The sequence below is a fragment of the Actinoplanes octamycinicus genome, from assembly GCF_014205225.1.
In the GTDB taxonomy this organism is placed as follows: domain Bacteria; phylum Actinomycetota; class Actinomycetes; order Mycobacteriales; family Micromonosporaceae; genus Actinoplanes; species Actinoplanes octamycinicus.
In genome coordinates, this window is record NZ_JACHNB010000001.1 from 9,324,620 (window position 1) to 9,380,332 (window position 55,713).

52 protein-coding genes and 1 riboswitch (1 of these 53 running past the window's edge) are annotated in these 55,713 nt (G+C 72.6%); of the genes, 18 read left to right on the plus strand and 34 right to left on the minus strand.

The annotated features are described in order from the left end of the window. From BJY16_RS42250 to BJY16_RS42285, 8 genes are all read right to left on the minus strand, one after another. Positions 1 to 162, minus strand: partial view of a metal ABC transporter permease gene (locus BJY16_RS42250; protein ID WP_203758814.1) — the beginning only. Its footprint begins 921 nt before the window's first position; 162 of the gene's 1,083 nt are visible here — the first part of the coding sequence; it begins with the start codon at positions 160 to 162; its stop codon lies off the left edge, out of view. Continuing rightward, positions 159 to 1,586: a metal ABC transporter permease gene (locus BJY16_RS42255; RefSeq protein ID WP_311775351.1), complete on the minus strand. Its 1,428-nt coding sequence runs from the start codon at positions 1,584 to 1,586 to the stop codon at positions 159 to 161. The genes BJY16_RS42250 and BJY16_RS42255 overlap by 4 nt, the downstream gene beginning before the upstream one ends. Before the next feature lie 2 nt (positions 1,587 to 1,588). Further along, entirely contained in the window at positions 1,589 to 2,491 is a 903-nt protein-coding gene (locus tag BJY16_RS42260; protein ID WP_239176672.1) for a metal ABC transporter ATP-binding protein, read from the minus strand. Between the two features lie 41 nt (positions 2,492 to 2,532). Then, positions 2,533 to 3,450, minus strand: coding sequence for a metal ABC transporter substrate-binding protein (locus BJY16_RS42265; protein ID WP_185045263.1), 918 nt, complete (start codon positions 3,448 to 3,450; stop codon positions 2,533 to 2,535). A gap of 57 nt (positions 3,451 to 3,507) precedes the next feature. After that, positions 3,508 to 4,251: a class I SAM-dependent methyltransferase gene (locus tag BJY16_RS42270; RefSeq protein ID WP_221502104.1), complete on the minus strand. Its 744-nt coding sequence runs from the start codon at positions 4,249 to 4,251 to the stop codon at positions 3,508 to 3,510. A gap of 61 nt (positions 4,252 to 4,312) precedes the next feature. Next, entirely contained in the window at positions 4,313 to 5,485 is a 1,173-nt protein-coding gene (locus BJY16_RS42275; RefSeq protein ID WP_185045265.1) for an aminotransferase class V-fold PLP-dependent enzyme, read from the minus strand. Further along, a complete protein-coding gene (locus BJY16_RS42280; protein WP_185045267.1) occupies positions 5,482 to 6,795 on the minus strand; it encodes a pyridoxal-phosphate dependent enzyme in 1,314 nt (437 codons plus the stop codon). The genes BJY16_RS42275 and BJY16_RS42280 overlap by 4 nt, the downstream gene beginning before the upstream one ends. Then, positions 6,792 to 8,237 carry an alanine racemase gene (locus tag BJY16_RS42285; RefSeq protein WP_185045269.1) on the minus strand — a complete coding sequence of 482 codons (1,446 nt, stop codon included), beginning with the start codon at positions 8,235 to 8,237 and terminating at the stop codon, positions 6,792 to 6,794. The genes BJY16_RS42280 and BJY16_RS42285 overlap by 4 nt, the downstream gene beginning before the upstream one ends. Positions 8,238 to 8,510: 273 nt before the next feature. Between BJY16_RS42285 and BJY16_RS42290 the strand changes: the two genes are divergently transcribed. Next, positions 8,511 to 9,713, plus strand: coding sequence for an MFS transporter (locus tag BJY16_RS42290; protein WP_185045271.1), 1,203 nt, complete (start codon positions 8,511 to 8,513; stop codon positions 9,711 to 9,713). Between the two features lie 723 nt (positions 9,714 to 10,436). On the opposite strand, the gene BJY16_RS42295 is transcribed toward BJY16_RS42290, so the two are convergent. From BJY16_RS42295 to BJY16_RS42315, 5 genes are all read right to left on the minus strand, one after another. Continuing rightward, complete coding sequence (locus tag BJY16_RS42295) at positions 10,437 to 11,531, minus strand: pectinesterase family protein (RefSeq protein WP_185045273.1); 1,095 nt, start codon at positions 11,529 to 11,531, stop codon at positions 10,437 to 10,439. A gap of 302 nt (positions 11,532 to 11,833) precedes the next feature. Further along, positions 11,834 to 12,145, minus strand: coding sequence for a FliH/SctL family protein (locus tag BJY16_RS42300; RefSeq protein WP_185045275.1), 312 nt, complete (start codon positions 12,143 to 12,145; stop codon positions 11,834 to 11,836). 271 nt (positions 12,146 to 12,416) lie between these two features. Beyond that, complete coding sequence (locus BJY16_RS42305) at positions 12,417 to 12,869, minus strand: DUF6114 domain-containing protein (RefSeq protein ID WP_203758816.1); 453 nt, start codon at positions 12,867 to 12,869, stop codon at positions 12,417 to 12,419. Between the two features lie 2 nt (positions 12,870 to 12,871). Further along, on the minus strand, positions 12,872 to 13,477 hold the full coding sequence (locus BJY16_RS42310) for a DUF6230 family protein (RefSeq protein ID WP_185045277.1): 606 nt from the start codon (positions 13,475 to 13,477) through the stop codon (positions 12,872 to 12,874). Between the two features lie 130 nt (positions 13,478 to 13,607). Further along, positions 13,608 to 14,339: a TetR/AcrR family transcriptional regulator gene (locus tag BJY16_RS42315; protein WP_185045279.1), complete on the minus strand. Its 732-nt coding sequence runs from the start codon at positions 14,337 to 14,339 to the stop codon at positions 13,608 to 13,610. Between the two features lie 175 nt (positions 14,340 to 14,514). Here BJY16_RS42315 and BJY16_RS42320 point away from each other — a divergent pair, with 175 nt between their 5' ends. Both BJY16_RS42320 and BJY16_RS42325 read left to right on the plus strand, forming a co-directional pair. Beyond that, the gene (locus BJY16_RS42320; RefSeq protein ID WP_185045281.1) at positions 14,515 to 15,402 is read left to right on the plus strand and encodes a hypothetical protein; all 888 of its coding nucleotides are present in this window, start codon (positions 14,515 to 14,517) and stop codon (positions 15,400 to 15,402) included. Positions 15,403 to 15,419: 17 nt separating this feature from the next. Further along, entirely contained in the window at positions 15,420 to 16,076 is a 657-nt protein-coding gene (locus BJY16_RS42325) for a Tat pathway signal sequence domain protein (protein WP_185045283.1), read from the plus strand. A 22-nt stretch (positions 16,077 to 16,098) separates the two neighbouring features. Here BJY16_RS42325 and BJY16_RS42330 read toward each other — a convergent pair whose 3' ends face one another. Next, positions 16,099 to 16,887, minus strand: coding sequence for an SAM-dependent methyltransferase (locus BJY16_RS42330; RefSeq protein ID WP_185045285.1), 789 nt, complete (start codon positions 16,885 to 16,887; stop codon positions 16,099 to 16,101). Positions 16,888 to 16,980: 93 nt separating this feature from the next. Here BJY16_RS42330 and BJY16_RS42335 point away from each other — a divergent pair, with 93 nt between their 5' ends. Beyond that, on the plus strand, positions 16,981 to 17,754 hold the full coding sequence (locus BJY16_RS42335) for an RNA ligase family protein (protein WP_203758817.1): 774 nt from the start codon (positions 16,981 to 16,983) through the stop codon (positions 17,752 to 17,754). A gap of 1 nt (position 17,755) precedes the next feature. On the opposite strand, the gene BJY16_RS42340 is transcribed toward BJY16_RS42335, so the two are convergent. Beyond that, positions 17,756 to 18,058 (minus strand): hypothetical protein, encoded by a 303-nt coding sequence (locus BJY16_RS42340; RefSeq protein ID WP_185045289.1) that lies wholly within the window; start codon positions 18,056 to 18,058, stop codon positions 17,756 to 17,758. 442 nt (positions 18,059 to 18,500) lie between these two features. On the opposite strand from BJY16_RS42340, the gene BJY16_RS42345 reads away from it, so the two are divergent. After that, complete coding sequence (locus tag BJY16_RS42345; RefSeq protein ID WP_185045291.1) at positions 18,501 to 19,172, plus strand: nucleotide sugar dehydrogenase; 672 nt, start codon at positions 18,501 to 18,503, stop codon at positions 19,170 to 19,172. Positions 19,173 to 20,635: 1,463 nt separating this feature from the next. Here the strand turns inward: BJY16_RS42345 and BJY16_RS42350 are convergent. The 6 genes from BJY16_RS42350 to BJY16_RS42375 all read right to left on the minus strand — a co-directional run bounded on the left by BJY16_RS42350 (position 20,636) and on the right by BJY16_RS42375 (position 28,074). Then, positions 20,636 to 21,997, minus strand: a complete 1,362-nt coding sequence (locus BJY16_RS42350) for a glycoside hydrolase family 43 protein (RefSeq protein ID WP_185045292.1) — start codon at positions 21,995 to 21,997, stop codon at positions 20,636 to 20,638. Continuing rightward, positions 21,994 to 22,854 (minus strand): family 43 glycosylhydrolase, encoded by an 861-nt coding sequence (locus tag BJY16_RS42355; RefSeq protein ID WP_185045294.1) that lies wholly within the window; start codon positions 22,852 to 22,854, stop codon positions 21,994 to 21,996. Before BJY16_RS42355 ends, BJY16_RS42350 begins: the two co-directional genes overlap by 4 nt. Before the next feature lie 164 nt (positions 22,855 to 23,018). Further along, complete coding sequence (locus BJY16_RS42360; protein ID WP_185045296.1) at positions 23,019 to 25,706, minus strand: helix-turn-helix transcriptional regulator; 2,688 nt, start codon at positions 25,704 to 25,706, stop codon at positions 23,019 to 23,021. Then, positions 25,703 to 26,155 carry a VOC family protein gene (locus tag BJY16_RS42365; RefSeq protein WP_185045298.1) on the minus strand — a complete coding sequence of 151 codons (453 nt, stop codon included), beginning with the start codon at positions 26,153 to 26,155 and terminating at the stop codon, positions 25,703 to 25,705. The genes BJY16_RS42360 and BJY16_RS42365 overlap by 4 nt, the downstream gene beginning before the upstream one ends. A 25-nt stretch (positions 26,156 to 26,180) precedes the next feature. Then, complete coding sequence (locus BJY16_RS42370; protein WP_185045300.1) at positions 26,181 to 27,536, minus strand: dihydrolipoyl dehydrogenase family protein; 1,356 nt, start codon at positions 27,534 to 27,536, stop codon at positions 26,181 to 26,183. Positions 27,537 to 27,612: 76 nt separating this feature from the next. Next, complete coding sequence (locus tag BJY16_RS42375; RefSeq protein WP_185045302.1) at positions 27,613 to 28,074, minus strand: DUF6174 domain-containing protein; 462 nt, start codon at positions 28,072 to 28,074, stop codon at positions 27,613 to 27,615. A gap of 227 nt (positions 28,075 to 28,301) precedes the next feature. Continuing rightward, positions 28,302 to 28,487: riboswitch (cyclic di-AMP (ydaO/yuaA leader) on the plus strand. Here BJY16_RS42375 and BJY16_RS48835 point away from each other — a divergent pair. After that, positions 28,486 to 29,052 carry a LysM peptidoglycan-binding domain-containing protein gene (locus tag BJY16_RS48835; protein WP_185045304.1) on the plus strand — a complete coding sequence of 189 codons (567 nt, stop codon included), beginning with the start codon at positions 28,486 to 28,488 and terminating at the stop codon, positions 29,050 to 29,052. Its footprint overlaps the riboswitch before it by 2 nt. A 202-nt stretch (positions 29,053 to 29,254) precedes the next feature. Continuing rightward, positions 29,255 to 30,535 carry a GDSL-type esterase/lipase family protein gene (locus BJY16_RS42385; protein ID WP_185045306.1) on the plus strand — a complete coding sequence of 427 codons (1,281 nt, stop codon included), beginning with the start codon at positions 29,255 to 29,257 and terminating at the stop codon, positions 30,533 to 30,535. Positions 30,536 to 30,616: 81 nt separating this feature from the next. On the opposite strand, the gene BJY16_RS42390 is transcribed toward BJY16_RS42385, so the two are convergent. Beyond that, positions 30,617 to 31,399, minus strand: a complete 783-nt coding sequence (locus BJY16_RS42390; protein ID WP_185045308.1) for a hypothetical protein — start codon at positions 31,397 to 31,399, stop codon at positions 30,617 to 30,619. 154 nt (positions 31,400 to 31,553) lie between these two features. Here BJY16_RS42390 and BJY16_RS42395 point away from each other — a divergent pair, with 154 nt between their 5' ends. Beyond that, a complete protein-coding gene (locus BJY16_RS42395) occupies positions 31,554 to 32,333 on the plus strand; it encodes a hypothetical protein (protein WP_185045310.1) in 780 nt (259 codons plus the stop codon). Positions 32,334 to 32,550: 217 nt separating this feature from the next. Here the strand turns inward: BJY16_RS42395 and BJY16_RS42400 are convergent, their stop codons facing one another. Together BJY16_RS42400 and BJY16_RS42405 are read right to left on the minus strand one after the other, a co-directional pair. After that, the gene (locus BJY16_RS42400; RefSeq protein WP_203758819.1) at positions 32,551 to 33,444 is read right to left on the minus strand and encodes a YwqG family protein; all 894 of its coding nucleotides are present in this window, start codon (positions 33,442 to 33,444) and stop codon (positions 32,551 to 32,553) included. A gap of 10 nt (positions 33,445 to 33,454) precedes the next feature. Continuing rightward, a complete protein-coding gene (locus tag BJY16_RS42405) occupies positions 33,455 to 34,435 on the minus strand; it encodes a TIGR03885 family FMN-dependent LLM class oxidoreductase (protein WP_185045312.1) in 981 nt (326 codons plus the stop codon). A gap of 122 nt (positions 34,436 to 34,557) precedes the next feature. Here BJY16_RS42405 and BJY16_RS42410 point away from each other — a divergent pair, with 122 nt between their 5' ends. Then, entirely contained in the window at positions 34,558 to 35,352 is a 795-nt protein-coding gene (locus BJY16_RS42410; RefSeq protein WP_185045313.1) for an NYN domain-containing protein, read from the plus strand. A 12-nt stretch (positions 35,353 to 35,364) separates the two neighbouring features. On the opposite strand, the gene BJY16_RS42415 is transcribed toward BJY16_RS42410, so the two are convergent. From BJY16_RS42415 to BJY16_RS42440, 6 genes are all read right to left on the minus strand, one after another. Next, positions 35,365 to 35,643 (minus strand): hypothetical protein, encoded by a 279-nt coding sequence (locus tag BJY16_RS42415; protein WP_185045315.1) that lies wholly within the window; start codon positions 35,641 to 35,643, stop codon positions 35,365 to 35,367. A 36-nt stretch (positions 35,644 to 35,679) separates the two neighbouring features. Further along, positions 35,680 to 36,273: a PilZ domain-containing protein gene (locus BJY16_RS42420; protein WP_185045317.1), complete on the minus strand. Its 594-nt coding sequence runs from the start codon at positions 36,271 to 36,273 to the stop codon at positions 35,680 to 35,682. Between the two features lie 92 nt (positions 36,274 to 36,365). Further along, the gene (locus tag BJY16_RS42425) at positions 36,366 to 37,148 is read right to left on the minus strand and encodes a polysaccharide lyase family 7 protein (protein ID WP_185045319.1); all 783 of its coding nucleotides are present in this window, start codon (positions 37,146 to 37,148) and stop codon (positions 36,366 to 36,368) included. A 266-nt stretch (positions 37,149 to 37,414) separates the two neighbouring features. Then, on the minus strand, positions 37,415 to 39,352 hold the full coding sequence (locus BJY16_RS42430; protein ID WP_185045321.1) for a hypothetical protein: 1,938 nt from the start codon (positions 39,350 to 39,352) through the stop codon (positions 37,415 to 37,417). After that, positions 39,340 to 39,675, minus strand: coding sequence for a PadR family transcriptional regulator (locus tag BJY16_RS42435; RefSeq protein WP_185045322.1), 336 nt, complete (start codon positions 39,673 to 39,675; stop codon positions 39,340 to 39,342). The genes BJY16_RS42430 and BJY16_RS42435 overlap by 13 nt, the downstream gene beginning before the upstream one ends. A gap of 49 nt (positions 39,676 to 39,724) precedes the next feature. Next, positions 39,725 to 40,288, minus strand: coding sequence for a TetR/AcrR family transcriptional regulator (locus BJY16_RS42440; RefSeq protein WP_185045325.1), 564 nt, complete (start codon positions 40,286 to 40,288; stop codon positions 39,725 to 39,727). 53 nt (positions 40,289 to 40,341) lie between these two features. On the opposite strand from BJY16_RS42440, the gene BJY16_RS42445 reads away from it, so the two are divergent. The 5 genes from BJY16_RS42445 (at position 40,342) to BJY16_RS42465 (ending at position 45,676) form a co-directional block, all read left to right on the plus strand. Next, positions 40,342 to 41,382 (plus strand): alpha/beta hydrolase, encoded by a 1,041-nt coding sequence (locus BJY16_RS42445; RefSeq protein ID WP_203758820.1) that lies wholly within the window; start codon positions 40,342 to 40,344, stop codon positions 41,380 to 41,382. A 67-nt stretch (positions 41,383 to 41,449) separates the two neighbouring features. Next, positions 41,450 to 42,814: a glucose-6-phosphate dehydrogenase gene (locus BJY16_RS42450; protein WP_185045327.1), complete on the plus strand. Its 1,365-nt coding sequence runs from the start codon at positions 41,450 to 41,452 to the stop codon at positions 42,812 to 42,814. Between the two features lie 179 nt (positions 42,815 to 42,993). Further along, positions 42,994 to 44,826, plus strand: coding sequence for a GGDEF domain-containing protein (locus BJY16_RS48840; RefSeq protein ID WP_185045329.1), 1,833 nt, complete (start codon positions 42,994 to 42,996; stop codon positions 44,824 to 44,826). A 173-nt stretch (positions 44,827 to 44,999) separates the two neighbouring features. Next, positions 45,000 to 45,455 (plus strand): DUF3052 domain-containing protein, encoded by a 456-nt coding sequence (locus tag BJY16_RS42460; RefSeq protein ID WP_239176674.1) that lies wholly within the window; start codon positions 45,000 to 45,002, stop codon positions 45,453 to 45,455. A gap of 71 nt (positions 45,456 to 45,526) precedes the next feature. Continuing rightward, positions 45,527 to 45,676, plus strand: a complete 150-nt coding sequence (locus BJY16_RS42465; protein ID WP_185045331.1) for an SHOCT domain-containing protein — start codon at positions 45,527 to 45,529, stop codon at positions 45,674 to 45,676. 25 nt (positions 45,677 to 45,701) lie between these two features. Here BJY16_RS42465 and BJY16_RS42470 read toward each other — a convergent pair whose 3' ends face one another. Then, positions 45,702 to 47,303, minus strand: a complete 1,602-nt coding sequence (locus BJY16_RS42470) for an AMP-binding protein (RefSeq protein ID WP_185045333.1) — start codon at positions 47,301 to 47,303, stop codon at positions 45,702 to 45,704. Continuing rightward, positions 47,290 to 50,076, minus strand: a complete 2,787-nt coding sequence (locus BJY16_RS42475; RefSeq protein WP_239176676.1) for a type II toxin-antitoxin system Rv0910 family toxin — start codon at positions 50,074 to 50,076, stop codon at positions 47,290 to 47,292. Before BJY16_RS42475 ends, BJY16_RS42470 begins: the two co-directional genes overlap by 14 nt. 115 nt (positions 50,077 to 50,191) lie before the next feature. On the opposite strand from BJY16_RS42475, the gene BJY16_RS42480 reads away from it, so the two are divergent. From BJY16_RS42480 to BJY16_RS42495, 4 genes are all read left to right on the plus strand, one after another. Continuing rightward, positions 50,192 to 50,812: a TetR/AcrR family transcriptional regulator gene (locus tag BJY16_RS42480; protein ID WP_185045335.1), complete on the plus strand. Its 621-nt coding sequence runs from the start codon at positions 50,192 to 50,194 to the stop codon at positions 50,810 to 50,812. 2 nt (positions 50,813 to 50,814) lie between these two features. Continuing rightward, positions 50,815 to 51,966, plus strand: a complete 1,152-nt coding sequence (locus tag BJY16_RS42485; protein WP_185045336.1) for an acyl-CoA dehydrogenase family protein — start codon at positions 50,815 to 50,817, stop codon at positions 51,964 to 51,966. A 514-nt stretch (positions 51,967 to 52,480) separates the two neighbouring features. Further along, positions 52,481 to 53,179: a Crp/Fnr family transcriptional regulator gene (locus tag BJY16_RS42490; protein ID WP_185045338.1), complete on the plus strand. Its 699-nt coding sequence runs from the start codon at positions 52,481 to 52,483 to the stop codon at positions 53,177 to 53,179. 203 nt (positions 53,180 to 53,382) lie between these two features. Beyond that, positions 53,383 to 54,396 carry a hypothetical protein gene (locus BJY16_RS42495; RefSeq protein WP_185045340.1) on the plus strand — a complete coding sequence of 338 codons (1,014 nt, stop codon included), beginning with the start codon at positions 53,383 to 53,385 and terminating at the stop codon, positions 54,394 to 54,396. Here the strand turns inward: BJY16_RS42495 and BJY16_RS42500 are convergent. Then, entirely contained in the window at positions 54,316 to 54,558 is a 243-nt protein-coding gene (locus BJY16_RS42500) for a hypothetical protein (RefSeq protein WP_185045341.1), read from the minus strand. The two genes, BJY16_RS42495 and BJY16_RS42500, sit on opposite strands and share 81 nt — an antisense overlap. An 86-nt stretch (positions 54,559 to 54,644) precedes the next feature. After that, entirely contained in the window at positions 54,645 to 55,616 is a 972-nt protein-coding gene (locus BJY16_RS42505; RefSeq protein WP_185045343.1) for a hypothetical protein, read from the minus strand. Between the last annotated feature and the right edge of the window lie 97 nt (positions 55,617 to 55,713).

Below are 55,713 nucleotides of genomic sequence, written 5' to 3' on the forward strand. Positions count from 1 at the left end.
CAGCGCGGCGGCGACCACCCCCGGGAAGGTCGCGTGGGTCAACGCCATCGTGAAGAACGACAACCGCCGCACCACCACCTGCACGCCGACGACCGCCCCCAGCGTCCCGGCCAGCACCGCCTCGACCACCGCCCGATGCACCGCGTCGTCCCACCAGCTCACGCCGTCCTCCCCGCACTCACACCCGCCCGCCCGCCCGAACCACCGGAGGCAGCCGTCCGCCCGCCGCCGAGAGATCCGTCCTGCCCCGCACAGCCGGCAGTCCCGTCCAGCCCCGCCACGCCCACCGGCCCGTCCGGCCCCGCGCCGCCCGCCGGTACAGGCGGTCGGCTGGCCCTCACGGGTGCCTCAGCCCCCGCGAGACACCCCTCAGCACCAGCCGAGACCCGGCAGCCAACAGCCGACCGCACGGAAACGCCTCCCGGTGCGGACGCCCGGCTGGGACTGACAGGTGCCTCCGGCCCTACGAGACACCCCTCAGCCCCAGCCGAGACCCGGCAGCCAACAGCCGACCGCACGGAAACGCCTCCCGGTGCGGACGCCCGGCTGGGACTGACAGGTGCCTCCGGCCCTACGAGACACCCCTCAGCACCAGCCGAAACCCGGCAGCCAACAGCCGACCGCACGGAAACGCCTCCCGGTGCGGACGCCCGGCTGGGACTGACAGGTCCCTCCGGCCCTACGAGACACCCCTCAGGACCAGCCGAGACCCGGCAGCCAACAGCCGACAGTGGGGTGGGACGGGTCTCGGCGGCGGCGGGGGCCCGGCGGAGGGCGGCGGTGGCGAGGGCGAGCAGGTAGGCGAGGACCAGGAGCAGGACGACCGTGGGGGCGGCGCCGAGTGGCACCCCGTGGTCGACCGACGCGGTCCAGCTCAGCCACAGGCCGAGTGGGCCGGCGAGCAGGATCAGGGCGGTGCTGAGCAGGACGATCGGGATCGGGCGGGTGGACACCAGGCGGGCGGCGGCGGGCGGGACCACCAGCAGGGCGACCACCAGGATGGTGCCGACCGCCTGGACGGTGGCTACCACGACGAGGGCGACCAGGACGTTGAGCCAGAGGTCGAGCCAGGACGCGCGGTATCCGGCGGCTGCGGCGCCGGCCGGGTCGAAGGCCCGGAAGAGGAGGGCGCGGGCGAGCATCGCGAGTCCGGCGAGGATCAGGGCGACCAGGACGGCGGTTGCGGCGACCTGGGCCGGTGACACGGTGAGCAGCCGGCCGAAGAGGAAGGCGGTCAGGTCCGCGGTGTAGGACGGCTTCCGGGACACCAGCGCCACGCCGATCGCGAACATCGAGGTGAGCAGGACCGCCGTGGCGGCGTCGTCGGTGACGCCGCCACGGCGGGTGATCAGGGTCAGCACCACGGCGGTGAGCAGCGCGGCGGTCAGCGCGCCGGCCAGCAGCCCGGAGGCGCCGCCGGCCAGGAAGCCGATCACCACCCCGGGGAAGACGGTGTGGGTGAGCGCGTCCGCGGTGAACGACAGCCGCCGGGCGAAGACGAAGAACCCGACCGGCCCGCACACCAGCCCGAGCAGCAGCAGTTCGGCGAGCGCCCGCCCCATGAACGGCACGGTGAAGGCGGTCACCGTCAGCACCCGCGCGCCGGACGCACGCCGGACGACCGTCCCGCTGCGGGCGCTACCGTCAACGCCCGGCCGACGGACGCGCCGGACGACTCTTCCGCTGCGCGCGCCACCGGCACCGTCCGGCCGACGGACGCGCCGGACGACTCTTCCGCTGCGCGCGCCACCGGCACCGTCCAGCTGACGGACGCGCCGGACGACCCTTCCGCTGCGCGCGCCAGCGGCACCGTCCGGCCGACGGACGCGCCGGACGACCCGCTGGCGGCGGGGGCCACGGTCAGCACGCGGTCGGCGAAGCGCTCCGCGAGGGGCTCGTCGTGGGTGCTCAGGACCAGCGCGGCGCCGGCTGTGGTGAGTTCGGCTAGGACGGTGAGGATGGCCTGCTGGCTCTCCGCGTCGACGCCATTGAACGGCTCGTCCAGCAGCAGCAGCGACGGTTCGGCGGCGATCGCCCGGGCCAGCAGGACGCGCTGCCGCTGGCCGCCGGAGAGCAGTCCGAACCGGACGCCGGCCCGGTCGGCCAGCCCGACCCGGTCCAGCGCGGCGCGGGCGGCCCGGCGGTCGGCCGGGCGGGTGGGCCGCCACCAGCCGGTCCGCCGGTAGCGGCCCATCAGCACCACGTGGCCGGCGGTGACCGGGAAGTCCGGGTCGAGGTCGGCGGCCTGCGGGACGTAGCCACACAGGCCGCCTGCCCGGCCGGGGGAGCGGCCGAACACCTCCACCGCGCCGCCGAGCACGGCGGCGAGCCCGAGGACACTCTTGATCAGAGTGGACTTGCCGGCGCCGTTCGGACCGACCAGGGCGAGCCGTTCGCCGGCCCGCAGGTCCAGGTCCAGTCCGGTGAGGACCGCGTTACCCGGGTACCCGATCGTTGCCCGGTTGAATCGCAGGACGGGGTCACCGGGCACGGCGGGCGGGCTCGGGGCGTACCGAAAAGGGGCCGCGACCATCAGCGGCCGGCCAGCGCCGCGGTGATCACCTGGGTGTTGTGGCGTTCGGCGCCGAGGTAGCTGCCCTCCGGGGTGCCGGGCGCGCCGAGGCTGTCGCCGAACAGCGCGTCCTCGCCGCCGATCACCCGGACGCCGGCCTGCTCGGCGATCGCCTCGGCGGTCTTCGGCGGCAGCGAGCTCTCGGTGAAGATGGCCTTGACGCCGGTCGCCTCGATCTTGGCGACCAGGTCGGTGAGCTGCTGGGCGGAGAGTTCCGCGGAGGTGTCCATGCTGGGGATCACCGAGCCGACGAACTGCAGCCGGTAACGGTCGACGTAGTAGCCGAAGGCGTCGTGGTCGGTGACCAGCTTGCGGTCCGCGGCGGGCAGCGCGTCGAAGGCGGCCTGGTTCTCCCGGTCCAGCTCGTCGATCTCGGCGGTGTAGGCCGCGCTGTTCTTCGCGTAGTCGGCGGCGTGCGCCGGATCGGCCGCGGCCAGGCCCTTCTCGATGTTGCCGACCATCAGCCTGGCGTTCTGCGGGTTGTGCCAGATGTGCGGGTCGTCCGGGCGCAGCGCGACGCCCCGGCTGGAGTCGACGACCGGGCCGCGGAATCCGGCCGAGGAGATCGTCGGGGCGAGCCACTCCTCCAGGCCGACGCCGTTCTCGACGACCAGTTCGGCGTCGCTGATCGCCTTGATGTCGGCCGGGGTGGGCTCGTACTCGTGCGGGTCGACGCCGACCTTGATGAGCTGGGTGAGCGTGATGTGGTCGCCGCCGACCGCGCGGGCGAAGTCGGCGACCTCGGGGGTGGTGGCCACGACGGTGAGCCCGGTGGTCCCGGCGGCGTCGGCCTTGGCGTCGGCTTCGCCGCAGGCGGCGAGGGGGATCAGGGCCGTCGCGGCGGCGGTGAGGGCGAGGATGCGGTACCGGTGACTCATGCCCGAAAAGCTAATGGGAACCATTTTCAATTGTCTAATGCGTACCCGTTCATCGATTCAGCGGCGGGCCGCCAGCGCCGCGTGGCGACCCTCCCGCCACAGCGCGCCGGCCTCGCGGAAGCCGGCCGCCCGGGCCACGGCCGCGTGCCAGCCCAGGTCCGCGGTGAAACCGGCGGGCGGGCGATCCCGGAAGAGGTCCGCGCGGGCGGCGAGCAGACCGACGATTTCCGGTACGGCGGTCAGCCCGCTCCACCACTGCGCCCACGCCAGCTCCGCGGCCGCCTCCCCCGGCCCGGGGTCGAGCACCCGCATCACCTCGGGCAGCCCGTCGTCGGGCATCAGGTCGGCGACCACCAGCAGGCCACCGGGCGCCAGCGCGTCCCGGGCCGCGGCGTACAGCGACCGGATCACCGCCGGCGTCAGGTAGTGCACCGTCATCACCACGGTGACCAGGTCGTATCCGCCTCCGGCAGCGGCCGGCCAGGCGGGTGAGGTCAGGTCGGCGCGGACCACCCCGATCTCCGGTGGCAGGCCGGCCCGGGCGACTTCGAGCAGTACCGGGTCGACGTCGAGCAGGGTGACCGCGGCGTCCGGCCAGCGCCCGGCCATCCGCTCGGCGAACACTCCGGGACCGCCGCCGAGGTCGAGCACCCGGGCCGGCGGGGCGCCGCGGACCGCCTCGACGGCGGTGGCGATGACCCGTTCCAGGGCGGGCAGGCCCGGGACGAAGCCGAGCATCATCGCGTCCCAGGCGGCCCGCCAGCCGGCGACACGGGCGGGGTCGAGGGCGATCGGCGTCATGACGGCTGCTTTCGTGACGGCACGGAAATGACAACCGTTTTTAACAGACCCCGGTTGCGCGTCAGCCGGAATTCAGGTCCGCGAGTCGCTCCAGCAGGCGGTCGATCTCCTGGACGGTGTTGTAGGCGTGCAGGCTCACCCGTACCGAAGAGGCTTTCTCGCCCTGATCGCCCTGGCAGTGACCGTCGGAGCGGACCAGCAGGCCGTCCGCGGCCAGGATGAAGCCGAGATCGGCGGAGCCGATCTCGCGGTGCCGGAAGGTGACGATGCCCTGCCGGCGCTGGACGTCGGAGGCGGCCGCGAGGCTGTGCTGACAGCCGAGGACCTGGTAGGCGCCGAGACCGGACAGGCCGTCGGTGAGCCGCGCGCCGAGCTCCCGGGTCCAGTCCGCGATCCGGTCCACGCCGGCCGCGTCCAGCCAGTCCAGGGCGGCGACCAGGCTGACGATCCCGCTGGTGTTCGGGGTGCCCGGCCAGCCGGCCGGGACGTACTCCGGGCCACGCTGGTTGCGGGCCCAGACCGCGCCGGTGCCGGGCAGGGCCATCGCCTTGTGCCCGGAGAAGACCAGGAAGTCGACGTCCAGGCCGGCGACCGAGATCGGCAGGTGGCCGACGCTCTGCGCGGCGTCCAGGCAGATCGGCACGTCCGGGCCGGCGGCGGCGCGCAGCCGGGACACGTGCATGTCGTTGCCGTAGACGTGGTGCACGTGGGTGGCCGCGATCAGCCTGGTCCGCGGGGTGACCAGGGCGGCGAGCCGGGCGGTGTCGTAGTCGTGGGCGGCGTCGTAGGGCATGGCACGCAGGGTGACCTGCACGCCACGGGCGCGGGCCAGGGCGGCGGCCTCGTGCCAGGGGACGATGTTGGCGTTGTGGTCGGCGTACGGCACCACGATCTCGTCGCCGTCGCGCAGCTGCGGGGCCAGCCAGTCGCGGGCGACCGCGCGCAGCCCCTCGGTGGCGCCGCTGACGAAGTGGACGCCGGAGCGGGCCGGGACCGGGTCGCCGAGGAAGGCGCGGACCCGGTCCCGGGCCTGCTCGACCCGAGCCGTGGTGCGGTTGGCCCACGGGTACGTACCCCGGGCGGCGTTCGCGTTCTCGCTGGTCAGGTACTCCATGACGGCGGTCAGGACGGGTTGTGGCTTCTGTGCGGTGGCGGCGCTGTCCAGGTAGGCGATGTCCGGGTGCGCGGCCACGATCGGGAACTGGGCGCGCAGCTCGCGTTGCCAGTCGGTCATCGGACCAGCTCGAGTCCGGCGTCGCGCCAGGCGATGATCCCGCCGGTCAGCGACTGCACGTCGGGGTGACCCATCCGGCGCAGCAGGGCGGCGAACCGGGCCGACTTCTCCCCCACCGGGCAGACCAGCAGCACCGGGCGGTGCCGGCTGACCGGCAGGCCGGCGTGCAGCAGGTCGGCGAAGACCTCGTCGACGATGTTGACCGAGCCGGGGATGTGCAGCGCCTGGAACGCGTACGGGCTGCGCAGGTCGACCACCAGCGCGTTGGTCGAGGCGATCCAGCACTGGGCGGCGCGGGCGTCGAGGACCGGGGCGGCGGCCAGCTCGGCGTCGGTCAGGGTGCCGGTGGCGTTGCGCCGGGGCGGGCGGCCGAACAGCTCGGGGCGGCGCTCCCGGACGTACGAAAGGTAGCTCTCCAGCCGGTCGCAGACGATGAACACGGCGGTCTTCCGGCTGGTCAGCTCGGCGTCGACGGTACGCAACCGGCGGACCGCGCCGGCGAACGCCCCGCCGCCGGTCGGCCCGGTCAGGATCCCGCACCGGCGGACCAGCGTGAGCAGTCCGTCGATCGCCTCGTCCGCGCTGACCGTCTCGACGGCGTCGTAGACGCCCGGGTCGAAGAGGCCGACCTGCTGCACCTCGTCGATGGTCCGGATCCCCGGGATGAAGTCGCTCTTCGCGGCGACCAGCCCGACCACCTCGACGTCCGGGTCGTGCTGGCGCAGCGCCCGGGCCACCCCGGTGGACGAGCCGGCGGTGCCGACACAGGCCACGAAGTAGTCCGGGGCGCGGCCGTCCAGATCCTTGATGATCTCCGGCCCGGTGCCGTGCAGGTGGGCCTCCACATTGCGCTCGTTGAAGTACTGGTCGGTGTGCAGGTACCGCCCGCCGGAGGTGGCGAGCTGCTGGTGCATCCGGGTGAGCGGGTCCTCGGTGTCGGTCGGGTCGAGGCACTCGGACTGGCCGGGCAGCTCGTCGATCTCCGCGCCGAGCAGCAGCAACAGCTCCTTGATCTCGGGCACCTTCATCCGGTTCGTGACGCTCTTGAACGGCAGCCCGTGCATCCCGGCGAGCAGCGCCAGCGCCTTGGCGGTGTTGCCGCTGGACAACTCGACCAGGGTGGCGCCGGCCGGGGCGCCGGCCAGCAGCGGGCGGGCCATCTGCCAGGCGGCCCGGTCCTTGACCGAGCCGAACGGGTTGAGCATCTCCAGCTTGGCGTAGAGGTCGATGTGGCGCAGGCCGTGCACGGCCGGGTCGATCCGCACGAGCGGGGTGTTGCCGATCGCCTCGGTGATGTCGTCGTGTCTCATGGGGTCTCCTGCCGGGGGTGGACAGGCCAGTACTGCTCGTCGAGGCACCACCGGCGGACGCCGCCGGACCGGTAGACCGCGACCTTGCGGGCCATCGGCTGGTGCAGGGCGTTGGTGGCGCTGAAGTCCATGAAGTAGCCGGCCGTGTTGACGAAGGCGAGCAGGTCGCCGGGGCGGGGCACGACCGGCAGGAACACCTTGCGGCGGGTGATCAGGTCGGCCTCCAGGCAGAGGTTGCCGAGCAGGTGGACGCCGGCCGGCCCGGCCCGCCGATCACCGGTGCGGCGGTCTTCCACGCGCGGGATCACCACCGGGTCCATCTGGACGCCGTGCTCTTCCAGGCTGACGTCGCGGGCGTTGAGATCCAGGCGGACCTCTTCTCCGGTGACCGACAGCACGCGCGTCAGGATCAGGCCGCACTGGTCCAGCAGCGCGCGGCCCGGTTCGACGTCCAGGTCGTACATGTGGTCCAGCAGCAGCTCGCCGAGAGCCCGGCCGCGCTCCGGGGCGGGGGTGCCGAGCAGGCGGTCCAGGTAGGCCGCCCCGGCCACCGGCCGATATGACGGATACAGCGCGAGATTTCCGCGCAGGGTGCCGGTCTCGGCGCGCAGGCCGTACCCGTGCCCCTCCCAGGTCAGCGCCGGCCGCCGCCCGAGCACGGCCTGACCCAGTTCGGTCGTCCACCGCTCCCACTCGGCGCCGTCGGCCAGGTAGTTCACGCCGAAGCCGCCACCGATGTCGAGCGAGCGCGGCCGCAGCCCGCGGGCCCGGCACTCGTCGAGCGCGGCCAGGCAGCTCTCCAGCGCGACCGCCTTCTCCGGCAGCTCGACGGTGTCCAGGTGGTAGGCCACGCCGGTCAGCTCGACCTGGTCGGCCCGCTTCTCCAGCAGGTCGAGCAGGTCGGTGAGCTCCCCGGCCGGGGTGCCGAAGCGGCTGCGCCGGGTCAGCACCCGGACCCCGGACGAGGCGAATCCGGACAGCCGCAGGCTGACCGGGACCCGGGGCAGCCGGTGCCCGGCCACGATGCCGGCGAGCTCGGCGAGCTCGTCCGGGGAATCGACGCTCACGGTCACCCCGGCACGGGCGGCCAGCCAGAGGAATTCGCGGTTCTTCGGCCCGGTCGCGACGATCCGGCCGGGGGTGAATCCGGCACCGAGCGCGTGTTGCAACTCGCCGAGCGAGGCCACGTCGACACCGGCGTCACCGGCGGCGAGCTCGCGCAGGATCGCGCTGGAGCGGTTGGCCTTGTGCGCGTAGTAGAGGCGGCCGGTCAGGCGGTGACGACGATACGTCTCGCGGAAGGCGTGCACGTTTTTCGTCACCCGCTGCGGCAGGAGGACGCCGAGCGGGGAGCCCAGCGCATCCAGCAGTTCGGCCAGGAAGTCACGGTCGTCGAGCAGGGACTGGAGGGTCGTATCGATTTTAGGCGTCAGACTGAGCATCTGCGTCTCCCGATTTCACCGGCGTTTTTTCAACGTAACTGACAACCGGATTCGTGACCAGTCCGGGATCGGGTGAATGCCGTGTCAATGGATCTGTCGGTGATTCAGCAGAATGCGCATATGAGCACGTGTTAATGGGTGCCGCCGGCCCGCCCCGCGCCTATTCACTCATCCGTTGACTGCCATTGCGGAAAAGTGCGAGGTGTCGTTCTGCCACCCGGCGTCTTCCGAAGCCGGGTTGAAAACCGTACGTACGTCTTGTTAGATCGACGCATGCGCGTCCTCCTCCTCGCCACGCTGATCAACGCGTTCGGCAACGGCGCCTACCTGACCACCAGCGTGCTGTTCCTGACCACGGTCGCCGGGCTCAGCCCCGCGATGATCGCGATCGGACTCAGCGCCGGGGCCGGGGCCGGCGTGCTGTCCACCACCCCGCTCGGCTACCTCGCCGACCGGTACGGCCCGAAACGACTGTCCATCCTGGCCGTGCTGGTGCTCGCGGGCGCCTACACGGCCCTGCTCACGGTGCACTCGGCGGTGCCGTTCGTGCTGCTCTCCTGTGTGATCGCGGTGGCCACCGCGCTGGCCAAGGGCGCCAACGGGGCGCTCGCCGCCGGGGTGGTGCCGGCCGCCGAGCGGCTCCGGATGCGCGCCAGGATGCGGAGCCTGACCAATGCCGGCATGGGCTTGGGCACGCTGGCCGGGAGCGTGCCGCTGCTGGTCCAGGGGGATGTCGCGTACGTCGTGATCCTGCTCGTCAACGCGATGACGTTCCTGGTCGCGGCCCTGCTGCTGACCCGCGCCCCGCAGGTCGCCCGGCAGACCACGCCAGCCGGCGGACCGCGCCTGGTGGCGTTGCGGGACCGGGCGTTCCTCGGCTTCGCGGCCCTCGACGGGCTGCTCACCAGCACCTACAACGACCTGCTCGGGCTCGGCCTGCCGCTGTGGCTGGCCACCGGAGCGCACGCCCCGCTCTGGCTGATCTCGGTCACCCTGGTGATCAACACGGCCGGCTGCGTGCTGCTGCAGGTGCGGATGGCCCGCGACGTGTCCGGGCTGGCCGCGGCCCGCCGGTCCGCGGTGCGCGGCAGCGTGGTGATCGCGGCGGCCTGCGCGGTGATCGCGGCCGGCGCCGGCCGGTCACCGTGGCTGGCCGGGACGCTGATCGCGGTGGCCGCGGTGATCCACGTGCTCGGCGAGGTGCAGCTGTCCACCGGCAGCTGGGGCATCGTCTTCGAGCTGGCGCCGACCTGGGCGCAGGGCCAGTACCAGGGCGCCTACTTCGCCGGCCGCGGCCTGGGCGACATGGTCGCGCCGCCGCTGGTCACCGCGTGCGTGCTCGGCCTGCACACCTACGGCTGGCTCCTGCTCGGCGCCTTCTTCGCCCTCGGCGGCCTCCTCTACGGCCCGGTCACCCGCTGGGCCGCCCGCACCCGCCCCGCCGGCCACCCCACCCCCGCCCCCTCCCTCATCTGACCGCCCCCTCCCCGCCGTCGCGGGCACGCGAGGTAGGCCCGGCCCCAGGCAGTCCCGCGCCTCACGGTTCCCCGGCTGTGCCTCACGGGTGTCTCAGGGCCGTCGAGACACCCGTGAGAGCCAGCCCAACCACCGCAAGCCGCGCCGCAACCCGGACCACAACGCGCCTCGCGGGTTCCCGGGCTGGGCCTCACGGGTGCCTCAGGGCCATCGAGACACCCGTGAGAGCCAGCCCAACCACCGCAAGCCGCGCCGCAACCCGGACCACAACGCGCCTCGCGGGTTCCCGGGCTGGGCCTCACGGGTGCCTCAGGGCCATCGAGACACCCGTGAGAGCCAGCCCAACCACCGCAAGCCGCGCCGCAACCCGGACCACAACGCGCCTCACGGTTCCCCGGGCTGGGCCTCACGGGTGCCTCAGGGCCATCGAGACACCCGTGAGAGCCAGCCCAACCACCGCAAGCCGCGCCGCAACCCGGACCACAACGCGCCTCACGGTTCCCCGGGCTGGGCCTCACGGGTGCCTCAGGGCCATCGAGACACCCGTGAGAGCCAGCCCAACCACCGCAAGCCGCGCCGCAACCCGGACCACAACGCGCCTCACGGTTCCCCGGGCTGGGCCTCACGGGTGCCTCAGGGCCGTCGAGACACCCGTGGGGGCCAGCCGCACTACCGTGAGCGGCGCTGCGGTCTGGGGACGGGCGGGTCTGGCGTACCGGAGGGTCAGCAGTGCGGGGACCAGCCGTCGGCGCCGCGGAGGAAGTCGGCGATGTCGTTGCCGGCCGCCTCGGACGGCGTGAGCTGGGGGCGGTCCGGGGACGCGATCGCGCCCGGGCCGGTGTTGCGGAACTCGGCGAGACGGGCCTGCCTCCAGGGCCAGGTGCCGAAGTCGCTCCAGGCCGTGGCGCCGATGTGCGCACCGATCCAGGAGTTGCGGATGATCGTCTCGCCGATGGCGTTCGGATCGTTGCTCGGGTGCCAGGGGCGGCCCAGGTACACGGTGCCGGCGGGCGCGTCGGAGGTGAGGCGGCAGTGGGCGAAGAGCAGGCCGTGCGGGTTCGCGATGTCGGTGCTCGGCGCGGTGACGTAGCCGTTGGGCGTGCTGCCCCGGTTGAGCGAGTGGATCCGGCAGCGATCGAAGACGGCCGTGGCGCGCCCGAAGATGAAGTCGACGTCGCCCTCCACGTAGCAGTCGCGGAAGTAGGCGCGGGCGATCACCCCGGCCGCGGTGCTGTTGACGTAGAGGGTGTCCTGGTTCGCCAGGAAACGGACCCGCTCGAAGACCAGCCGGTCGGCCCGGGTGAGCACGGCGACCGCCTGCCGGTTGGTGATCTCCGGATGGGCGGCCTCGTCGAACAGGTTCGCGAAGGTCAGGTTGGCGGCCCGGAAGCCGGCGCCGCTGATCGTGACCGAGGCGCTGCCGGAGGTGCCCCACGGGGTGCCGTCCGGCTTGAGGGTGCCGTTGGCACGGTCGTCGGCGATCAGGACCTCGGCCGGCGCGCGGCCGAGGCCGCGCAATTCCAGATTGGTCTTCTCCGCCGGCACGATCACCTGCCCGAGGTAGCCGCCGGGCCGGACCCCGATCCGGTACGGCGTGAGCGCACCGGCCGGCGCCGCGTCGATCGCCGCCTGAACGGTCGTGACATCGCCGGAGCCGTCCGCGGCGACGATCAGGTCATACCGCGGATGACGCGGTCCCGCCGCGCGGTCGTCGCGACCGGGAGTAGCGCCCGGAGCGGCGCCGGCCGGGCCGGACCAGGCGACGGCAGCACCGGCGCCGAGCGTGGCGGAGAGTTCGAGGAAGTGTCGACGGCGCATCATGGCCTCCCGGCCCGAGCTGGAGGAAAGGGCTTTCCTCACGGCACCGTAGGCGACCCGATCCAGCCTCGTCAACGACCGGTTCCGCACCACGTCGGGAGTCACGGTGTTGCGCGCCCCGGATCGAATCGCGGCCGGTTCGGTCACGTGGCCCTGGACAACCATCCCCTTCGGGTACGAGGTCACGTCGCCCAGCGGCGGCCTCGACTTTCGTCACCAACAGCTACTCGGCGTCGGCGAGCTGACCATCCGGAAAAGGGAACGGGGCGGGGCCGGATCGCCCGCCCCGCTCCACCGGCGGGTCAGCAGTATTCACGGAATCCCGCGCGGAATCCCCGGGCGAAACCGCGGTCATACCCCTGTTCGTAATCGCTGTTGCGGGAACGCAGGCCCATCATGCCCTTCATCGGCTCGTCGCAGTCCTCCTTGGCCTGGTCCCAGCCGTCGTTGTAGCCGGCCCGGTACCCCTTCCGGTAGTCCCAGTCGCTGCCGGCGACCCCGGTGGCGCCGCTGACGGCCAGCACGGCGGACGGCACGGGTGCGGCCGCGGCGGGCGACACGGCAAGGCCCTGTGCGATCCCGATCCCGCTGAGAAAAATCAGGGTGCCGGTCACGGCGCCCATTTTCCGGATGCTCATCGTCGTCTCCCCCGATGTGACGATCCGAGCCGTCTGGCCCGGTATCTGAAAACTTACGCCGCTGTTTCGGGGCCGCTGGGGAACGACGATTTTCGCGCGATTTTCCGGAGACGGAAAGCGCGTTCACGGACACCGGTCGCAGCCCGGCGTAATTCCGGTTCCCCCCTTCGGTCAGCCGGAACGGCCGATCATCGGAATGGGGGTGGGTTGACGGGATGAGCGCGGAACCGGTTCGGGTCCGGGGACCTCACGGAGTGGCCGGAGCCGACTGGTCGGCACCGGTGGGTGGCTGATCAGAACCGGGCGGAGCGGGCTCCGGATCGATCGGCGCCCAGGCGAACGCCAGCGCCCCGCCGACCAGCGTCAACAGCAGACCGACCAGGAAGCCGCCCATGTTCGAGGTGATGAACGTGGCGAGCGCGCAGATCATCGCGATCAGCGAATAGAAGACGCGCTGCGCCGGATGGAAGATCAGCAGCACGCCGAGCAGAACGATCACCAACGGCATCAGGTAGCCGATGAAGTTCTGCATCCCGACGTGCAGCACCACGCCCAGCGGCGCCCAGACCGTGAACAGGATCTCGGCCCCGCCGAGCAGCACCAGCAGCCCGCCCCAGAACGGCCGGGTGCGGCGCCAGATCCGGAAGCCTCGCCAGGCGCGAGCACCCGGCGAGGCCCGATGCGTACCCGCCCCGGTCATGGTCAGCAGCCGTCCGAGGTGAACGCCATCCGCAGGTTGGGCAGGTGGAACGTGGCCGCCGTGGTGGCGTAGTTGTTCTGCTTCAGGTTGGTGATCGTCACCTCGTCGGCCTGCTGGCCGAAGACGCCGATCGCACCCTTCTTGCCCGGCACCGCGTCCAGCGTGCTGGCGTCCCGGCCGATCTCGATGTTGTTGAAGTCGGCGTTGCCGGTGATCAGGTCGGAGTCGACGACCAGGGTGTCCGCGGTGACCTTGTTCGAGGCGCTGCCCGCGGTGATCTTCAGGTTGATGCCGCCGAGCGCGATGCTCTGGCACAGGCCGTCCAGCTGGGCGTCGTTGATCGCCGAGACGATGACGACCACCTGGCCGCCGGTGTCACCCTCGTTGGGGCTGCCCGGCACCATCTGGTCGAGCTCCGCGTACTGCGCGAAGCCGGTGCCGTGCAGCCGGGGCGAGGTGACCGTGAACGGCATGCCGGAGATCGAGAAGGAGGCCGCGAGCACTCCCGTGCCGGTCAGCAGGATCAGGCCGGTGGTCGCCACGAGGCCGCCGAGCAGCATCGCGGTGAACCGGCGCCAGCGGGTCCGTCCGAGACGTGTGGGGGACATGCACTCTCCTTACCCGGCCGGCCGGCACTGCGGATGCCGCCCGACGCCTCGTTATTGGCGTTTCTCGATGGATTTCGGGAAAGTTACGCCGCAGTAACAGGGGCGTCAAGCGGAGCCACCGGTCATTCAGTCAGTGAAAAACCCCATCGGTATCTGACGTCGCGCAGGGTGCCACCACGCGCTCGCCGGCGGGCCGGACGGCCAGTTCCGCGGCGGCCGCCTCACGACCGACGAACGGCGCCATCATGAAGTAGCTGAGCATCGGCAGCAGATCCGGCAGCGCGGCGGCCCGTCCGGCCGAGACGTGCCCGTAGATCGTCGAGTAGACGCCGCCGACCACCGTGTCGACCAGGCCGTCCGGCACGTCTGGCGCCTCGGCGAAGAACCGGGAGAACCGGCCGAGCAGCTCGGTGCGCTCGCGCCGGGCGAGCGGCCCGGCCGCGTCGATCTCCACGATCGCCATCGCGGCGAAGGCCGGCACGCTGGCCAGCACGTCGAGCAGCACCTTCAGCGCGGCCCGGGCGCCGGTCCGCCAATCCCCGGCATCCGCGTACGCGTCGTCCATCAACCGCAGCACCACACCGGTCCCGTGCCGGTAGGTGTCCAGGAAGGCGTCTTCCTTGCCGGCGAAGAGCGCGTAGAACGCCGGGCGGGTCACCCCGGCCGCCGTGCAGATGTCGCTCACTCGGGCATTCACGTAGCCCTTCTCGGCGACCGTGTGTACCAGCGCGTCGAACAGCCGCTCCCGCTGCGTGGCGGCGATGACCTCGGGCGGCAATGATCGCGGGCCGCGTTTGATCGCCCGCGCCGGATCACGTCCGGCCCGGGCGCCCGGCAGCGGGCTGAGTACTGGTTTCGTCATCGTCGTCCCTCAATGTCTTGACATGGCATACCGCCGGGGTTTTTTATACCGTGAGGTGCGGATCTCGATGGTGCGTGAGGCGGAGTTCCCCCAGTATCGCCTCCCACTCAAGCCCCGGAACGCTGCGGAAACGGCCGGGTACCCGTCCCGCCGACCCTGAAGAAGGAGTGACGCCATGAAAGCGTCACGAGTCCTCGTCGCCGTCGCCGCGATCCTGGCACTCACCGCGTCCCCCGCCCGAGCCGCCGCGGGCGGCGCCTATGCCGGCCTGGACAACTGCCCGCTCACCTCCGCCACCATGAAGGACCCGACGAACCTCCAGGTGGGCTGCGTCCACTCGGTCACCAACGGCGGCAGCGTCACGATCGGCTCCAACGTCGTCCCGCTGACCACCCCGATCACCCTCCAATTCGGTGTCTACTGGCCGGCCGACGCGCCGACCCGGGAGTTCCCGGACGGCACCGTCGCCAACGTCTATTCCACCGTCCCCGCCGCCAAGGGCAAAACCCTGATCGCCAAACCGTTGCAGGTCAGCATCCCCGGCATCGCCAACATCATCCCCGGCGTCACCAGCGTCTTCGCCCAGGTCGAACTGGCCGGCTCGATCACCGAGTTCGTGCCGCTGGCCACCGGCGAGAACACCCCGGTCTTCGTGCTGCCGATCAAACTGCACCTCTACAACGCGCTCTTCGGCACCCGCTGCTACATCGGCTCGGACACCAGCCCGATCCGGTTCAGCCCGACCACCGGCACGACCAGCCCGCCGGCTCCGAACCAGCCGGTCACCGGGGACCCGGGCACGCTCGACGTGGTGCCCGACCCGAACGGCTTCGAGACCCTCGGCGTCGGGTTCACCGGCGCGACGCTCGTGGACAACGCTTACTCCGTACCGAAAGCGAATGGGTGCGGTCTGATCCCGGGCAGCCTGGACGGACTGATCAACCTGGCCTTCGGACTGCCCTCCGCGGCCGGCCGGAACGCCGTCGTGTTCAGCGGCAACAACACCACCTTCGCTCTCTCCCCCAGCCTCGCCGACCTCACCGGGGCGCTCGCCGCCTCCTGACCGAAAGGTGCACCCCCATGCACAAGTCCTGGATCACCGCCGCCATGCTGACCGGCGCCACCGCCACCCTGCTGATCACCGGCCCGGCGCTCGCCGACGACGCCACCGTCCTGACCACCGACAGCCTGGCCGGCCCCGCGGTCGCCGTCGGTGACACCATCGGGGCCGGCATCGTCCCCGGCAGCCAGGCGGTCTTCGCCACCGCGCCGGCCGGCCCCAACGGCATGAAGTGCGGCACGTCGAGCTTCAGCGCCGCGGTCAACGACAACCCGGCCGCGCCCGGCGCCGCCGCGCTCGGCTCCACGCTCGCCGTCTCCGGCTGCACGGTCACCGGCGTCCCGGGAGTGACCGGCGTCAACAGCGTCACGATCAACAACCAGCCGTACGCCACCACGGTCGCCAGCGACGGCACCGTCACGGTCACCGGCACCGACGCCGCGCCGATCTCCGCGACGCTCAACCTCAAGTCCCTGCTCGGCTCGGTGACCTGCAACTTCGTCGCCAACGGCAACACCATCACGGCGGTCGCCGACAACACCGACAACTCGATCACCTTCACCGACCAGCAGTTCGACAAGACCAGCGGACCGGCCGCCTGCGTGGCCAACGGCTACTTCACCGCGAAGTACACCCCGGTGGTGACCGCCACGGGCGCCCTGGTCTTCGTCAACTGACCACCGGAGTGGCCCGCCGGTCTCACGGCTTGCGGGCCACTCCCCCGTAGAGCGCCACCTGCGCGTCGGTGAACGGCGTCGGCTCCTCCGGGCGCCACCGCAGGATCGGCACCACACCCGGCTCGACCAGCTCCAGCCCGTCGAAGAACCGGGCCACCTCGTCCCGGCTGCGCAGCCGCGTCGGGATCCCCTGCGCCCGCATCACCTCGGCGAACTTCGCCCAGGCCACCGGATCGTGGTCCGCGGTGATGTGCGACACCACCAGGTGGCTGCCGCGCGGCACGGCGTCCATCAGGCGGGAGACGATGTCGTACGGGTGAGCACTGTCCTCGATGAAGTGCAGCACCGCGAAGAGCAGCACCCCGACCGGCTCGGACAGGTCGAGGGTGCTCCGCAGCTCCGGCGCCTCCAGGATCTCCCCGACCCGGTGCAGATCCCCGTCCACATAACTGGTCATCCCCTGGGGCGTGCTGGTCAGCAGCGCCCGCCCGTGGGTCAGCACGATCGGGTCCCGGTCCACGTAGACCACCCGGGCCGCCGGATCCCGCTGCTGCGCCACCTCGTGCACGTTCAGCGACGTCGGCAGGCCGCTCCCGATGTCCAGGAACTGCCGGATCCCCTGCCCGGCCAGGTACTGCACGGTGCGCCGCAGGAACGCCCGGTTCTGCAGCGGCGCGGTCGCCGCGTTCGGGTTCACCCGCAGCCCCTCGGCCGCCGCCGCCCGATCCGCCGCGAAGTTGTCCTTCCCACCGAGCAACACGTCATAGACCCGGGCCGGATGTGGCCGCCCGGTGTCCAACGCCTCCGCCACGAGCCCTCCAGGATCAACGCCCGACGATGCCCGCTCAGGATAGGCGGAAAATCACGTGGCGAGCAGCCCGGCAGCCGTGGGATACCTGTCGTCGTGGCCGATTTCGATGTGCGCACCGCCGACCTGCAGGCGCTCAACTCGCTGACCAAGTACCCGTCGATCCCGACGTACCACGAGCTCGACCCGCGCCACGGCGGGCTGACCGAGACGGTCACCTCGTTCCCCGGCCCGGTCATCGCCACCGAGAAGGTCGACGGCACGAACTCCCGGGTGATCCTGCTGCCGGACGGGAGTTACCTGCTCGGCTCGCGGGAGGAGCTGCTCTACGCGCGCGGCGACCTGATCGGCAACCCGGCCCAGGGCATCGTGGCCGCGCTGCGCGACGTCGCCGAGAACCTGCCGGACCAGCAGCTGCCGCCGGACACCCTGCGGGTCTACTACCTGGAGCTGTACGGCGGAAAGATCGGTGGCCAGGCCAAGCAGTACAGCAGCCGGGGCACGGTCGGCTGGCGGCTCTTCGACGTCGCCGAGATCGGTGACCTGCGGGACCGGCTCGGCTGGCCGGGGCGGCAGATCGCCGCCTGGCGCGACGGTGGCGGCCAGCCCTGGTGGACCGAGGACGAGCTGCGGGCGGTGACCGATTTCGAGCTGGCGCCGCGGTTGTTCACGGTGGACCGGGCGGAGCTGCCCGCGGACGTGGCCGGCATGCACGCCTTCCTGACCGAGCGGCTGCCGCGGACGCTGGTCGCGCTGGACGACAGCGGGCAGGGCCGGGCGGAGGGCATCGTGCTGCGCAGCCCGGACCGGGCGGTGATCGCCAAGGCGCGGTTCCAGGACTACGAGCGCACCCTGAAGCGGCGGCGCTGACTCAGCTCTTGCCGTCGGCCTGCTCCTGCCGCAGTTTGCGCTGGAGGCGGCGCTCCTGGAGGCGGCGCCAGCGGTCGTAGACCTCGAAGGCGGCGACGGCCGGCTCGGCGGCCCGGCCGGCGTGCCACTGGCGGGGCAGGAAGGCCTCGGCGCCGGCCCACAGCAGCTCGCTCATCGGGACGGTGCCGCCGTGCAGCTTCATCAGCTCGGCGGCCACCGCCACGGCGTGGTCGCTGCGCCGCCAGCGCTCCACCATCGACTGCCCGTGCAGCAGGTCGTCGTAGTCCTGCGGATCCAGGTCCATCCCGGTCCCCCTCACCGTGTGTAACCAAGTGCCAACTGGCGGGTGCCGGGAGTGTGCTGCGGAGCTTTCCGAGATCAACCGGCCGTAGGCGGTACACCCTGCTGCGATGGACCGCGCCTGTCAAGGTCGCAGGTCACGTCACGGTTACCGCCGGCCAGACAGTCATCCGTACGGTCAGTGACGCCCGGGCTCAAGGGTCTGACCGGATGCCGACAGCGGAATCGCTCGATCGGATCGAAAACCGCCATTCGGAGTACCACCGGCGAGCGATTACCGAAAGAGCCGAACTCGCCTACGGTTCTTTCTCGTCCGATCAACTTCCCGATTGGCTCACCCGCGCCGTCCCGTCCCTCTTGTCTTGGCCCGCGCCGTCCCGTCCCTCTCGTCTTGCCGCCGCGCCGTCCCGTCCCTCTCGTCTTGCCGCCGCACCGTCCCGTCCCTCTTGTCTTGGCCCGCACCATCTCGTTCTCGGATCGCAAGGAGCACCGCCATCGCCACCATCCCCGAGCCCGCCGGGCACGGCCTCCGCGTCGCCGTCGTCGGGCAGGACCGCACCGGACTCCGTCTCGCCCGCACGGCGGTCACCGCCGGGCACACGGTCGCCGGCTTCGACCCCGACCCCGACGTCGTCGCCAGGCTGCGGGCCGGCCGCTCGCCGCTCGGCGACGACCTGCCGGCCATGCACGAGACCGGGCGCTACCACGCGACCGACGATCCGGGCTGGCTGGCCGGCTGCACCGTCTACCTGATCGCCGCCCCGGTGCCGCTGCGCCGCGGCCGCCCGGACCTGCGCCCGGTGCTGGCCGCCGCCGACACCGTGGCCGGCCACCTGCGCCATCACGACCTGGTGATCCTGGAATCGTGGGTGGCGCCGGGCACCACCCGGGGCGTCTTCCAGGACGCGCTCGCGGCCCGCAGCAGCGCCCGTTACCACCTGGCCTTCTCCCCCGAACGCAACGGCCGCGCCAAGCTGGTCGGCGGCGTCGACCGCCGGTCCACGCTGGCCGCGACCGCGTTCTACCGCACCATGCACGACGTGGTCGTGGCCTGCGCCACTGCCGAGGAGGCGGAGTCCGCCAACCTGGCGGGCGCCTCCGAACGCCGCTCCGCGTAGCCCGCCGCCGCTCCGCTCGATGCGCTGCCGGTCCGCCTAGCCCGTCGCCGGTCCGCTCGATCCGCCGCCGCTCCGCTTGATCCGCCGCCGCTCTTTTTGACCCGCCGCCGCTCCGCTTGATCCGCCGCCGCTCTTTTTGACCCGCCGCCGTTCCGCTCGACCTGCCGCTCTGCTTGACCCGCCGCCGCTCTGCTTGGCCCGCCGCCGGGGCCTTCGGGCAGCAGCGGATCCAGTGCGCCACTGATCGTGCTCACGCGGCTCATTCGCTCTGGTGTCCTGGTCATTTTCGGTCAGAGCACCAGTCTGGCAATCCACAGCCGTCACCACTCCCGGTCTCAGCCCGGTGACGGCAAAGGCGGGGTGGGCCACTGTCGCGGTCCCGGCGACCGTGGCCCACCCGGCCGCACGGAATCCGGCCCGCGCTCGCCGGCTGAGGAAGCGAGCGCGGGCCGGGCCTGTGCACCCCGGTTACCCCGCGGGCCGGGCCCGGTTCCCCCGCGGGCCGGGCCTGTGCACCCACGGCTCCCGCAGGCAGGCTAGGCCTGTGCACCCCCGATTCCCGCAGGCAGGTCGGGCCTGTGCACCCACGGCTCCCGCAGGCAGGCCGGGCCTGTGCACCCACGGCTCCCGCAGGCAGGCCGGGCCTGTGCACCCACGGCTCCCGCAGGCAGGCCGGGCCTGTGCACCCACGGCTCCCGCAGGCAGGCCGGGCCTGTGCACCCACGGCTCCCGCAGGCAGGCCGGGCCTGTGCACCCACGGCTCCCGCAGGCAGGCCGGGCCTGTGCACCCACGGCTCCCGCAGGCAGGCCGGGCCTGTGCACCCACGGCTCCCGCAGGCAGGCCGGGCCTGTGCACCCACGGCTCCCGCAGGCAGGCCGGGCCTGTGCACCCACGGCTCCCGCAGGCAGGCCGGGCCTGTGCACTCCGGTATGCCGCAGTCCGGCCGCTGCCGGCTCAGCCACGCGTTATCCACATCAGCGCGTCATCCACAGCCCGGCCCCGCGAGATCTTGCTTTCGCGCCACACTGTCCTCGGGCAGGCCACCCCTGGGCGGGCGGGGACTGGAAAGTGGCCGGACCGGAAAGCGGCGAACCAGAAAGCGGCCGAACCGGAAAGCGGCCGGACCGGACCGGCGCCCGGGCCGCAACCCGCGCGAGGCAGGCCGGCCAGCGACCTGGCGGAACTGGCGGGCGGGCTGGCGCTGGGGGCTGTCTCGGGGACCGGGGACAGCCCCCAGCGCTGACCGCAGCCTCGGGCGTGTGCGGCGGCGGCCTCACGTGGGGATTGGCGCGAGACCTGGCCCGAGGCGGGTGGAACCGTCGGAGGTGGCCGCAGCCGGGTGCTGCTGGCGTACCGGAAAAGGGGTCGATCGGAAGGGGGTTGATGGGAAGCGGGTTGGTGGGAAGGGGGCGATCGCAAGGGGGTCGATCAAAAGGGGTTGATGGGCAAGGGGGAACGGGACTCAGTAGCCGACGCGGAAGGTGGCGTCCTGCTTGTCGGTGGTGGCGGAGCTTGACGTGATCGGGTCGATGCGCAGGACGTAGTTGTAGTGGCGCAGGTAGCGGTCCGGGTAGTTGTGGGAGCGGAACGACGTCCACGAGGAGTCGGCGAGGCCGGCGGTCCGGTGGAATGTGGCGTCGGCGGCGAAGGCGCTGGTGCCGTCGTTCGCGCTGAGGGTCAGGGCGTAGTTGTAGTGGCGCAGGTAGCGGTCCGGGTAGTTGACCGAGCGGAACGAGACGCCGGACCCGTCGGCCAGGCCGGGGACCAGGGTCCAGAGCTGGTCCTGATAGGGCTCGAAGGGATAGGCGTCGATCCGGCCGACACTGTTCGCGTGGCGGAGGTAGCGGTCCGGGAAGTTGTAGGACTTGACCCGGTTCCAGGCCGGAGTGCCCCATGTGGCGGTCAGGTTGGACAGTTCGATGGCGGTGATCGGGACGATGCCGCAGTGCTTGGAGTTGAGCGGCTGGGTGTAGGCGCGGTCGTTGAGCAGCGTCCAGGTTCCGCCCGCCAGATCGGTGGTCTGCCAGCAGAAGAACCGGCCGTTGGGGCTCCACGTGTCGCCCCACATGTACCACGTGTTCGAAGTGTTCGACTTGGTGATCTGCGGCGCCTCGACACCCCGGCCGGGCCCGATCGCCGAGGTGTAGACGCTGAAGCTGCCGGCGTCCAGGGACGATGAGCGGGTGCCGAGCAGCGTCGAGTTGGTGTTGTTCTTGTAGTACATGTAGTTCACGCCGCCGACTGTCACGAACGAGCCGTCGATCGCGTCGTACCCGGGGTCGTAGAAGACCGCGGGCGGCCCGGCGGTCACGAAGTCGCTGGTGTAATTGATCATCAGGACGTTGTGGCCGGTGCTGTTCACCGCGGAGTGGACGATGCCGTACTGGCCGCGGGACGCGTCCCAGAAGGCCTCCGGCGCCCACGCGTGGGTGGCCAGCGAGTGCACCTTGAGCAGCCGGTAATTGGTGAAGGTACGCAGGTCGGCGGAGTCCCAGACGTGCAGGTACTGGCTCTGGTAGGACCAGTCGGTGCCGTTCAGGTCGGTCGCCAGCACGACGAAGGTGCCGTCCTGTTTGCGCAGCAGGAACGGGTCGCGCAGGCCTTTGCTGCCGAGCGTCGGGGTGGCTACCGCATGGTTCTGGTTGAGCGGCGTCCAGTTGAGGCCGTCGCTGCTGACCGCGAGGTGCAGGCCGTAGTTGGCCGCGGTCATCGACGGGGATTCGGTGAAGTACGCCATGGCGTAGCCGGTGTAGGTGGCCGCCCGGGCCGCCTCGGGGACGAGGAGAGCGCCGGCCGTGCCGAGAAGCAGTGCCCGTCGTTTCATTTGGCGATCGCCGTCCCGTGCCGGCAGCCCGAGCAACCGACCTTGCCGAGGCTGGTCCAGGTGTTCAGGTCCGTGCTGGTGGCGGTGTAGATGCCGTCGCCGGCGCTGTAGTGGTCGACGTAGATCCGCCAGCTGCCGTTGTCCAGTTTGACCAGCGACGGTCCCTCGTAGCCGCTGGCGAACAGGGTGCCCCGGTTGACCCAGCCCTCGGTGAGGTTGGCGGTGGTGGTCCAGTGTTCGATGTACTTGGTGGTCTCGTTCTTGGTGAAGGCGTGCCAGGTGCTGCCGGACTTCACCACGAAGGTGTCGATGTGGTTGGTGCCCAGGCCCCACATCTGGGCCGGGCCGCTCCACGAGGTGAGGGCGGTGTTCCGGGCGGTGTAGACGTACGGCCGGAAGCAGAACGAGCAGGCGGTGGCGGCCACGCTGGTGATCAGCTTGACGCTGCTGCCCTCGACGTGGAACTCCGGCGCCCAGGTGTAGTTCGCGCCGGAGATCCCGGCCGGGATGCTGGCGATGGTGGTCCAGCTGGTCAGGTCGGTGCTGGACGCGACGTTGACGGAGGTGCTGCTGGTGGTCCAGGACTGCACCGTGTAGGCGACGTAGTAGACGCCGTTGCGCTTGAGGATGCTCGGGTCGCGCAGCACGCCGGTCGGGCCGTGGAAGTTGGTGTCGGTCAGCGTGCTCCAGCTGGTGCCGCCATCGGTGGACTGGTAGATCCAGAGTTCCTCGTCGGCGACGGCGTCGCCCTTGAAGGTGGCGTAGATCAGGGTGGTGGCGGCGGACGCCGGCTGGGGCAGGACCAGCGCGCCGAGGAGCAGGGCCAGCAGGCTGACCGCGCTCAGGAGACGTTTCATGCCGGGCTCCTTCACGACTGTTAGCGCTAACAATTCAGCGCCCAAGGGGACGTGCAGTACTGAAGGCATGGCGGGACGACCTGGGGCGGGGTCGCCGACGGTTCGAAGTTTCTGAATGATTGCGCTCAGATTGCAGGGCTGTCAAGGAGAACCGGGGAGGACCGTCACCACCGGCCGACGGCCGCCGGCAGCTCGCGGCGGGAGGTGACGCCCAGCTTCGTGAAGATCTTCCGCAGGTGCCACTCGACGGTCCGCGGGCTCAGGAACAGCACCGCGCCGATCTCCGGGTTGGTCCGCCCGGACGCCGCCAGCCGGGCGATCTGCGACTCCTGCGGGGTCAGCTCCTCGGCGGTCCCGGCCGAGCGCTTGCGGACCGTCTCGCCGGTCGCGGTCAGCTCCCGGCCGGCCCGCTCGGCGAAGCCCTCGGCGCCCATCGTGCTGAACGCCTCGTACGCCGGACGCAGCTGGTCCCGCGCCTCCCCGCGCCGGTTCGCCCGCCGCAGCCACTCCCCGTAGACCAGCCGGGCGCGAGCCAGCTGCAGCTTGTGCCGGCTCGCCGCGAACTGCTCGACCGCCTCCCGGTAGTCGCTCTCCCGGTCGTCGACCAGCGCGTCGGCCAGCGCCCGCACCCCGCGCGCCCACGCGGTGTCGACGGCCGCCGCCCGGGCCACCAGCCGGTCCCGGGCCTCGGCCGCGACGGCCGGCGATCCGGCTCGGGCCGCCGCCTCGACCAGCTCGCCGAGCGACCACTGCAGCACCGCGAGGTCCTCGTGGGCGGCCGCCTCCCGCGCCGCGGCCATCGCCGCCGCGTAGTCGCCGTGCCCGTTGTGCAGCACCGCCCTGCTGTACGCGGCGGTGCTGAGCAGCCAGCCGACGCCCCCGGCGGTGGCGTCCCGGCGGAGTTCGTCGATGAGCGCGAGCGCCTCGCCGGTCCGGCCGCGGAAGGCGGCCAGGATGCTCGCGCTCGCCGGGTGCGGCGCCGGTCCGGTGGCCCGGGCCAGCGCGGCGGCCTCGTCGATCAGGTCGGAGGCGTCGGCGAACCGGCCCGCGTAGATCAGCGCGGTGGACCGGAAGGTGAGCGCGCTGGGCAGCCGGGACAGCTCGCCGGCCGCCCGGGCGTAGGTGACCGCCTGCTCGGTGCGGTCCTGGAACGCCGCGTCGTCGAAGACCTCGTGGACCAGCATGCCGGTCAGCCAGAGCAGGTCCAGCTCGTTGTCGGTGGGCACCGCGTCGAGGGCCTCGCGGAACGCCGGAACCGCGGCGGCGTGCCCCGCCCGGTGCCAGGTGATCAGACTGGTGAGCAGCAGTCCGGCCGGCTCCTCGCCGGCCGGGGCGGACGCGGCCGCGTCGATGGCGGGGTCCAGCGAACCCAGCCGGCCCGCGTTGATCGCCGCGCCGACCGCCGACAGGTACGTCTCCCGGGCGGCGACCGGATCCAGGCCTCGGAGCCGGCCGGCCGCGGCGAGCAGCGGCGGTACCACCTCCCGCCCGCTGTTCACCACGAACGCGACCTGGGCGCGCAGCCGCTCCACACCGGCCTGCTGGACCGGGTCGAGCGGGCCCATCTCGACCGCGGCGAGCAGACCGGGGACCGCGGCGGCGGCTCCGGAGGCGAGCCGGGCCTGTGCGGCGGCAAGCATCCGCGCGGTGCGCCGGCTCGGGTCCGGGGTGAGCTCGGCGGCCCGCTCCAGGAACGCCGCCGCCGCGGCCCGGCCACCGCGGGCCAGAGCCCGGCCGGCCGAGTTCTCCAGCTCGGCGGCGACCGCCTCGTCGGGACCGGCGGCGGCGTGCCCGCGGTGCCAGGCGCGCCGGTCCGGATCCTCGACGGCGTCGGTGACCTCGGCGAGCGCCCGGTGCACGGCGCGCAGCTCGGCGGGGTCGGCGCGGTGCCAGGCGGCCGAGCGGACCAGCGGGTGCCGGAACCGGACCCGGGCCCCGATCTCGACCAGCCCGGCCGCCTCGGCCGGGCCGGCCGCCTCCGGGCTGACCCCGAGCAGCGCGACGGCCTTCCAGAGCAGCGGCACGTTGCCGATCGGCTCGACGGCGGCGGTCAGCAGCAGCGTGCGGGTGTCCGCGGGAAGGGCGGCGATCCGGCGTTCGAAACCGAGTTCCAGCCGGCCGGCCAGCACCGGCCCGGGCGTGCCGAAGCCGAACGCCAGATCGGCCGGGTCCAGCTCCCGGGGCAGTTCGAGCAGGGCGAGCGGGTTGCCCCGGGTCTCGTCGACGATCCGGTCCCGGACCCGGGCGTCGACCAGGCCGGGCAGCACGGTGTCCAGCAGGGCGCGGGCGTCGGCCTCCGGCAGGCCCTCGACGCGCAGCTCGGGCAGGCCGGTGAGCAGCGCGTCGTCGGCCGGGGTGCGGGCCGCGAAGACCAGCGCGACCGACTCGGCGTCCAGCCGGCGGGCCACGAAGGTGAGGATCACCTCGGACATCCGGTCCAGCCACTGGGCGTCGTCGACGACCACGACCAGTGGCTGGTCGACGGCGGCCTCGGCGAGCAGGCCGAGCACCGCGAGGCCGATCAGCAGCGCCTCCGGCGGCCGGCCGGCGGCCAGGCCGAACGCGGTGGACAGCGCGGCTCGCTGCGGCTCGGGCAGCCGGTCCAGGTGCGGCAGCAGCGGGGCGACCAGCTGCTGCAACGCCGAATAGGCCAGCTCGGTCTCCGGCTCGACCCCGGCGGCGCGGACCACCCGGCCGGCCGGCGCGTGCCCGGCCAGGTAGTCGAGCAGCGCCGACTTGCCCGCGCCGGCCTCGCCGCGCAGCACCAGGACCCGGCTCTGGCCGGCCCGGACATCCTGGAGAAGTCTGTCCAGCTGGTCCCGCTCGCGGCCGCGCCCCCGCAGTTCGATCACGCGGCGAGACTACCCGCCGCCCGCTCGCTGACCTCCTGCAAGAGATAGCCGTTGCCGTCCGGATCGGCGAACGAGGCGAACGAGCCGTAGGACAGCCGGCCCGGGTACAGGCCGGGCACCCGCTTGTCGGTGCCCGCGTGGTGGAAGATGCCGTCCGCGTCGTGGAAGATCTCGCTGACCTCGACGCCCCGGGCGAGCAGCTCGGCGCGGGCCTCCTCGATGTCCCGGACGACCAGGTGGACGTTCTCCATGGCGCCCGGCCGGGCGGTGCCGATGCCGACCCCGAAGACGATCGAGCAGGGCGAACCGGGCGGGGTGAAGTGCACCACCCGGAAGTCGTCGCCGCACACGTAGTCGAGGTCCTCGCGCCAGCCGAGCCGCCGGTAGAACGTCTTGGCCCGGTCGACGTCGCTGACCGGCACGGCGATCAGCTCGAGGTGGAAGTCCATCACGGTCCACTCCTCACTGTGCGGGTCAGATGCCGAGCGCGTTGAAGAGGTAGAGCCACACCTCACTGCGGGTGGGGAACGCCGGGATGGCGTGCCGGAGCCGGCGCAGTGGCACCTCGCCGACCACCGCGACGGTGGCGGCCTGCAGGAAGTCGGCGACGTTCGAGCCGGTCAGGGTGACGCCGACCAGCACATCGCGGTCGGTGTCGACGAGGAACCGGGCGGTGCCGCGCGGGCCGCCGGTGAACGCGCCGCCGGCGTTGCCGTCGGTCGGCAGGTCGATCACCCGGACGTCGAGGCCGGCCGCGGCGGCCGTCGCGGTGGTGTGACCGACCGCGGCCACCTGCGGCTCGGTGAAGATCACCCGGGGCGAGCCGGGGCCGTCCGCGAGATGCTCGGCCGCCATCGGCTCGCCGAGGATGTCGCCGGCCGCGATGGCCGCCTGATATTTCGCCATGTGCGTGAAGAGCGCTTTCCCGTTCAGGTCACCGACCACGTAAAGCCAGCTCGATCCGGGAACGCGCATGTTCTCGTCGACCCGTGGGGAATCCACGCCGACGGTGTCCAGGCCCAGGTCCGCCGCCTGCGGCGTGCGTCCGGCAGCGACCAGGATCTCCGCCGCGGTCACGGTGACCCCGTCACTCAGGGTCACGTCAACACCGAGACCCGTTCGGCGTACGGCCTGAGCGCGCGCCCCGATCCGGATGTCCACCCCCTGCTCGGTCAGCGACTGCGCCACCTGCTCACCGGCGAACGGCTCCTCCCGCGGCAGCAGCCCCCGCTCCCCCGGGATCAGGGTGACCCGGGCGCCGAGCGAGGTGAACGCCTGGCTGAGCTCGGAGCCGACCACCCCGCCACCGAGCACGATCAGCGACTCCGGGATGACCGGGGTGGTGACCGCCGCCCGGTTCGTCCACGGCTCGGCGTCGGCCAGCCCGTCGATGGCGGGCAGCGCGGCCCGGGTGCCGCCGGCCAGGATGACCGCCCGCCGGGCCTCGAGGATCTCGTCGCCGACCCGGACGCGTTTCTCCCCGGCGAGCCGGCCCCAGCCGCGGACCAGGGTGATCCCCCGCTCCGCCAGCCAGGGCAGCTGGCCGGCGTCGTCCAGGCCGCCGATCAGCTCGTCGCGGCGGCGCAGCACGGCGGCCACGTCGAGGTCGCCGGTGACCGCGGCGGCCACCCCGGGTGTGCGCCGGGCCTCGGCGAGCAGCTCACCCGGGCGCAGCAGCGCCTTGGACGGCATGCACGCGTAGTAGGAGCACTCCCCGCCGACCTTGTCGGCCTCGACGATCGCCACATCCAGTCCGGCCTCGGCCAGCCGGCCGGCCGCCACCTCGCCGCCGGGTCCGGCGCCGATCACCACCACGTCAAAGCTTCGCATGCGGTAGATGGTCGCCCGGCGGCGAACTCGTTCACCCCAGGGGGTTGCCCTGGGCGGCACCCGGGGCCGCCGGGGGTCAGCTCGGTGACGGGGCGGCGGGGCGGGGCCGGATGTCGCTGAACGTGTAGCACGCCTCGTCGTCGATGGCGTTCGGCATCGGGTCGATCGTCAGCGAGGCGGGCAGGCCGGCCGCGTCGGTGGTGAACTCGATCACGGCGTCCGGCCCGGCGGTGCCGGTTTCGGCGAGCAGCTCGGCGATGGCCGGGTAGTGCGCCACGTCCGGGTTGGTGTCCCGGTCGGCGGGCTCGCCGGTGACCCGCTCGCCGGCCACGGTGATCCGGTACTTGCCGATCAGTGCCCGCTCGCCGCAGGTCGAGGTGAGGACGTAGGTGTAGTGCGACGGCAGGTTCGCGGCTGCCACGTGGACGGCGTCACGGGTCTCCGCGGTCGTACCGGAAAGGGTGGTGCCGCACGCGGAGACCGCGAGTGCGGTGATCACGGTGAGCAGCGCGGTCCGGCGCTGTCGGGAATCGGCCATGGCTGGTTCGACGCACCGTGACCAGCGGCGGTTCCGCCCTTTCTGCCGGTCGTGCGGCATGCCGGGAGGACGGGCGGATGACCGGTTTCGGAAATGCCTGGCTTTCCAGGGCACGAACAAGATCAAATCACCCTAATACCGTGAAGAACGTCACTATCCGGCATCAAAAACTTGGATGAACGACCGGGGATGTGGTTACCGTCGGTCGTCCCGCGATGGCGGGCACTGTGGACGGACCGCCGAATCCTGCCGCCGATCCACAGACTCGATGAGAAGGGCAGGAGCGGGGGACCCACCGTTTCCGGCGCGTCCATCACGGAGCGCGCCTCGGGGTGAAGCCGCCATGTGTGACGCGGCCGGGCCGATCTGCCCGAACCCGACAGCTCACCTCGCAGGCGTGGAGGATCATCCATGTCTCGGATCGGTAGACGAACGCGCCTTGCTGCCCTCACCCTGGTGGCGGCGGGCGTGACCGGAGCCGGCGTGCTGTTCGCGCCCGCTTCCCCGGCGATGGCATCCAGCGTCAACTGGGACGTGGTCGCCAAGTGCGAATCGGGCGGCCGCTGGCACATCAACACCGGTAACGGGTACTACGGCGGCCTGCAGTTCAGCCGCAGCACGTGGAAGGCGAACGGCGGCGGCAAGTACGCGTCGACCGCGGACAAGGCCACCAAGGGCGAGCAGATCAAGATCGCCGAGAAGCTGTACGCCAAGCGCGGGCTGAGCCCGTGGCCGGTGTGCGGCAAGAAGGCCGGCGTGCACAAGAAGGCCACGTCGACCAGGAAGAAGTCCACCAAGGCGAAGAGCAGTAAGGTCAAGTCGACCGGCAAGACCTACGTGGTGAAGTCCGGCGACACGCTCGCCAAGATCGCCCGGAAGTACCACATCAAGGGCGGCTGGCGGACGCTGTACAAGCTCAACAAGAGCAAGCTGTCCAGCCCGAGCCGGATCTACCCCGGTCAGCGGATCCGTCTCTGACGGTCCGTCCTCCGGCCGCGCGGTCGTCCGGGCGGGCGGCGGCGCGGCCGGGACGATCACCGCCCCGTCCGGCCCGCGGAGGCCGTCACCGCCGGCGGCAGACCGGCGACATCCCTGGTGATCCTTGTCCCGCTGACCTGATCCGCACCAGGTCAGGTGTGAGGATTGCCGCCGGGACGTGGGCGCGGCAACGGGGGAACACATGCGGTGGGTCGGGGCGGCGGGGCTGGCCGGGGGCATGCTGCTGCTGGTGGCGGGATGCGGAGCGACTGATCCGTACGCGAATGCCGCCCCGGCCTCCCCCGCGCCTTCCCACCCGGCGGCCTTCCCGGCGCCGTCCCAGTCGGCGGCTTTCCTCTCGCCGTCCCGGTCGGCGGCGCCGGACTGGGTCGGCACCTGGGGTGTCGCGATGACCGACGGCGGGCAGGCCTTCGAGCGGCAGACCGTCCGGCAGATCGTGCACACCAGCGTCGCCGGGGACCGCGCCCGGCTGGAGCTGTCCCACGCGTTCGGCCGCACGCCGCTGGTGATCGGCGGGGTGCACGTGGCGCGGCAGGTGTCCGGGAGCACCATCGACCCGGCCACCGACACCGTGGTGACCTTCGGCGGCAGGACGGCGGTGACCATCCCGGCGGGCGGCACGGTGACCAGCGACCCGGTGAGCTTCGCCGTGCCGGCCGACGCCGATCTGGCGGTCAGCGTCCACCTGCCGGCGGCGACCGGCGAGACCACCCGGCATCCGCTCGGCACCAGGGACAATTTCATCGGTACCGGCGACCAGCTCACCGCCACGAGCATCCGCGGCGCCGAGACGTCCAGCAACTACTTCTTCCTGACCGGCCTGGACGTGCACAACTCCGCGGCGGAGGGGACGGTCGTGGCGTTCGGGGCGTCGATCACCGACGGGCTGGACTCGGCCTTCGGGGCCAACCAGCGGTGGCCGGACCTGCTCGCCGACCGGCTGCGCGCGGCGGGGCGGACGATCGGCGTGGTGAACACCGGGATCAGCGGCAACCGGCTGACCGCCGACGGCACCGACGGACGCGGCGAGAGCGCGGCCCACCGGTTCGAGCGGGACGTGCTGCGGCGTACCGGAGTGCGCTGGGTGATCATCTCGGACGACCCGCTGAACGATCTGGGCAGCCACCGCGCACCGGGCAGCGACGAGATCATCAGCGCCTACCGGCAGCTGATCGATCGCGGTCATGCGGCCGGGATCAGGGTGATCTGCTCGACGCTCACCCCGTTCCGCGGCGCGGACTACTGGAGCAGCCGGGGCGAGCAGGGCCGGGCCGAGGTGAACGCGTTCGTCCGCGGCGCCGGCAGCGGGTGCGACGCGGTGCTCGACCAGGACGCCGCGACGCACGATCCGGCGTCACCGACCCGGTTCCTGGCCGCGAACGACTCCGGCGACCACCTGCACCCTGGCGACAAGGGTATGCGGGTGATCGCCGGAGCGGTCGACCTCGACTGGTTCGACTGAGTCACCTCGGTCGCTGGTCCAGGAGGTCTGACGTGCGGGAATGCGCTTTCCGCGCCAATCTAGGGCACGGGCGTCGATACGTCAATCGGTGTTCTTTCTGCCGAACTCGATGTTGTCCAGGTCGCCGTGGAACTGGTCGGTGTCCACGTCGGTCTGGTTCGGGTTGATCCGCTTGCCGCCGATCACCACGGCGCCGCTCGGCAGGATGTCCGCCAGCGGGCCGGTCCGCTGGGCCGGCGGCACCAGCTGCCGGCCGGTGGCCGGGTCGTGCACCCGGATCTGGAACAGCACCGGGGACAGCCGGACGCAGGTCACCCGGTACCACCGGCCGACCGTCATGCCGAAGTCCTCCGGGCCGGCCGGGAGCAGCACGAAGTTCGTCCCGTCCGACCACCGGCAGGACGGCCGGCCGTAGTCCACCTGCAGTTTCCACTGGGTGACCCCGGCCCCGGCCGCGCCGAACTGAAAGACGTTCATCCCGGCGTCCGGCGACGGCGTCTCGTTCAACCGGATGTCCGCGCCGTAGACGAACCGGCCCTCCCCGTCACCGCCCGGCACCAGCGTGACCGAGCTCGCCGGGCGGATGATCGCTTGTGGACAAGGCGTGGTCGTGGTGCAGGAGCCGCCCGGGAAACGCAGGATGCGGTTGCCGCCCGCCTCGGTCACCGAGGTGACGAACCCGCCGCCGCCACCCAGGATGGCGCCGTGCAGGCCGTTGCCGCTGCTGTCGGCGACATGCGACGGGTCGGTGAGATCGCCGAGATAGCGCAGCTCCACGTGGCCGGGCGGAGGCGCGGCCAGAGCCGGGGTGGCGGTCAGGACGACGGCGCACAGGGCGCCGAGCGAGGCACGCAACAGTGTCATGTAGGCAGTGGAGCGGACGGCGGACCACAAGGACGGCGCATCTGTGCGACTCTCTGCGGATTGACCCGACCGGGCGTCCGCCGGTTGAACCGGAGCCGTCACCCAGCGGTACTCCCCGATGACTTCCCACCCTGACTGACGAAGTAGGTGCAGCATGAGTTACCCGGACCCGACCGCCGGCCCGGCGGAGCAGGACGGCTGGTCGTCGGCGGCGCGCTCGCCCCGGCCGGTCGTGCCGGAGCAGCACAGCCCGCAGCAGCCGGGCGGTTATCCGGCGCAGCACTCGTATCCGCAGCACCAGGGCCCGTCGGGGTATCCGCAGCAGCCCGGCGGGGCTTTGGGGTCGCAGTACCCGCAGCAATTCGGCGGCTATCCGGCGGCGTCGCAGCAGTACCCGCACCAAACCGCCCCGCAGCAGTACTCGCCGCAGTCCGGCACCCACTCGGCCGCGCCCGGCCACTATGGTCAGCAGCCCGGCACCCCCGCGGCCGCGACCAGCCAGTATGGCGCCGGGACCAGCCAGTATGGCGCCGCGACCAGCCAGTATGGCGCCGCGACCAGCCAGTATGGCGCCGCGACCAGCCAGTATGGCGCCGCACCCGACCACTATGGCCAGCAGCCCGGTGCCTACCCGGCCGCGCCCGGTCAGTATGGGCAGCAGCCGGGCACTCCCCCGCCGTCGATGCCGTACCACCAGTGGACCGCCGAGGGCGACCGATCCGACCCGGCGCAGCAGCAGATCAAACTCGCCGAAGCCGCCGCCCAGGGCAAACGCGACATCACCGTAGGCAGCATCTGGCTGGGCGCCGGCATCTTCATCACCCTCGCCACGATGGCCTCCGGCGCCGCCGTCTACATCGTCGCCTGGGGCCCGATGCTCTACGGCCTCTACCGCCTGATCAAGGGCATCATCGCCGTCCGCCGCACCAATTGACCGGCACACCCTCCCTCAGTCCCGTGCCAGCTCGTCCCGGACCGTCTCCCGGTCGTGGATCCGCGCGGGCGGCTGACGGCGGCCGGTGCCATGCCACACCTGCGCCGGCCGGGTCGCCATCAGCACCGCACGCAGTTCCTCGTGCCCGCGGATCAGTGGAGGTGCTGAGCGCCTGGCTCGACCTCGCCGGCCCGGTGCGGCAGGACATGGCGCGGGTCTAACCGCAGTCGAAGCGGTAGTCGGTGGGGTGGGCCGGGCAGCGCGGGCAGACGAACAGGTAGATGCCGCCCGCGTCGCCGAGCATCAGGCCTGTCGGGTTCTGCAGGCCCCGCCACGGATGGTCGTCGGCGGCGTCCCAGCCCCACCCCGCCATCGCCGGGCGGTCCTCCACCGGGATCCAGCGCCGCTCGTCGCCCCGGTCGAACTCCCAGCTCGCGATGGTCAGCAGATGGTCCATCGTGGCGCCGCACGCACAGGCGGGCCAATCCGGCGACTGGGTCCAGCCCGGGTAACCGCCGACCTTGATCCCGGACGCCACCGCCAGGTCCCTCTCGTAGCTCCAGCCGGTGTCCCGCTCGACCCGCTGGGCGGCCTCCTGGATCTCCGACCACACCGAGGGCGGCAGGTCGTGGGACGGATACTCGACCACCCGCTCCGGAGCGATCACGCAGGGCCGGGGCACCCGTCGCGGGTCCGACTCCACGTCCGGCGCCGGCGACGCGCTCACGTCGAGGCCGGCACGCCGGCGCCAGCGCACCTCGGGACGAGGCGCATCGAACGGCTCATGGTCGAACGGGCACCACAGCACCTGCAGCACGTCCGTCCCCTCCGGGAACGGCAGCTCAGGGATGTCCTCGGCGAACAGCTGCAGCACCGGCACGAGTGGCGCCGCCGGCTCGCCGGGCCCGTCGGGGTAGTGATCGTCCGGCTCCGGCCCGTCGCACACCGGCCACGGCTCGCCGGCCGGCCACAGCAACGGCCCGCCGACCGAGCTCTGCCCGGCCGTCGGAGCTCCGGCGCGAGGGTGCAGCCGCACCGTGGTCCGCGCGAACGGCACCACGGCCGGAAACTCCGACGGTACGTCGATCGGCCCGGCCGGCGTGGTGTGCACGCCGGTGATCCTACGATCGTTGCCCGGCGACCGGCTGGCGGAGGGCCGGCAGCACCTTGGCGCCGAAGGTCTCGATGAACGGCATCAGGTCCTGCCCGACGTGGTGCAGGTAGACGCGGTCGAAGCCGAGCGCGGCGTAGCCCCGCAGCCACTCGATGTGCGCCTCCAGGTCGGCCGACACGTTGACCACCTGCCGGACCTGGTCCACCGTCACGTTCTCGCTGACCACGTCGAACTGCTCGACCGTCTCGAGATCCCAGCAGACCGGCGGCTGGAAGACGTTGCTGCGCCACTGGTCGTGCGCGATCGCCTCGGCCTCGTCCTCGGTCGGCGCCCAGCTCAGGTGCACCTGCAGGCAGACCGGTCCCCGGCCACCCGCGTCCCGGTACGAGTCGATCATCGCCCGCAGGTGGTCGGTGGGCGCGTTGACGGTGACCAGCCCGTCGGCCCACCCGGCGCACCAGGCCGCGGTCTTCGTGCTCACCGCGGCTCCGATCAGCGGCGGCGCCTCGGCCGGCCGGGTCCACAGCCGGGCCCGGTCGACGGTGACCAGCCCGTCCCGGGTCACCTCGTCGCCGGCCAGCAGGCCGCGGATCACCTCCACCGAGGCGAGCAGCCGGGCCTCCCGCACCTCCTTGCGCGGCCACGGTTCCCCGGTGATGTGCTCGTTGCTGTATTCGCCGCTGCCCAGCGCCGCCCAGAACCGGCCCGGGAACATCGCGCCGAGCGTCCCGATGGCCTGCGCGATGATCGCCGGGTGGTAGCGCTGGCCCGGGGCGTTGACCACGCCGAACGACAGGTTGGTGGCCTGCAGCGCGGCGCCGAGCCACGACCAGGCGAAGGCGGACTGTCCCTGCCGGCTGCTCCACGGCGAGAAATGGTCGGAACACATCGCGGCTTCGAAGCCGTTCCGTTCGGCCGCGATCACCGCGGTGAGAAGATCGGCGGGCGGGATCTGCTCGTGGGAGGCGTGGATTCCGTACTCCGTCATGGAGGTGCCGTTACCCCGGCTGCCGTCCGGGCAACCTTCGGGGAGTGGCGCGCGGCGGGGCCGGCCGGGAGAATCCCGGACCGGGACGGAACGGCGGGCGAGGGAGAGGTCGGCGGCGGCGGATGAGCATCACCACGAACGAGACGAGCCGCTTGGCGGTGCTGATCGACGCGGACAACGCGCAGCCGGCGATCGTCGAGGGTCTGCTGGCCGAGGTGGCGAAGTACGGGACCGCGCACGTCAAGCGGGCCTACGGCGACTGGACCGGGACGAACCTGCGGGGCTGGAAGGAGCACCTGCTGGCCTACAGCATCCAGCCGATCCAGCAGTTCGCCTACACCACCGGGAAGAACGCCACCGACGCGGCGATGGTGATCGACGCGATGGATCTGCTGTATTCGGGGCGGCTGGACGGGTTCTGCATCGTCTCCAGTGACAGCGACTTCACCCGGCTGGCCGCGCGGATCCGCGAGTCGGGCCTGATCGTCTACGGGTTCGGCGAGCGGAAGACGCCGAAACCGTTCGTGGCGGCCTGCGACAAGTTCATCTACACCGAGAACCTGACCGTGGCGCACAGCCCGGCCGAACCGGTGGACTCGCCGGCCACCTCGCGGCCGGCCGCGGGTGCGGCGCCGCTGCGGTCGGACAGCGCTTTGGTCAACAAGCTGCGGAACGCGGTCGAGGCGGCGTCGGACGACGACGGGTGGGCGCCGCTCGGCGCGGTCGGGCACATCCTGCTCAAGCAGAGTCCCGACTTCGACGCGCGGAACTGGGGTTACACCAAGCTGAGCGACCTGCTCACCGCGACCGGGCTGTTCGAGTCCGAGCGCCGCCCGACGGAGAAGAACAAGACGTCGGTGATCTACGTACGGGACCGCCGCCGGCGGCCGGAGCGCAAGGCGGCCGAGGCGGGCTGACCGGGTCGCGGGTCAGAGTTCCAGGTCGAGCTGCAGATGGCCGGGCAGCCGGTACCCGGGGGCGTCCAGATGGCAGGCGGCCCGGACCCGGGAGGTCTGCCCGGTCGGCAGGGTGACCAGCGAGCCGGGTGGCACGTCGGTGTCCGGCGGGCAGAAGACCACGGTCCGGGTCGGGTGGACCACGCAGGGACCGATCACGGTGGGTTCGGCGTAGCGGTTGCCGTGCCGTGGCGTGACCCGCACCGTGGTCGGTGCCGGCGAGTGCAGCAACGCGAATTCCAGCCAGGTCATCCTCTGATCATTGCCCGGTTCGGCAACGATCACGCATCAGGCGCGGACGAAGGTGGCGAGGGCTTTCGCGTCGCCCGGGTCGATCCACTCGAAGGTGCCGCGGAGCTGGTCGGAGCGCTGGTCGACGGTGGTCACCGAGGCGGTCAGCTCACCCCACGGCATGGTGACGTGCAACAGCGTCCGCAGGATCGCGGTGGGCAGGTGCGGGCTGTCGTCGCCGGCGGTGGCCCGCAGCAGCAACCCGCTGGTGGAGATGTCCTGGACCTCGCCGGACAGGGCGATCAGCCGCTGGCTGGGCCCGGTGTCCAGTTGCGCGGTCCCGGTCGCCGGGTAGGCGCCGGGCCGGCGCGGCGAGTCCCGGCGCTGGACCACGCCGGTCGGTGAGTCGCCGAGCACGGTGATCAGGCCGCCACGCAGTTCGGCCTCCACCCAGGCGACGCCGGCGTTGCTGGTCAGCTCCAGGATGCCGTAGCGGCGGGCGCCCGGCCCCGGGTCGTCGAGGCTGAGCACCGGCATCGGCGGCAGGTCGGCGATGAACGGCGCCTTGACCTCGGCGAGGCAGATCAGTGGGACGGTGGTCATGTCCGGGAGGCGCAGGGTGAGGGTGCTGCCGGCGGACACCGTGATCATGGTTGCCTCCCTCGGATGCCGTTCCCCTCTGACGTTCTCACGAGGGCGGGCCGGGCCGGGGCGGTTCCGCCCGGATCCCGGCCCGCCACGGCTCAGCCGTGCTTGACGGTCAGGCTGTAAAACTTGACCTTGGCGCCGTTCGTGGTGCTGTCCGAGGAGGACTGGTTGTAGGAGCCGGCCTTGAAATACTGCCGGTACGGGTTGAACGAGGACGGGATCGCGTAGCTGGTCCGCGACCCGTTGACGGTCAGGTTGATGGTGTTGCCGGTGACGTTGATGACGTAGGTCCACTTCACGCCGAGCGCCACGTTCCCCACCTTGTGCAGCGTCTGGCCGCCGGCCGGCGAGTTCTCGGTGCCGAGGTAGATGTCGCCGTTCGGCCGGTAGTAGAGCTCCAGCAGCGGCTTGGTCGACGAGCCGCCGGAGCCCAGGTGCACCTGGCCGACGCAGACGTTCTTGGTGACCGAGGGGATCCGCAGCTGGGCGCTGAGCGTGTGGTTCCCGGCCAGCGTCCAGTCGGCGGCGCTGCCGTCCTTGTTCATCTCGCGGAACTCGGACCGCGCGTAGTTGGAGTTCGGCGTGGTGACGCCCTTCTCCGGCGCCCAGAAGGTCATCGAGCCGTCGTTCTTGTCGGTCCAGAAGTAGGCCGGGTTGGTGTAGCCGTTCGGGCCCTTGAGCTGGGCCGGCGAGATGGTGTCCGGTTTGCCGGGGGACCCGGTCGGCAGCTGCAGCTGCCAGACGGACAGGTCGAAGTTGCCGCCGGGCGGCAGGGCCGGGTCGAGGGTGGCGGCCGAGGCGGTGGTGATGCCGGCGACGCCGAGACCGCCGACGACGACCGCGGAGACGGCGAGGGTCAGCAGGGTGCGCTTGCGCATGGGAGAGACCTCGATGCGATAGGGATCGGCTTGCCCGTGGGGGAATTGGCAAGATGGTTGCCAATAAAGCAGGCGGTCGATGGATGGTCAATCGCTCGGTCCGGGTCACACCCTTAAAAAACCTTAAATGGCACGAGGACCGCGGTCCGGTCCCGGTCCGCGCGCGACGAGGTGGTCCGATTTCCGGTACGCCGCCGCGCGCGCCCGGGACCGCGCCGGCCGGCCCCGACAACGATGTCGGAGCCGGCCGGGATGGTGCGGTGCGGTCAGCTGGGGTCGGGTGGAACCAGCAGCGGACGGGGGTGGGCCACCGGCCGGGCGGCGCGCGCCCCGCGCGGCCGGAACGGCCGGGTCAGCGGCAACCGGCCGGCCACCAGCCCGGTCGGGATGGCGATCAGGACCGCGATCAGGTCGGTGTCGGCCCCGTTCACCGGCGGGTTGCCGGCCAGCGCGGTGAACAGGGCGGCGATCGGCAGCGCGATGCAGGCGAAGAGCAGCGGCACCAGCACCGCCGGGACGACGACCACGGCCAGCGCCGCCGACGCCGGCAGCCGCAGCCAGTCCCGCCGGTGCCGGGGACGCGGCCCGGCCAGCACCACGACCGCGACCAGCAGCAGGACCAGGAGCAGCAGGTTCTCCTGGAACCGGACGTCGTCCGGCTGCGGATGACGCAGCCGGATCAGCCACGGCCCGGCCCCGGCGAGGGCGCCGAGGACCAGCGCCACCGCCCCGCGGAACGGGCTCACCGCACCGGCCGCGCGGGTCGCCGCGGCGACCGCCACCATGGCCAGCAGCGAGCCGACCGCCGCGCTGCCCAGGTTGAGCGCCCGCTCCACGTCGGTCGGCGACTCGGTCTCGGTGGCCAGGGCGGACATCACCGCGGCGATCAGCGCCACGGTCAGCAGCACCCGGTGCCGGGGCACCGACGGCAGCATGCCGACGGCGGCGCAGGCGCCGAGCGCGGCCACGGCGGTGACCGCGGCGAGCATGACGGTGCCGGAGGTCGGGTCGATCCGGTCCAGCTGGATGTCGGCCACCAGCCAGAGCAGGCCGCCGAGCAGCACGGCCCGGGTCGCCCGGCGGTCGCCGCGCGCCCAGACCAGCAGCACCAGGATGACCGCGAAGAGCGCACCCCAGCGCAGCTCCCGGGCCCAGTAGGTGTTGTTCTCCCCGGTCGCGTCCTGGAGGTGGGCCGGCTCGCTGAGCGGCTGGAGCACGGTCACGCCCACCGCCCAGGCCGCCGCGCCCGCGGCGGCCAGGCCGGCCAGCACGAACCGCTCCACGGTCAGCCGCCACCACGGCGGCTGAGCGTCGACCGGGCCGGCGGCGACCGGCTCCACCTCCGGCTCGACCGGCACCACCGCGGTGGTCCACCGGCGGACCGTCGCCCGGGCGAAGACCACCGCGAAGACCGTCCACGGCAGCAGCAGGCCGATCGTGCTGATCACGCTGACCAGCAGGTAGATCGGCAGGTCCACGACCGAGCCGAGGTGCAGCGGGAGATCCGGCAGGGCGGCCGCGAGCGGCACGCCCAGCACCGCCAGCAGCCGGGCCCGGGCGCGCCGCCCGGCGCTCAGCGCCCGCACCGTCGCCGCCACCAGCAGCATCGTGAGCAGCGCCCAGCAACCGGCGGCCAGCAGGCAGTTCACGAAGATGCCCTCGGTGCGCACCAGGAGGAAGAAGGAGAGCAGCGCGGCCAGCGGCAGCACCACCGTGGCGGCGACGCCCAGGCTGCCGGCCGGGCCGGGATCCGGCGCCCCGCGCCGGCCGATCCACCGGCCGGCCACGACGGCGTACCCGGTGACCAGCGCGGCGACCACGCTGTTCGCCAGCGCCCCGATGAGCAGCCAGGCGTTCCCGCTGTCGCCGAAGTCGAGCAACGACTCACCCAGGATCGACCGGATGACCATGGCGAGGCCCATCCCGAACGCCCCGGCCAGCGCCACCTGGGACGCCGAGCGCAGCGCCGCGCCGGCCCGCAGCCACTCCCAGCCGCCGCGCGGCGCGCCCTCCTCGTCGAAGCTCAGCGGCGTGATCGCCAGGCTGATCGCGAAGGCCAGCCGCCGCCCGGCGGTGCCCGGCCGGCGCTCCAGCTCGTCCAGCTCGGCGGCCCACTCGCGGGCCAGGTCGTCGCGCAGGTCGGCGGGCCACCGCCGGGCCGCCGCGCGCAGGCAGGCCGCGGTCAGCCGGCTCAGGAAACCCATGTCGGCCTCCCCTGCACGGCCGGGCCGGCGGTCGCGTGCCGCTGCCGGTACGCGCCGACCTCGCCGCGCACCGTGGTGACCGCGTCCGGGGCGAGCCGGTACCACCGCCGGGCCGGGCGACCGGCCAGCGCCGGATCGATCTCCTCCCAGCGAGACTCCAGCCAGCCGGCCCGCTGCAGCCGGATCAGGATCGGGTAGACGGTGCCGCTGGGACAGCCGGTCGCCTGCATGATGTCGAGGCCGTAGCGCTCGGCGGCGGGCTCGGCGAGGAACGCCTGGAGCACACCGGCCAGGGCGGCCGTCATACGTGGGGGTGACGCCATGCCCGGTTACGCTACATAGCCCTAGCAACTTTTTCTACATAGGGTTTCATCAGCCGTCCAAGGCGTACCGGGCGACCGCGATGAGGGCACGCACATCACGCTCCACCATCGGCTCGCCGGTCATCCCGAGACGGTGCAGCAGGGTGCCGACGATCAGGTCGATGAGAAAGAGCACCCGGTGCTCCGGCTCGCCGAGCGCGTCCTGCAGAGCCAGCCGGTAGGGGTCCTGGAACCGGGTGGCCAGGATCTCGCGCAGCGCCGGGTCGTTGACCGCGTCGGTGAAGACACCGGCGAACGCCGCGCCGATCCCGGACTCGCCGATCTTGCCGGCGATCCAGTGGATCGCGTTCTCCAGCAGGTCGCCGCGGGTGGCGCCGGTCAGCGGCACCGGGCCGAACGCGTCCAGCAGGCAGGCCACGATCAGCTCGCCCTTGGACGGCCAGCGCCGGTAGATCGTGGTCTTGGCGACCCCGGCGACCGCGGCGATCCGGTCGACCGTGGCCCGGGTGTAGCCCAGCTCGTCGATCGCGCTCAGGGTGGCGGCGAAGACGGTCGCGTCGACGCCGGAGCGGGGACGGCCGGGCGAGCGGGCGGGTTCGGCGCTGATCGGCATGGCGCCACTCTATCAATTACGCTACCTTCAGTATCGATACTTGAAGTAGCGTAATGACGAAGGGCGGGTGCGTGATGACCGAGGCGCCGGTGCGGGAGACGGTCGGCGAGGATCGGCCGCCGCTGGTGGTGCGGCTGCTCGACCGGGTGCGCAGCGAGCCGGACTGGGCCGCCATGTCCGCCGCGGAGCTGGCCGCGCTGCAGGTGGCGGAGAACCGCAAGCGCGCGTCCCGGCTGATGCGGCTGATCACCGGGTGGCCGCAGCCCGGCGTGACGATCACCTGGGAGCGGGTGTCGGTGGCCGGGCGGGAGGTGACGGTCCGGGTCCACCGGCCGGACCCGGGACGGGCGCGGACACCGGCCGGCGCGGCCCCGGGAACCGGCGGGCTGCCGCTGGTGGTGCACGTGCACGGCGGCGGGTTCGTCGGCACCGCGGCGCAGAGCGACTGGATCACCAGCGCGATCGCGGCCTGGCTGCCGGCCGTCGTGGTGTCGGTCGAGCATCGGCTGGTCTCGCCGGAGGTGCCGCTGCTCGCCGGGGTCGACGACGCCTGGGACGTGCTCGGCGAGCTGTTCCGGCACGCGGCACGGTGGGGCGTCGACCCGGGCCGGGTCGCGCTGGCCGGCGAGAGCGCCGGCGCGGCGATCACCGGGACGGTGGCGCTCCGGGCGCGCGACGCTGGTCTGGCGCTGCGGGCGCAGGTCCTGGTCAACCCGTGCACCGACCTGACCGCGACGGCACTCGACTACCCGTCGATGCGCGAGCACCCGGACAGCCCGACGCTCACCCTGGCGCAGATGCGGTTCTTCCAGCGGATGGCGGTGCCGGACGGGACCGACCCGCGGGCGGTGTCGCCGCTGCACGCCTGGGACGTGGCCCGGCTGGCCCCGGCGCTGATCGTGGTGCCGACCGTGGACCCGCTCGCCGATCAGGGCCGGGCCTACGCGGAGCGGCTGCGGATCGCCGGGACGCCGGTGCGGCTCACCGAGCACCGCGGGGCGACGCACGCGTTCGTCAGCATGCCGGGGCTGCTGCCTCAGGCCCGCGCCGCCCGGGAGGAGATCATTGGCTTCCTGCGGGAGAGGCTGAGCTGACCGGGCGTGCGCTTCGTCGTACGAAAATCGCGGTTGTCCCGGAGGTTTGCGGGGCAACCGGGAAGTCATGACGAAACAGGGCTCCGCCCAGACACTGGTGATTCTGGGTGCTTCCGGGGATTTGACGGCACGACTGCTGCTGCCCGGGCTCGGGGCGCTGCTGGCGGCCGACGCGCTGCCGGTGACGCTGATCGGCGCCGGGATGGACGACTGGGACGCGGCACGCTGGCAGGAGCGGGTGGCCACGGCGTTCGGCGAGCACGGCAAGGCCGAGGCGGCGGCGCGCACCCTGGACGGGACGCGGTACGTGCGGGCCGACGTGACCCGCGCCGAGGACCTGCGCGGGCTGCTGGACAGCGCGGACGGCGAGGTCTCGATCTTCTTCGCGCTGCCGCCGTCGGTGACCGTGAAGGCGTGCGAGGCGCTGTGCGAGCTGGGGCTGCCGGAGGGGACCCGGCTGGTGCTGGAGAAGCCGTTCGGGACCAGCGCGTCGTCGGCGGCGTCGCTCAACCGGCTGCTCACCCGGCTCGCGCCGGAGGAGCGGATCCACCGGGTCGACCACTTCCTCGGCAAGTCCACCGTGCTGAACATTCTCGGACTTCGGTTCGCGAACCGGATCTTCGAGCCGCTGCTCGGGTCGGAGCACGTCGAGTCGGTCGACATCGTCTTCGACGAGCAGCTGGCGCTGGAGGGACGGGCCGGCTACTACGACAAGGCGGGCGCCCTGGCCGACATGATCCAGAGCCACCTGCTGCAGATCCTGGCGCTGCTCACCATGGAGGCGCCGCTGTCGCTGGACCCGCGGGTGTTCCGGGACGCCACCGCCGAGGCGCTGCGGGCCACCCGGCTGTGGGCCGGCGACGCGAAGGAGTCCAGCCTGCGGGCCCGCTACGCGGGGTACGCGGAGGAGCCCGGCGTGGACCCGGCGCGGGAGACCGAGACGCTCGCCGAGATCGTGCTGGCGGTGGACAACTGGCGGTGGGCCGGGGTGCCGTTCCGGCTGCGGTCCGGCAAGGCGCTGGGCACCGGGCGCAAGGAGGCGGTCATCACGTTCAAGGCGCCGCCGCGTATCCCGGACGGCTTCCGGGGACCGGACACGCCGGACCGGCTGCGGATCAGTTTCGGACCCGACCGGCTGGCGCTCGACTTCGACATCAACGGGCCCGGCGACCCGTTCGTGCTCGACCCGGTCACCCTGGAGGCCGAGTTCGCGCCGGGCGAGCTGCCGCCGTACGGCGAGGTGCTGCGCGGGGTGTTCGAGAACGACCCGTTGTTGTCGGTCCGCGGCGACACCGCCGAGCAGTGCTGGCGGATCGTCGAGCCGGTGACCTCGGCGTGGCGGGCCGGGGAGGTGCCGCTGCAGGAGTACGCGGTCGGGAGTTCGGGGCCGGCGGGGTCGTTGCTCACCAGCGGCGGGGACTCGCCGCACTGACCTGCCGGAGTCGGTCGCGGGCCGGGGGCGGTGGGCGCGCCGAGTCGGCGTGCTCGCCCCGGGCCGGACCTCGGACGGGTCGGCATCCGCGCACGCCGGACCGCAGCGGCCGTCCGCGAGCAACCGTCCGGCAACCGCGGACGACCCGGCCGACAACCCGAGGCTGGTGGGATGGCGCGGTGACATCTTCGAGCAGTGGCCCACGGACCACCACGGCGCCGGGGAACTCACGGGCGCCCTGGTCGCTGGCCTGGGTCGGGTGGTGCCTGGCGGCGGCGGTGCCGGCTGTCGGCCACTTCCTCATACCGGCGTCGCACCCCGTCGCCCAGGTGGTCTCCTACTGCCTGGTGAGCGCCGGCACGGCGGCCGCGATGGCGGTGGGCATCCGGCTGCACCGGCCGGCCGCCCGGTCGGTGTGGTGGCTGCTCGCGGCCGGCCAGGTGATGTACGCCGGCGCCGACATCGCCTACTTCGTGACCACCACCGGCAGCGAGACCAACTATCCGGTGCTGGCCAACGTCCTGTACCTCGCGCAGTACCTGCTCGTCGCCGCCGCGCTGGTGCTGCTGGGCCGCAGGCGCTCACCCCAGCGCAACACCGCCGCACTGGTCGACACCGCGATCCTCGCGGTGGCCGCCGCGGTGCTGTGGTGGGTGTTCCTCATCCACCCCGCCGTCGCCGCGCCGGGCTTCTCCGCGTTGGACCGCGTGGCGGCCACCATCTATCCGGTCATGGACCTGTGTGTGCTCACCGTGGCGATCCGCCTGCTGCTCGGCGGCGGCGCCCGGCAGACCTCCTACCAACTGGTGCTGGCGTTCCTCGGCTTGACACTGTTCGCCGACACCGCGTACGGCCTGCTGACCCTGCACGGGATGTACGAGAACGGCGGCTGGTCGGACGCGGTGTACCTGGTCAGCTACCTCGCGCTCGGCGCGGCCGCGTTGCATCCGTCGATGCGGCGGGTCGCCGAGCCGGTGGAGGGCCGATCCGGCGCCACGCTGTACCGCGTGGTGCTGCTGGCGGTTGCCACCCTGGTGGCCCCGGTGGTGCTGGCCGTGCAGAACCTGCGTCACGCGGCGAGCTCGGACCTCGTCGTGGTGACCGCCTCGGCCGTCCTGTTCCTGCTGATGCTCACGCGGATGGCGGGCCTGATCGCGGCGCAGCGCAGGATCGCCATGACCGACGGCCTCACCGGCGTCCACACCCGTCGCCACCTGTCCGACGCGCTGCGCGCGGAGCGGGAGCGGGCGGCCCGGCACGGCGGCTCGTTCGCGATGCTGCTGGTGGACGTGGACCACTTCAAGCACATCAACGACACCTACGGACACCCGGCCGGCGATCAGGTGCTGAGAGAGGTGGCCGGCCGGCTGCGGGACGCCTGCCGCGACACCGACGTGGTCGCCCGGTTCGGCGGCGAGGAGTTCGCGGTGCTGGTGACCGGCGAGGTGCCGGGCCGCCTGGCAGCGCTGGCCGAGGAGCTACGGCAGCGGATCGCCGGGGCTCCGGTACTCGTCGACAACCGTACGGCGATCACGGTGACCGTCTCGATCGGCGCCGCCGTGCTGCCCGGCACGGCGTCCACCGAGGAACTGCTGGTCGCGGCCGACGGCGCGCTGTACGCGGCGAAGCGCGGCGGGCGCAACCGGGTCGTCGTGGGCGATGCGGAGTGGACCACCGCGGCCACGCCGGCCGGCAGCGACCCGGCCGACGTCGACCGGCAGATCCAGCGCTGGACCGCGCTGGTGAGCGAGGCCGTCCGCCGCCGCGCGGACCACCAGAACGTGCCGGTCAGCATGGTGGCCGGGGTCTGCGCCGCGTGGGCTCTCCTGCGCACCGCCGGCCCCGATCGCCCGGCGTTCACCGCCGAGCAGGCCCGAGCCGAGCTGCGGCGCTGCCGCGGGGTGCAGTTCCACCCGCACGCGGTCGACGAGTTCTTGGCTCTGGAGGCCGCCGAGGTGGTCGGCACACCCGCGGCCGCCGCCACTCCGCTGCTCCCGGCGACGCTCGGTTAGCTCGGCCCCCGCGCTGGTCCGCGGCCGCGCCAGCACGGCCGTCCCACCCGAGGCCGCACGTCGGGCCCAGTCCTCGGACAAGTAGCCGCGATCCGCTCGGATGGGGCGTGGCGGCTCGACCGGCGGGATCGGTATGAGCGTCAGCCTTGGTTGCGTGGCTAGCATCGCCACAGGTGACCGACGATCGGGGAGGCGGCGGGGCTGACATGGCCGGCTACTCGGGCACGCCGCTGTACCGCAAACTCGGCATCAAGCCGGGTCATCGCGTCGCGCTGCTCGACGCGCCGGACGGCTTCGCGACCACGCTCGATGGTCTGCCGGACGGGGTTGTCGTCCGGCCCGCCCTGGCCACCGACGCGCCGACCGACGTGATCGTGCTGTTCGTGACCCGACGTGGTGCGTTGCAGTCCCGCCTCGACGAGGTCAGACGCGGTATGGCGCAGAACGGCGGATTCTGGGTCGCCTGGCCGAAGCGGGCGTCGAAGGTACCCACGGACGTCACCGAGGACGTCATCCGTGAAGTCGCGTTGCCGACCGGGCTGGTCGACAACAAGGTGTGCGCGATCGACGGGATCTGGTCGGGCCTGCGACTGGTCATCCGCCGCGAGATCCGCGTACCAGCCGGTTAGCGGTGGTCACGGCCAGGGTCAGGTGCGGCGTTCGCTCGGGCCTTGATCTGGCCGCGGCGAGCTGGTGGCTGATGATGGCGCCGGCCGCCGCTCCGGTGAGCGCCCCGGCCGCGGTGGACCCGATGGAGCAGCTGCGCCGGCTCGGTGAGCTGCGCGAGGCCGGCGTGGTCACCGACGACGAGTTCGCCGCGAAGAAGTCGGAGATCCTGGCGCGGCTCTGAGCGGCCGGGTCGAGGCTCGGAGCGGTCAGGGCAGCGGGCCGGTGGGCAGGTCGCGGCGGATGACCTTGCCGGTGGGGTTGCGCGGGAGTTCGTCGATGAAGACCACGTCGCGCGGGACCTTGTAGCGGGCGAGCAGCGCCTTCACGTAGTCGCGGATCTCCTGCGGATCCCGGCTGGCGTCCTCGGTGGGGACGATGAAGGCGCGCAGCCGGCGGCCGAACTCCGGGTCGTCGACGCCGATCACCGCGGCTTCGACCACGTCGTCGCGTTCGGCGAGGAGGTTCTCCACCTCGAGCGGGTAGACGTTCTCGCCGCCCGAGATGATCATGTCGTCTTCCCGGCCGTCGATGTGGAGCAGGCCGTGGTCGTCGAAGTGGCCGCGGTCGCCGGTGGACATGAAGCCGTCGATGATCTGCTTGTGCTGGCCGTCGGTGTAGCCCTCGAACGGGATGCCGGTGCGGACGAAGACCCGGCCGGTGGTGTGCGGCCGGTCGATCCGCCGGCCCTCGTCGTCGTAGACGGCGACGTGCACGGTGACCGGCGGCCTGCCGACCGTGCCGGGCGCCCGCCGGGACTCGGCGGGCTGGGCGACCGAGGCGACCGCGACCTCGGTGGAGCCGTAGACGTTGTAGATCACCTCGCCGAACCGGTCCTGGAAGCGGTTGGTCAGCTCGGGGGCGAGCGGGGAGCCGGCGACGAAGACGGTCCGCAGCGTCGAGGTGTCGTACTTGTCGAGGATCCGCGGGTCGAGCGACAGGATCCGGGTGAGCATGGTCGGGACGGCGACCAGCATCTGCGCCTTGTGCTCGGCGATCGCCCGCAGGATGCTCTCGGCGTCGATCCGGCGCAGCAGCACGGCGTGGTCGGCGAGCGACATGCCGACCGTCCAGGCGCCGAACCCGGTGCTGTGGAACAGCGGCGAGGCGACCACGATGGCGCCCTGCCGGGGGAACGGGATCCGGTCCGCGATCAGCGCGCTGGCCAGCGGCGACACCTTGGTGCGCGGGGCGCCCTTGGGCAGCCCGGTGGTGCCGCTGGTCAGGATGATGAAGCCGGCCGGGCGGTCGGGCAGCGGCAGTGGGGTGACCGGCTGCCCGGCGATCAGCATGTCGATGGTCTTGTCGGCGGCGCCCTCGTCGGCCCAGGTCAGGTAGCGCGGGACGGCGTCCGGCAGGGCGTCGATCAGGCCGGCGAACTCGCTGTCGTAAAGCACCGCGCGGACGTTCTCCCGGGCCACCACCTCGGCGAACTGCTGCGCGGCGAGGCCGGTGTTCATCAGCGCGAGGCGCAGGCCCGCGCGGGCCGCGGCGCTGATCGTCAGGACCAGGCCGCGATGGTCCCGGGCCAGCACCCCGATCACCGACTTGTCCGGAAATTTCAGGTCTTTCAATGCCCGGGCGAGCGCGTTGGACTGCTCGTCGAGCTGCCGGTAGTTGAGGGTGCCGCGCTCGTCGGTCAGGGCCGGGGCGTGCGGGTGCTCGATCGCCGCCTTCATGATCAGCGCGGCCTGCGGGCCGAGCCTGGCGTTGCGGATCGCGGCGCTGACCAGGTGGTCCGGGCGCAGCAGGTTGACGATGCCGATCTGGTGCATCCGCAGCACCGCGTGCAGGTTCTCAAGAGCGCTCACGGTCAGCCTTCCGTAGGTCGAAACTCGCGGAGCCGAGCACAGCACCGGCCATCTCGGACAGGTGGTCGAAGGCCTCCGCGGTCGTCCAGTCGCTCTGCTCGTCGACGATGCGTTTGGCCAGGAGGACGGCGAGCGCCGGGTGCGCGGCGATCGAGGAGGCCAGATCGAAGGCGGTCTCGTACGCCTTGCCGACCGGCGTGACGCGGTTGATCAGCCCGAGGTCGTGCAGCCGACGGGCCGGCATCGGGTCCCCGGTCAGCGCGAGCTCCAGCGCGGTGGCCCGGGGCAGGCTGCGGGCCAGCCGGAGCACTCCCCCGGCCGCGGCGACCAGCCCGCGCTTGACCTCGGGGATGCCGAACAGGGCGTCCTCGGCGGCGACGATCAGGTCGGCGGCCAGCGCCAGCTCGAACCCGCCGGCCAGCGCGGCCCCCTCGACCGCGGCGATCAGCGGCTTCTTCGGCGGCTTGCCGGTCAGCCCGAGCAGGCCGCGGCCCTCGGTGATCGGGTATTCGCCGCGGGCGGCGGCTCTCAGGTCCATGCCGGCGCAGAAGACCGGGCCGGCGCCGGTGAGGACGGCGACCCGGGCGTCCGGGTCGGCCTCGAAGTCGTCGATCGCGCGTTCCAGGGCGCGGGCGGTGGCCAGGTCGACGGCGTTGCGGACGGCGGGCCGGTTGAGCCGGATCTCGGTGACCGGGCCGTGCCACTCGACGACAACCGGCGGCTCGCCCGGCGGCGGCAGCGGCACCGGCGGGCCGGCGAACGGATCCCCGTCCAGCGGCTCGGTGGCCCGGACCACCCGGGTGCCGTCGTCCAGGATCTCGGTGACGATCCCGGCTTCCGGGGTGCCGTCCCGGCGATACGTGACGGTATAGCCTTCCAGCACGCCCGTTTCATCGGCATGTGACGCGACTTTTCGTGTTGGGCGATGGAGGCGCACGTCCGCGTCGATGTCGCGGAACTCCGCGGCGGGCGGATGGGTGGAGAGCACCGTGGCGGCGTGCTTGGTCATGTACCAGCCGACGGCGGTGGCCAGGCCGTAGCTGCCCGGGTCGTGGCGCAGCCGGCTGATCAGGTTGACCACCGCGTGGCTGGCGTAGTTGTTGCCCGGGCCGCCGGCGAAGGTGAGGCCGCCGGTCACGGTCAGCGGCCGGTCCGGGTCGTCGTCCGGCACGCCCAGCTCGGCGGCGGCGATCTGCACCGCTGACGGAAAACAGGCGTACAGGTCGAGGTAGCGGATGTCGTCGATGGTGAGTCCGGCGTGGCCGAGCACCGCCCGGCCGACCGCGCGCAGAGCGGGCGAGGTGGTCAGGTCGGCGCGCTCGGTCACGAACCACTCATCCGTGGCATGCGCCCCGGCGTGCACGAAGGTCCAGTTCTGCTGGCCGATCCCGGCCTCCCGGGCCGCCTCGGCACTGCACACGATCATGCCGGTTGCCTGGTTGACCTGCAGGTTCGCGGTGAGCAGCTTGGTGTAGGGCCCGGAGACCGGGCGGTTGTCGCGGTCCGGGGCAGCCAGTTCGGCGGCGGTCCGGACCTGCGGCAGCCAGGCGCACCCGTTGCCGGCGGCCACCTCGGACATCCGGGACCAGATCTCGGTGATCTTCTTCCGGTGCGCGTCCACGCTGAGGCCGTCCCGGCGGCGCAGGGCCGACTCGATCAGGGCGTAGACGTGCAGCGGAGAGGTGAGGCCGGCGGCGGTCTCGGCGGTGTTGTTGGGTTCCCGGTCGATGCCCAGCACGCGGGTCGGCGCCGCGCTCCCGCGCTGTTTCGGCCAGTCCAGCCGCCGTCGGGCGCCCTCTGCGGCCGCCGCCGTCGCGGCGGCCTCCGCGCCGCCGAGCAGCGCGATCCGGGTCTCGCCCCGGGCGATCGCCGCGGCGATGTCGTTGAGCAGGCGCAGCGGGCCGTCGCCGCCGAACAGGCCGGTCTGCACGGTCTGCGCCGGGCGGGCTCCGAGCCGTTCGGCGAGCAACGCGGCACCGTCCGCGAACTGCCAGGAGACGCTGGCCACCCAGCCCACCGTGTCGGCTGATCTCACCAGGTTGTTGCCGGCCTGGTAGGTGCTGCTGTCGGCGTCGCGCATGGCGTGCACGGCGAGCGTGAGCGGATCGGAGCCGCCGGGGTGGTGGAAGCGTTCGACGCGTTGCGCGGAGCCGACGATGACGGGCGTCCACGGGTCGATCTCCCGACCAGTCTCCCGATGCACAATTTTTCCGGACTTTTCGCGGTTTATCAGGGCTGGACTGACCGTGGCGGTGGGCTTCGCATGACTCCATCGCTCGGGCGAGACCTGGCTCAATCGCTGGAGCGAGCTCCGCAACGCGTCGGTGAGACTGCGAGCCACCATCGGCCCCAACGGGCCGTCCGTCGGCCCGCCCTGCACGCCGCCGTCCAGCCGGACCAGCGCCCCGCCGTCCGCGGGCGCGACCGACAGGTAGAGCCCGACCTCGATCCCCATCGGCCCGGTCCCGTCCAGCCAGACCGTCCGATCGGACAGCCCCCGGACCGTCCAGCGCACCTCGACCGGCGTGCCCATCAGCTTGACCCGCTGCGCGAACCGGCCGCCCTCGGCCATCGCGCCCGGCGGCGGGGCCGGCCAGCCGGTGTGCATGACCAGCCAGTCCGCCATCCGCGCCGGGGTGGCGAGGTAGGCGAGCACCCGGTCGGGCGGGGCGCCGAGGGGGACAGACAGGGTCCAGGGCCGGTTCAGCCGGCGCGGCGGCTCCACGGCGGGCGGTGGTGCGGGCACGGCTCGGCGACCGAAGCGCATCGACATCCCCCCAACAGTCTCGCGTGACGGTAAGCCAGTGACCTGGGTCACGACAAGACCGAAAACGGCCAGGAAAGTCCGCAGTGGACCGCGGTTACCGTCAGGTCGTACGGTAAGTGCCGTGAGGCGCACGCAAGCCCAGCGCAGCGAGGCCACCCGGCTCCGGATCCTCGACGCCACCTGTCAGTCGCTCGTCGAGCGGGGATATGCCGAGACCACCACCGCCGAGGTGCTGGCCCGCGCCGACGTGCCCCGCGGCACTCTGCTGCACCACTTCCCCACCAAGGTCGACCTGCTGGTCGCCTCGGTGCAGCACGTCGCCCGGCGGCGGATGGACGCCATGGTCGCCGAGCTGGCCGCGCTGCCCGCGGAGGCGGACGAGCTGGACGCGTTCATCGACAGCGTCTGGCGGCACTTCTCCGCCCCGCTGTTCTGGGCCGCCCTGGAGATGTGGAACGCGGCCCGCACCGACGCCGAGCTGCGGGCCGCGCTGATGCCGGTGGAGAAAGAGATCTTCGGGGTGCTGCACGAGCGGGCGACCACGCTGCTCGGCGACGACCCGCGGGTGCCGACCGTGGTGCAGATGACCTTCGAGGTGATGACCGGCCTGGTGATGACCAGCATCGTCAGCGGGGAGCTGGGCCGCCGCGAGTTGTTGATCCGCCGGTGGAAGAGGGCGGCCGCGATCCTGCTCGGCCGGCGCGCCCCGGACACCCTCGTCGAACGCGCGAAGGGAACCTGAGGATGTATGACGACCCGTTCGAGACCGCGGAACGCGCCACCCTGCGCGAGGCGATGGCTGCCTTCGTACGCAGAGAGATCCTGCCCTTCCTGAACGACTGGGAGCGAGCCGGGGAGATCCCGCGCGAGCTGCACGCCAGCGCCGCGAAGGCGGGACTCTACGGCATCGGGTTCCCCGAGGAGGTGGGTGGCGACGGCGGCGACACGGTCGACATGGTGGTCGCCACCGAGGCGTTCCTGGAGGCGGGCGGCTCGTCCGGCTGCCACGCCGCGCTGTTCACCCACGGCATCGCGCTGCCCCACATGATCGCGGCCGGCGGCCCGGAGCTGATCGACCGGTTCGTCCGCCCGGCGCTGGCCGGCTCCTTGGTGTGCTCGCTCGGCGTCACCGAACCGGACGCCGGCTCCGACGTCGGCGCGCTGCGCACCACCGCGGTCCGCGACGGCGACGACTACGTGGTCGACGGCGCCAAGATGTTCATCACCTCGGGCACCCGCGCCGACTTCGTGACCACCGCGGTGCGCACCGGCGGCCCCGGCTCGGCCGGGATCAGCATGCTGGTGATCGAGCGCGGCACGCCCGGCTTCGCGGTGTCCCGCAAACTCGACAAGATGGGCTGGCTCTGCTCCGACACCGCCGAGCTGTCGTTCACCGGCTGCCGGGTGCCGGCCGCCAACCTGATCGGCGCGGAGAACGGCGGCTTCCCGCTGATCGCCCAGGTCTTCGTGCCGGAACGGATCGTCGCGGCGGTGCACGCCTACTCGGTCGCGCAGCGCTGCCTGGACCTCACCCTGGACCAGGTGCGGCGGCGTGACACCTTCGGCCGGCCGCTGATCAGCCGCCAGGTGGTCCGCCACAAACTGGTCGAGATGCGGCAGCGGATCGAACTGGCCCGCACCTTCACCCGCCGGGTCGCCGCCCGGCACGCCGCCGGCGACTGGGTGGCCGGGGAGGTGTGCTTGGCCAAGAACGCCGCGGTGGACGCGTGCAAGCACGTCGTGGACGAGGCGGTCCAGTTGCACGGCGGGATGGGCTATCTGCGGGAGTCCGAGGTGGAGCGGCACTACCGGGACAGCCGGATCCTCGGGATCGGCGCCGGCGCCAGCGAGGTGATGACCGACCTCGCCGCGAAGATCTTCCAATACGACCGATAGGCCGATTCGGCGCGTCGCGAGCGATGACGACCATCCCCGCTGCCGCGATGTCGCCCGATTTCTTGCGCATCCCTTTCTGGTACGACTCGCAGCCCGGTGGCAGCCGGCCCGCGAGGCTGCGGCCCGCGCACGACCGCTGCGCGTGTCGTGCGGGTCCGCTCGTGGACCGCGTTGCCCGCCGCTGGTCACGGTAGCGGCCGCGCTCCCGCCCCTCGGCTGGTCCTCAGGGGTGCCTCAACCCCTGTGAAAGACCCATGAGACCCAGCCGGGGACCGGGGGCGCGGCCGCGGCCGTGACCAGCGATGGGCCTCGCGGTTCGCCGGCGGACCCGCACGACACGCGCTGCGGTCGTGCGCGGGCCGCAGCCTCGCGGGCCGGTTCGCACAGAGCTGCCAGTCGTACCGGAAAAGATCCGCGCGCAGGCAAGCGGCATCGCGGCAGCGAGAGGAGGAGGGCGCACCGAAAGCAGACCGTGGTGTTGCGTGGTGGGTCGGCGACCGTATGCAATGGCAGCATGACGGGAGCTGGCGAGCCGGCCTGGGCGCCGGGGTCCTTTCTGGATCTGATCAGCGCTGCTGAGCGGGACGAGCTGTTCGCGCTGGGGGCCACGCGGCGGCTGCCGGCCGGGCGGACGCTGCTGGCCGAGGGGCACCGGGACACCCAGGTGGAGCTGCTCCGGGAGGGGCAGGTCAAGGTGACCCGGCAGGTCGGCGGGGTGCCGCGGCTGCTGGCGATCCGGCTGCCCGGGGACATCGTCGGGGAGTTCGCCGCGTTCACCGGCAGCGAGCGGACCGCGACCGTGACCACCTGCGGTGACGTGGTGTCGACGGTGATCCGGCAGCGCGACTTCATGGACTTCGTCGGCAAGCATCCGAACGTGGCGGTCCAGGTCGCCGCGACCATCGGGCGGCGGCTGCGCTGGGCGAACGAGCGGCGCACCGAGTTCTCCGCGTTCCCGGCGCACGTGCGGCTGGCCCGGGTGCTCCTGGAGATCGCCACCAGCTGCGGCGAGGCGGTCGACGACGGGGTGCGGATCACCGTCGACCTGTCCCAGACCGAGCTGGCCTACCTGATCGGCGCCCGCGAGGACACCGTGCAGCGGGCGCTGCGCCAGCTGCGCGCCGACCGGCTGCTGCGGACCGGGTACCGGCGGATCGTGGTGCTCGACGAGGACGGGCTCCGCGATCTCGTCGAGCACGCCGAGTGGACCTGACGACTCCCGACGTTGCCGGACTCCGCCATATAACGGAAAGTCACTGCCGGACTGGTGCTCCAATGTGCTTCCACGTGCCTGACCGGCCGTGGCACCGATAGCGGGGATCGGTGACATGCCGAATATGTTACCGAAAGTGAGGGTCTGATGACTGTCGCTGATGGGTGGGGGGCACCTTGCAGCGAATTCTCGGAGGGCACGCGGTGACCCTCGTCGACGAGCCGGCCGCCCGGGCCCGGGCGGCCGGCGACCAGGACGGGCTGCGGGAGCTGGCCGCCCGCGGCGCGCTCGGCACCATCCCGGCGGGCGAGCGGCGGGCGCTCTACCAGCAGGCCTGGACGATCGCTCACCCGATCGTCTTCGAGGTGGTCACCCGGCGGCTGGAGCTGCGGCGCGGGCACCCGCACTGCGCCCGGGACCTGCGCCGGCTGGACGGTCCCTGCCTGGACGGCTTCCACGACGACGTGGAGGCCGTCGTCGACCATCTGTTCACGGTGACCCGGCCGATCCGCGACCTGGAGGCCTGGCTGGCCGCCCGGGCGCCGCACGCCACCATCGACGGGCACCGGCGCCGGCGCGGCGCCCGCGGCGCCCTGCAACGGCCCCGGATGACCCGGGCGCTGGCCGCCGCCCTGCCCGACGATCCGTGGCTGCACGAGCTGGCCCTGCGCCTGCTGGTCTGGGTGGGCCTGCCGGCCGGGGCGGGCGCGGTGCTCTGGCCGGTCGAGGTGTGGGCGCGGGACCGGGCCGGGTTCACCGGCGACCGGGAGGGCAGCACCCCGGCCCGGGTGCAGGCCGAGGTGGACGTGGTGCTGGCCGCGATGCGCCGCCGGCCGCAGTGGTACGAGGCGCACGTCGAGCGGCCGCTCGGCGGCAAGACCGCGCCGGTGGCCGGCTCGCCCGGGGACCGGCCCGGCGACCCGCGCCCGCTGACCGCCGACCCGGCGGACCTCGCCGAGGCCCGGATCGTGGAGACCGCGGCGGCCGCGGTCCAGGCGATCACGGCCGGGCTGGCCGGCGGCCGGGACGTGCCGGGGACCGTGGAGACGGTGCTGCGCACGCTGTTCCTGGACGGCACCGGGGTGGACGAGATCGACCGCCCGCCGGGCGGCGAGTCCGGCCCGGAGGCGCGGCTGTCAGCGCTGCTCGGCGACCCCGTCGCCCGGGACGCCCTGATCGGCCGGGTGGTGCGGATCATCGGCGAGCTCGGCGGCTAACGCCCGCAGTGCCCGGTGGCGGCCGGCCAGCTCCTCGGCCAGCACCGCCGCCGGGACGCCGTCGTCGGCCGCGGCCCGGGCGGCCGCCCGCAACTCGTCCTCGAGCAGCCGTCGCAGCCGCTCGGCCTGCTCGGGGCTGAGTTCCATCAGCGGTGTCCGCACCTGGTGATCATGTAATGATTCTGCACCCGCCATGGCACCTCCAGGGGTTCGCACATCTCTGACGGACGTGCGTCCCTCGGAAGCGGTCAGTCGGGGGTGGCGACGATGGTGAGCGCGGCGGCGACGATCCGGTTCAGGCGGTCCGGCTCGGTGAGCGCGCCGGTGATCCCGCCGACCGGGTCGGCGGCCAGGTGCGGCGGCTGGTCCAGGGTGCTGGTCAGCACACCGCCGAAGACCGAACGGATCACCTCGGCCACGGCCGCCTCGGCGGGCTCGCCGGTGGCCAGCCGGACCCGCAGCGCGCGGACCGCCTCGGCGGCCAGGCGCTGCAGCTCCGACTCGACCTGCTGGTCCGGCTCGGTGAGCGGCAGCGGGGCGATCGGCTCGCCGTAGGCGTCCACCCCGGTCACCGCGACCGGCGGCTGCTTGGCGCCGAGCGGGCGCTCGACGAACGACTCGTACCAGGCCGGGCGGCGGCGCATCGCGGCCAGCACCCGGTCGACGTCGCGGGCCACGGTGGCCGGCGAGCTGCCGGTCCAGTCGCCGGTGTGCCGGGCCCGCTGCTGCGCCCACGACTCCAGCGGCCAGGTGCCGGTGCCGGCGGTGCCGCGCACCCCGACCCAGACCAGGATGTCCACCGCCAGGGCGCTCAGCCAGCGGTCCTGGCCCAGCTCGGCGGCGAGCCAGCCGGGCAGCCGCGGACGCTGCAACGCGCCGCGGGCGCCGCGCCGGCGCCGGTGCGCGTTGACGGTGGCCGCGCCGACCCGGGCGGCCACCCAGGCCTCCAGTCGCAGAATCGGCTGGCGGGCGTGGGTGAGCAGGTCGTCGATGACCGCCTCGACGTCGTCGTGGAACCGGTCCAGACAGTCGTCGGCCAGCCGGTCCACGCCGGACGCGCAGGCCGGGTGGCCGCGCTGCAGCTCGACGCGACGGGTCAGCCGGGTGAACACGATCGGCCACACCAGGTCGTAGGCGGCCCGGGTCAGGGCCGCACGGCGCGGGCTGCCCGGGGCCGCGGCCGCGGCGAGCAGGCCGTCCGCGGCCAGATCGGACAGCATCCGTACGCCGGAAGCCGCGTTCCGTGACCGGTGGAGCGCTCCGCCCGTCGCCCGCGCCGGCCGGATTCGTACGCTCGTCTCGCCCACCGCTTCTCCT

What these genes read in the sequence shown, in the direction of transcription:
- BJY16_RS42350 (WP_185045292.1), bottom strand. Translation starts at nt 21,997, where the DNA reads ATGAAACGACGGGCACTGCTTCTCGGCACGGCCGGCGCTCTCCTCGTC.
- BJY16_RS42410 (WP_185045313.1), top strand. Translation starts at nt 34,558, where the DNA reads ATGAGCATCACCACGAACGAGACGAGCCGCTTGGCGGTGCTGATCGAC.
- BJY16_RS42340 (WP_185045289.1), bottom strand. Translation starts at nt 18,058, where the DNA reads ATGGACCTGGATCCGCAGGACTACGACGACCTGCTGCACGGGCAGTCG.
- BJY16_RS42365 (WP_185045298.1), bottom strand. Translation starts at nt 26,155, where the DNA reads ATGGACTTCCACCTCGAGCTGATCGCCGTGCCGGTCAGCGACGTCGAC.
- BJY16_RS42385 (WP_185045306.1), top strand. Translation starts at nt 29,255, where the DNA reads ATGCGGTGGGTCGGGGCGGCGGGGCTGGCCGGGGGCATGCTGCTGCTG.
- BJY16_RS42440 (WP_185045325.1), bottom strand. Translation starts at nt 40,288, where the DNA reads ATGCCGATCAGCGCCGAACCCGCCCGCTCGCCCGGCCGTCCCCGCTCC.
- BJY16_RS42370 (WP_185045300.1), bottom strand. Translation starts at nt 27,536, where the DNA reads ATGCGAAGCTTTGACGTGGTGGTGATCGGCGCCGGACCCGGCGGCGAG.
- BJY16_RS42445 (WP_203758820.1), top strand. Translation starts at nt 40,342, where the DNA reads ATGACGAAGGGCGGGTGCGTGATGACCGAGGCGCCGGTGCGGGAGACG.
- BJY16_RS42450 (WP_185045327.1), top strand. Translation starts at nt 41,450, where the DNA reads ATGACGAAACAGGGCTCCGCCCAGACACTGGTGATTCTGGGTGCTTCC.
- BJY16_RS42475 (WP_239176676.1), bottom strand. Translation starts at nt 50,076, where the DNA reads ATGTCGATGCGCTTCGGTCGCCGAGCCGTGCCCGCACCACCGCCCGCC.
- BJY16_RS42305 (WP_203758816.1), bottom strand. Translation starts at nt 12,869, where the DNA reads ATGACCGGGGCGGGTACGCATCGGGCCTCGCCGGGTGCTCGCGCCTGG.
- BJY16_RS42310 (WP_185045277.1), bottom strand. Translation starts at nt 13,477, where the DNA reads ATGTCCCCCACACGTCTCGGACGGACCCGCTGGCGCCGGTTCACCGCG.
- BJY16_RS42395 (WP_185045310.1), top strand. Translation starts at nt 31,554, where the DNA reads ATGAGTTACCCGGACCCGACCGCCGGCCCGGCGGAGCAGGACGGCTGG.
- BJY16_RS42430 (WP_185045321.1), bottom strand. Translation starts at nt 39,352, where the DNA reads ATGGGTTTCCTGAGCCGGCTGACCGCGGCCTGCCTGCGCGCGGCGGCC.
- BJY16_RS42325 (WP_185045283.1), top strand. Translation starts at nt 15,420, where the DNA reads ATGCACAAGTCCTGGATCACCGCCGCCATGCTGACCGGCGCCACCGCC.
- BJY16_RS42415 (WP_185045315.1), bottom strand. Translation starts at nt 35,643, where the DNA reads ATGACCTGGCTGGAATTCGCGTTGCTGCACTCGCCGGCACCGACCACG.
- BJY16_RS42265 (WP_185045263.1), bottom strand. Translation starts at nt 3,450, where the DNA reads ATGAGTCACCGGTACCGCATCCTCGCCCTCACCGCCGCCGCGACGGCC.
- BJY16_RS42420 (WP_185045317.1), bottom strand. Translation starts at nt 36,273, where the DNA reads ATGATCACGGTGTCCGCCGGCAGCACCCTCACCCTGCGCCTCCCGGAC.
- BJY16_RS42465 (WP_185045331.1), top strand. Translation starts at nt 45,527, where the DNA reads ATGATGGCGCCGGCCGCCGCTCCGGTGAGCGCCCCGGCCGCGGTGGAC.
- BJY16_RS42505 (WP_185045343.1), bottom strand. Translation starts at nt 55,616, where the DNA reads ATGCTGTCCGATCTGGCCGCGGACGGCCTGCTCGCCGCGGCCGCGGCC.
- BJY16_RS42375 (WP_185045302.1), bottom strand. Translation starts at nt 28,074, where the DNA reads ATGGCCGATTCCCGACAGCGCCGGACCGCGCTGCTCACCGTGATCACC.
- BJY16_RS42425 (WP_185045319.1), bottom strand. Translation starts at nt 37,148, where the DNA reads ATGCGCAAGCGCACCCTGCTGACCCTCGCCGTCTCCGCGGTCGTCGTC.
- BJY16_RS42280 (WP_185045267.1), bottom strand. Translation starts at nt 6,795, where the DNA reads ATGAGACACGACGACATCACCGAGGCGATCGGCAACACCCCGCTCGTG.
- BJY16_RS42355 (WP_185045294.1), bottom strand. Translation starts at nt 22,854, where the DNA reads ATGAAACGTCTCCTGAGCGCGGTCAGCCTGCTGGCCCTGCTCCTCGGC.
- BJY16_RS42315 (WP_185045279.1), bottom strand. Translation starts at nt 14,339, where the DNA reads ATGACGAAACCAGTACTCAGCCCGCTGCCGGGCGCCCGGGCCGGACGT.
- BJY16_RS42275 (WP_185045265.1), bottom strand. Translation starts at nt 5,485, where the DNA reads ATGACCGACTGGCAACGCGAGCTGCGCGCCCAGTTCCCGATCGTGGCC.
- BJY16_RS42485 (WP_185045336.1), top strand. Translation starts at nt 50,815, where the DNA reads ATGTATGACGACCCGTTCGAGACCGCGGAACGCGCCACCCTGCGCGAG.
- BJY16_RS42270 (WP_221502104.1), bottom strand. Translation starts at nt 4,251, where the DNA reads ATGACGCCGATCGCCCTCGACCCCGCCCGTGTCGCCGGCTGGCGGGCC.
- BJY16_RS42390 (WP_185045308.1), bottom strand. Translation starts at nt 31,399, where the DNA reads ATGACACTGTTGCGTGCCTCGCTCGGCGCCCTGTGCGCCGTCGTCCTG.
- BJY16_RS42490 (WP_185045338.1), top strand. Translation starts at nt 52,481, where the DNA reads ATGACGGGAGCTGGCGAGCCGGCCTGGGCGCCGGGGTCCTTTCTGGAT.
- BJY16_RS42295 (WP_185045273.1), bottom strand. Translation starts at nt 11,531, where the DNA reads ATGCGCCGTCGACACTTCCTCGAACTCTCCGCCACGCTCGGCGCCGGT.
- BJY16_RS42320 (WP_185045281.1), top strand. Translation starts at nt 14,515, where the DNA reads ATGAAAGCGTCACGAGTCCTCGTCGCCGTCGCCGCGATCCTGGCACTC.
- BJY16_RS42285 (WP_185045269.1), bottom strand. Translation starts at nt 8,237, where the DNA reads ATGCTCAGTCTGACGCCTAAAATCGATACGACCCTCCAGTCCCTGCTC.
- BJY16_RS42290 (WP_185045271.1), top strand. Translation starts at nt 8,511, where the DNA reads ATGCGCGTCCTCCTCCTCGCCACGCTGATCAACGCGTTCGGCAACGGC.
- BJY16_RS42405 (WP_185045312.1), bottom strand. Translation starts at nt 34,435, where the DNA reads ATGACGGAGTACGGAATCCACGCCTCCCACGAGCAGATCCCGCCCGCC.
- BJY16_RS42435 (WP_185045322.1), bottom strand. Translation starts at nt 39,675, where the DNA reads ATGGCGTCACCCCCACGTATGACGGCCGCCCTGGCCGGTGTGCTCCAG.
- BJY16_RS48835 (WP_185045304.1), top strand. Translation starts at nt 28,486, where the DNA reads ATGTCTCGGATCGGTAGACGAACGCGCCTTGCTGCCCTCACCCTGGTG.